This window comes from Streptomyces sp. PsTaAH-137 (assembly GCF_003259365.1).
Lineage (GTDB): Bacteria > Actinomycetota > Actinomycetes > Streptomycetales > Streptomycetaceae > Streptomyces.
Genome location: NZ_QLLY01000019.1, coordinates 1 through 56,583 on the forward strand (window position 1 = coordinate 1; position 56,583 = coordinate 56,583).

Below are 56,583 nucleotides of genomic sequence, written 5' to 3' on the forward strand. Positions count from 1 at the left end.
CACTGGTCCGAGGCATCCCGCCCATCCGCTCCCGTCGCGGCCCCCGACGCCGCCGACCCGGCAAACTGCACGGCGACAAGGGCTACGACTACTCCCACCTGCGGCGCTGGCTGGCCTCTCGGGGGATTCGCCATCGCCTTGCCCGAAGGGGCATTGAGTCATCCAAACGGCTCGGCCGACACCGCTGGGTCGTAGAACGCACCATGTCCTGGCTGTCCGGCTGCCGACGTCTCCACCGCCGCTACGAGCGCAAACCAGAACACTTCCTCGCCTTCACAGCCATCGCTGCGACCCTCATATGCCACCGCAGACTCGCCAAGTGAAATGACGTCTAAGCCCGGAGAACTGGCAGTGGTGTTAAACCAGCAAGCTGTCTAGCTGCGCAAACGACTGGACTGAACAGCTAGCCCTGGCTCCCGGGCCGTCCCTGGGCCGTCTGAGTCTCGCGGATGGACGACGCCCGCGCTCGTTGTCGGCGGACACTTTTGGGCGAGACGAGACGCCAGGACCAAAGATGTTGCTTCAGATTCGGCACCAGATTTTTTTGGTGGCACCACTTTGAAAAGTGTCACTGCGCGAAACTTTGGAACTTCGATGTGACACGAGATTTGCGAACCACCTCCGAAAGTTCGGAGGTGCCGCTAGGGTGGTACCACCAACGCATCGGGGATTAAGTTGCCTCCTGTGTACTGGCTCCGAAATGAGAGTGGGCCCCCACCGTCCCATAGCGTTAGGGACCCACTCTGTGGACTACCGGCCGTGTAGAAGCCCGGTCAGGGACGTGGTGACGGCGGCGGCTACCACCGTCACGAAAACATCCCAGGCCAAACGCTTCGCACGGCCGTAGTTCTTGTTGGCACGTGCGAGCGTGAGCCGTCTCCTGACCCGCTCAGTAACCCTCGACATCAGTACCGCAGTGCGGCGCGATGGCGCGGTCATGTCGTTCTCCTTCCGCGCAACGAGCCTGTGCCGACCACCCCGATTGGCTGCCGGTGCGGGCATGGCTCAATCACCCGCAGGACGGAAGGAGTTCCGCAGATCAGTGTCCGCACTGAGTAAATCGGATCAGCACGGGCCGCGTGGGCGGAATCTGCGAATCCGGGCAACTCCAATGACCAGAGAGATCTGCTCGACTGCTTCTGTCACGAGGAGCACCTCGAATTGGGCTAGGTGTTACTGCTCGAACGGAGAACGCTGTCGACGGCCTTTCGGGTTCGCTCCTGGCTTGACGGCATGAGATGCGCGTACACCCGCAGTGTCAGCGCTGGATCTGTGTGCCCCAAGTACTGGCTGACAGCCTTGATGCTCTCCCCTGCATCCAGCAGCACCGAGGCGTAGAAGTGCCTCAGGGCGTGCATCCCGTGCTCCCGGGCCGACTCGTACTTGCCGTCGGGACCGGCGTCCGGGATGAGGCCAGCGAGCGCCAGAGCGGGCTTCCAGTCCTGGACGTTGAAGTTGCTACGCCACACGATCCCGTTCGCGGCGTTCGTGAACAGGAGACGGGCCGTCGCCTTCGGGCCGTCCGGCTTGCGCCACGGCAGCGTGATCTCAACCGGCTTGAAGGCGTCCAGGTGGATGCGCAGCGCCTCAGCGACGTACGACGGCAGCGGGACGTCTCGCTCCTTGCCGCACTTCGGCGGGGCGAAGACGGCTTTGCCTCGGATGAGCTTCACCTGTCGGACCACGCGCAGGGTGCCGGCATCGAAGTCGATCGCGTCCTCGGCGAGACCGACGATCTCGCCCTGTCGGAGGCCGCACCCGGCGCCCGTATCCACCATGGTCCGGTAGCGGTGGGGGAGCGCCGCACGGACCGCCTGTACCTGTGTGGGCAGCCACGGAACGACGCGGCGGCGCTCGGCAGTCGGCGGGCGCACGGACTTCGCAGAGCACGGGTTCCGGGACAGGAGGCCGTCGTCCACGGCCGCGCTCAGTACGGCACGTACGTCGCCGTAGATGTTGCGCGCGTAGGCGCCGCCTACTGCCGGGTTGGCCTCCAGGGCACTCGTGAGCTGGCGGATGTGCTCGGGGCGGAACGAGTCCAGCGGGCGCGTGCCGATCACGGGAAAGGCGTGCAGCCGGAGCCGCTGCTCCGTGACGATCTGGCTCGACACGTCAGCAGTGTGAGCCGTGAGCCACTTCTCGGCGTACCTCTTGAAGGTGATCCGGGCGGCGCGAGGGTCGATGTAGTTGCCGCGCGACATGTCGGACGCGATGTCGGTCAGCCACTGCTCCGCGAGCCGCTTCTGCCGGTCGGGGAAGCTCTTGGACTTCTCGGGTCCGTCCGGGCCGACGTAGCGGGCGCGATAGCGGAGGCCGACGCCGTAGCGGTCGCTCTTGACCTTGACGGGCTTGCCGTCCGGACCGGGCTCGACCTTGAACCAACGGTCTTGGATGTGTCCGGCCATCAGGCGGCAGCCCCTTCCATGAGGGAGCCGACCCAGGCGCGTACGTCGGAGGGGTCGTAGCGAAGGTGCCGGCCGACTCGGAAGCCTCGGGGGCCCGTGCGCTTGCGGCGCCACTGGTAGACGGTCTCGACCGAGACGCCCAGGAGTTCGGCGCCGTCGACAGGGGTCATGTAGCGGTCGGGCAAGACGTGCTGCATCGTCACCACTCCTTCTCGTCTGTCAGGTCTGCCAGTGCCTCGCGTGCTGTCTCGCGGTTCCGTTGGATGTCGCGGCGGATGTTGGCGGCGAACCAGGACTCACCCGGGGTGTGGCCATGTCCGGCGTAGGCCCAGTGGGCGAGGGTGAGCGTGGTCTCCTCGGGGACCTCGTCAGGGTCGGGTAGCCCGAGGGCGGCGCGGTGTTGGGCGGCGCGGTAGTCGGCGCGGACCTGGCGGAGGGCGCCGAGGGTGGTGGAGAAGCGGCGGGACTTGGTGGAGAAGTGGCCGCGGAAGCCGAGCATGTGGGCCCAGTCGCGGAGCTTGCGGTCCGGGTAGTCGGCGTGAAGGTCGAGGCAGGCCTCGATGAGACGCCGGGGATGGTCGGGCACGTCGAGAAGGACCAGGGCCTCCTTGTTGCCGATGCGGCGGTCCACGGTGCCGGTCGTCTCGGCTGCCTTCGTGGCGTACTTCGCGACGTAGGAGGCGACGGCCTGTTCGGTGATCTCGGAGCCGTCGCCGAAGGCCTTGATGGGCTGGACGTCGAGCCGGTCGCCCCAGCAGAAGACGCGGGCGGGGTGGTCGCCGGAAGCGTCCAGGTCGACGCGGACGCGAGCAGCGGCGGCGCGGATCGCGTCGGTGAGCAGCTGCAGCGTGGCCCAGTGCGGGGGCGGAGAGTCGGGACCGTCCGGGCCGTCGAAGCGGATCACGGCGTGGAAGTGGATGGCGCCGCGCTTCTGGTACTCGGCGACCTTCCCGAAGGACAGGCGGGACTGTTCCTTGGCGGCCTTCGGAGCCAGTCCGGCACGGGCTGCGATCTCGCGGCGCAGGTAGATCGTGAAGTAGCGCCACAGGTCGGAGGCGTGGTTGTTCCAGAGCACCGAGCCCGCGTAGTCGTAGGTGTCCGGGGCGAGGGGCGTGCCCAACTCGGCGGCATCTTCCGGGTGCCGGACTCCGCACCGGCACGGGCGAGTGCCGGGCCGGTTGTGGACGGGGCCGAAGCTGGGGGCGGTGAGGGTGGCGAAGACGCGGGGGTGGTCGCGCAGGGTGCGGGGGGTGCCTTTGTCGGGGTCGCCGATGAGTCCGGCGCGGATCAGGTGGTAGGTGTCGCCGGCGTAGGTCCAGGCGCAGGCGGGGCAGCGGGTGGCGCGGCGGTTGCCGCAGGCGACGCGGAGTCGTCCGCCGGGCTCGGTGTCGGTCGAGTAGCTGTAGAGGACCTGACCGGTGGTGCGGTCGCGGGTGACGGTGGCGCCCTGGAGGTGGATGGGGTCGGAGCAGCCGCCGGTGCGCTTGATCTGGTCTTGGATGCGGTCGAAGCCCGGGGACCCGGCGACCCTCAGCACGTCGGCGAGGGTGGCCGGGTCCAGGCCCGCCATGGTGGCGGTGTCGGTCATCGGTCAGTCACCGGCCCGCGCGGGCGAGGACGGCGCGGGTGGTGTGGCCGTGGCCGTTGCAGGTGCGGCAGGTGGCGGTGAGGGTCTGGCGGGAGCCGTCGCGGTTGCGCAGGCCGGTGGTAATGGCGACGGCGGGGAAGCCGTCGCAGTCGGAGCAGATGCGTGCGCGGGCAGGGGTGGGCTGGGCCATGATGGAACTTCCTTCCGGATCGTTTGGTTCGGGCAGGAGGCACGGCTCCGGAGCGGACGAAACTTGGCGGTAGAGGCCGCTCCGGGGCCGGTCAGCGGTGGTTCTTGATCTCGCTCTTCATGAGCGAGCGGACGACGAGCGCGACGATCGCGAGCGAACTCGCGGTGATCGCGACCGCGAGGAGCATCGAGACCAGCACGGCGCCGACCACGAGCACGGCCGCAGTGCCGCCGCCGACCACCAGGAGCAGCGAGCCCGGGGTGAGCTGCACGGTGGGCCGGTTGGAGGCGACCGGCGCGGGGGCCGGGTGCTGGCAGGCACAGGCCGGGGCGTGCTGGTGACCGTCCACGGGGTTAGTGCTGAGCGGGATGATCTGGCCGGTGGGCTGGTCGTTGACCGGGATCTTCGGGGTGAACACGGGCGGTACTCCCTTCCGGGGTGGGTCAGTTGATGAGGGAGTCGACGGCGGGGCTGAGGAAGCTGTCGGCGATGAGGTAGCCGCCGAGCAGGAGCAGGATCACGAGCCAGATCGGCGGGCGGGTGAGCTTGATGCCGAGCCAGCCGACGGCGATCAGGGCGAGCCAGAGCGGGACGTCCATGGCGGTCTCCTAGGCGGTGCAGCGGTGGGTGCGGGCGGCGAGTTCGGCGGCGGAGCGGTTGTCGTACTCCGTGGAGAAGTCGCAGCGGGGCGCGGTGCAGGCGGCGGTGTGGCGTTCGCGGCCGCGCCCGTCGTAGAAGGTCGCGACCTGGACGGGGCCGATCTTCTGCACGTTGCGGAACCGGCGGTAAGCGGTCATGACGGGCCTTCCTCTCAGGAGAGTTGGAGGTGAGCGGCGATCGAGTCGACGACTGGTGCGGGGAGCCCGAGCTGGGCGCGCAGGTTGGCGACGGGCAGCGCTGTTCCGGTGGTCGCGCGGTGGTGGTCGGCGAGCTTTCGGGCGTGGTCCAGGAGTGCCGGCGGAACGTTCGCCGGAAGTGGCGCGGGCTCCGGGGCCGGTTCGGCGGCCGGTAGTTCCTGGGCGGCCGGTTCGGGGAGTTCGGGGGTGCTGTCGGTGCGGTGCAGGTCGACGGCGGACACCTCTTCGGTCGGCTCCGGCGCGGCAGGCACCGGGGCCGGGGTGGTCTCCGGGCTGTGGACCAGGAGGGTGCCGCCGAGGAAGGCGAGCGCGGGCCATCCGGCGACGAGGACGCGGAGCCAGGCCGGGACGGCGGTGAGGTCGAGGAGTCCGGCGGTGGCGATGTTCGCGCCGAGCGAGGCGAAGAGGGCGATCACGAACCAGGCCCAGGCGGCGCGGTCGCGGCGGCTTGTGCGCAGTCGGCGCCAGGCCGCGACGAGGAGCAGGTCGACGCTGATCGGGTAGGCCCAGGCCTTCCAGCCGGACTGTCCGGCGGCGTCGGCCAGGTCGTGCAGGTGGGAGAAGGACAGGGCTCCGGCGATCACGGCTTGGATGAGTACGGCGTCCAGGCGGATCGAGCGGTTCACCGTCATCACCTCCTAGCAGGGGTGGGGCCGAGCGGGGCGGGGGGAGCGGGGCTCCGGCCGCCCGGCTTCGGCGGATTCCGGCATGGGTGGGGTAGGGACCTGGCGCGAGGCGGTCACGCCGACCGGAGAGCGGGGAGCGTCAGGGGAACGCGGGTGCCGTCGTCGGCATGGGCGGGATCGAGGGGCCCGGGGCCGAAACGGCCGGCCGGAAGGGCGCCAGGGCCGGAAGATCCGGGATCAGGTGGGCGAACTCGCGGCAGGCCGCCACGGTTTCGTCGACCGGGGTGTACGGGGTGCGAATGCGGCCCCAGCCGCCGGAGGCGTCGGCGGCTACGGCTTGCCCGGGGCGGTCGGCGGGGATCGTGCAGGCTGCCGGGACGGACTCCGGGGCCACGTCGTTCAGCCCCATCTCGGCGGTCTGCTTGTCGTTGACGCGGTGCACCACGCGTCCGGTGAGCTGGGCGCGGAGCATGGTGGCGCCCTTGCCCAGTTCGGAGCCGAAGCGCTGCCCGCAGATCTCCAGGTAGATGCCGACCGCGCGGGAGAGCTGGGCCAGGCGGATCAGTCCGGTGACGATGCGCTCGCGGCGCTCCTCGTCCTTCTTGGAGGAGATCAGGAAGAGTTCCGCGATCTCGTCGACCAGGACTACGATGGGCGCCGGGCGCAGGTCTTCGGGCAGCTCCCACAGGTCCGAGACGCCGTGCTTGGCCAACAGATCGAAGCGGTCCTCCATCTCCGCCACCAGCACATCGACCAGCGAGGCGGCATCGTCGGGGTTGGTCGCGAGCGCGGACAGCCGCGGGGCGTAGCGGTACTGCTCGACCCCGCGCTTGCAGTCCATCCCCACCAGGGCGACCGGCAGTTGAGCGAGGCCCTTGATCAGGTTGCGCTGGTACATGGACTTGCCGGACTGGTTCGCGCCGAGGGCCAGCGCGTGCGGGATCTCGCGGTAGTCCCGCACGTACGCCGTACCGTCGTCCCGGAGGGCGACCGGCACCACCAGATCGCGCGGTGCCGTCTTCTTCGGCATCTGCACCCGGCGCAGCAGGTCATGACCGGTCATCCGTAGTTCGACGTAGCCGGGCTTCTTGGCGATCACGTGGACCGAGTGGACGCCCCATGCGTGCCGCAGCCGCTCGGAGGCCGCAGCGAGGTCGGCGGGCTCCAGACCGGCGGGCAGTCGGAGCGTGACCCGCAGGCCGGTCGACGTGCCCCGCACCCGGCGGATCTTCGGAGCCACCGGCCGGACCTCGTGGCGAGCGACCCGGCGCGACATGAACGCTCGCAGTCCCGACGGCTGCACCGTCAGCCCGCACACATCCATCGTGTTCCGGTACGAGAGAGCGAACCGGCCCCAGGTCATCGGCAGACCCACTGCCGCCCAGTAGACGCGCGGAGCCTTGTGCTTGGCGTAGGTGACGCCACCGGCGCCCGCTATGGCGCCCGACGCCTCGAACCACACGGCCAGGTCAGCCACGGCTCAGACCCCCGACGTGATCGCGATCGCGCGGAACGAGATGCCGTGCCGCTTCTCGCCGTTGAAGGTGTTCTCCCAGTCGCGAGCCTTGAGCCCGGTCACCCGGACCGGCGTGCCCGGCGCGAGACCCTCGGGGATGCCCGTCTCCGGCACGGTCACCTGGTAGAGGTTGCCCTCTCCCTCGTCCGAGACCAGCAGGCCCACCGTGGAGAGCGCGACGCTCGGGTTGTCGCGGTCCATGGCCCGCTCGCCGGTCTTCTTGTTGATCAGCTTCGGCTCGGGCGCGGTCGCCACGAACACGACGGCGCTCTGAAGGTCGATCTTGAAGGACGGCAAGTAGTACTCCCTGAGTCGAGTCTTGAGGCAGCCCAAAGAAGGCTTTCGACGTCCGCTGTCCTAGGACTGCGAGCGGCTGAGTGAGACTTTGACATGCAGTCCTGGGACTGTGTTTGACTGGTCCCTATCGAGAGGAGTCGTCATGGCGCCGAAGTGGCGAGAGCTGGCAGACAAGCTGGCTGATGAGATCAGGAGGGGTGAATACGCTCCTGGCCAGCAGCTTCCGCAAATCAGGGAGCTGGTCGCGGAGGGAGCGGGCTCGAAGTCCACTGTCCACCAGGCCTACAAGGCGCTTGAGGTCGAAGGACTGGTCACCTCATCGCGAGGGCACGGCACGGTCGTGCGGCAGCAGGTACCACTCAAGCGGCTTGGTATCGCCCGCTACGACAAGGCCAAGTGGCGCGACAGCGACGAGGTCGCGTTCATCGCGGACCGCGTAGCCTCCGGGCGCAGCTACCGCCGCAACGAGCAGACGCAGACGGTCAACCTGGTTGAGGCTCCTCCCGCTGTAGCGGACGCGCACGGCTTGCCCGAAGGCGCCCAGGTGTATGCGCGGGCGAGGCTCGTGAAGGAAGGCGACCAGCCGACCCACACCTTGACCAGCTACTACAGGCCTGAGCATGTCGAGGGCACGCGCATCGTGGATCCGACTCCGGGACCGGCCGGCCGAGGCGGTGGCTTCCGAGTCCTGTACGACGCGGGGTACGAGATCGATCACATGAGGGAGTCGATTTTCGCCCGCGCTGCAACGTCAGACGAGGTGAAGTTGTTGCAGCTCCCGGCGGGCGAGCCCGTGGTTGAGCTCCATCGGACGACCTACACGGCTTCTGGCACAGTGGTCGAGTTCGCCATCGGTGTACACGCGGCTTCGCGCTTTGCCTGGGAGTACGACTTCAAAGTCCCGGACTCGGCGAAGGGTGAGAAGGGGCAGGAATGATCTCGACGCAGGCATGGGCCGACGCACGACGCCTGTGGGACTACCACCAGATGGGCCACACCCTGCGGCCCTGCTCGGTCGCAATCGGCTTGGGCAGTCACGATTTGGGTGTGGCCGACACGGCAGTGGACCTGTACGAGCGCGGCATGGCCCCATTGCTTGTGTTCACGGGAGCCACCAGCCCGACGACACGGGATCGCATGCCGCGAGGCGAAGCGGTCCACTACCGCGAGCGCGCCCTGGAACGCGGCGTCCCCAGCTCAGCAGTTCTCGTCGAGCCTCACGCTCGCAACACGGGGGAGAACATCCGCCTCTCCAGGGCTGTACTCGAAGAAGCCGGAGTGCGTGTGTCCTCCGTCCTCTTGATCAGCAAGCCGTACGAGGAGCGACGCGCATACGCCACGGCGCGCAAGCTGTGGCCCGAAGTCGAGATCCTTAGCGCGTCCACCCCGATGACGTTCGACGAATACGTCGATTCGATTGGGGACGCCCGGCTCGTCATCGACATGCTTGTGGGTGCGCTGCAACGCCTGTTGATCTACCCAGACCAGGGATTCATGATCAGCCAGTCCGTCCCGGACGACGTGCTTGAGGCCTACGAACGCCTGTGCCACGCGGGCTTCACGAGCCGACTCCTTGCCAGCGAGCGCCCCTAACTGGCTGCCCCCGGACGAATCCATGGCTGCGATGTGCGAGACCTACAGCGTCCGCATCGCAGATGCCCTGGCCGACGCGTTGGCGCTTCACATCCGAACCCGGGTCACCGCACACTCACCGGTCCGTAGGCAACTGGTCCAACTGCCCCGGGCCTGAGAGCTGTTACAAGTTTCTCTACCTCATCAAGCACCCGGCTGCGCTCCGCTCCGCCGGGCGGGCTCCCGGCTCCGCTCGGGGCGCCGCTCCTGCCTTCGGCCCGCTCCGCCCCGGCTGCGCCGACGCCCGCCCACAGTGGATAGGCCCGGAGGACATGAGACGAGCCCCCGGGCATGCTCGCGGCTCATGGTCACAGACGATGCCTCCGGCGGGGGATCGGCCGGCACCGGGTGGGAGGGGGCGCCGTTCCCGGCTGCGGGTACATCGTGGTGAGCGTGGTGGGCTCCCATCCCGTCCACCGTCGACCCAGGCGGAGCCGAGCAGACGTGGCCCATGGCGTCCAGGTCGTTCGTACAGTGGCGCGCTCCACCTGGACGCCATGAACCACGCCCGCTCCACAGACGTGTGGGTCGACGGCGGACGGGATGGGAGCTGGGATGGTGTGGGGGATTGGGGGAGTCTTACGTCTCCAGCTGCGTATTCACCAATGCCCTACGCACCACTGCCGGATAATCCTGCAAGTCTTGAAAGTGCGTAACCGAGTTCCTGCCGAAGGCTTGATGGATGTTTGATCCGACCCTCGCGATCAGTGCAACTCTGGAGCCGAGTGCTTGCGCCAAGCCGAGCTCGTAGTAGCAGCTTGGCCGTTCGAGAGAGAGGTCGGCGATAACCAGCGTCGCCTGCCTCATCTCAGAAACAACTGTTGAGAGGTCGAATTCTTCGCCAGCCTCAGGGAGACCTCGGTCCAGCGGGAAATGAACCGATAGGTCGAATTCTGCTGCGACCCTACCCAGGCTGGCCCGTTTCTCTTGATAGTCGGCATCGGTTGAGACGGGCATAATTGAGTAGATGTAGCGATTCATCACTTACTCTTCTTTTTGGACTGCTCCGAGTTGCTAAATGGTGACGGATGGTCAGTTACGTTGTCCCAGCTCAGCACGGAGAAGACTACTACAGAGGAGAAGATCAGGGCGAAGATGGCGCCGAAGGCGCGAGGGATGAAGCGCTCTGCGCTCGAAGATCGCAAGCCGCGCACGAACCTGCTTGTTGACGGCGCCTGCAACGCCTGCACCCTTGAAAGCTCCTGCCACTCTTTGTCGAAGCAATTAAAAGATTTCGCTGGCGACGGTCCACTGGCACCCTCAAATGTCACTAGCGGTGCCATATTGTTTAGAACTTCAAACTTCGCCGTGTTGAGGGCCTTGAAGTCGTCGATCTGCCTGAGCCAGAAAAAGCACATTATGCAGGCGATTGCGCTCAGGACCAAGATCCCGGCAATTCCTGCCAGTAGGAAAGCGTCATGTGAGGATGCCCATCCGAGGATCACGCCAATGGCCAAAAGGCTCGCTGTTAATACTGAGTAATTCCAGCGATTCATTGCCAATCGTCTCTCGGTGACTCTCTCCGTCGTCTCGTAATAGAGGCGGTACTCCTCAAAAGAGATAGGGGGCTGGCCTGGTTGAGGAGCCATGTGACCTCATCTAGGAGCGGAGTGTTTGGCGCGGGGGTGAAACGCTAGCAACGCTGAGGGGAGGCGGTGCAGGAGTCGCAATAGATCGTTACCTTCGTGATCTACGTGCTCAGAGACGGTGCAAGCCGCGGGTCGACGATGCTGCGTTGGGAACCACCGATTGAGTCGCCTAGAGCGCCGCTCACAACCTGGCCGGGCGCGAAGCTAGCTGGTCAGGCCTTCGGGAAGCCCGCACCCTCGGGCCGTCCCTGGGCCGTCCGGGGCCGCTCGACAGTGACCAGCGGCGACCGACAGTGACAGGTGTCCAGGGCGACGACCCCAGGTCACCCCCATCCATCTGCGACACTGGTACAGCCATGCCTAAGCCCGGAGAACTCACTTTCGTCGCCCCCCGCGGAGCCAAGAAGCCGCCGCGGCACCTTGCTGATATGACGCCTGCGGAGCGGAAGGAGGCTGTCGCCGCTGTCGGCGAGAAGCCGTTCCGTGCCAAGCAGCTTTCCACGCACTACTTCGCGCGGTACGCGCACGACCCCGAGCAGTGGACCGACATCCCTGCCGCGTCGCGCGAGAAGCTGCGTGAGGCGCTGCTGCCCGAGCTGATGACCGTCGTGCGGCATCTGTCGACCGACCAGGACACCACGCGCAAGACGCTGTGGCGGCTGTTCGACGGGACGCTCGTCGAGTCGGTCCTCATGCGGTATCCGGACCGGGTGACGATGTGCATCTCGTCGCAGGCCGGATGCGGGATGAACTGCCCGTTCTGCGCCACCGGGCAGGCCGGGCTCGACCGGAACCTGTCGACCGGTGAGATCGTCCACCAGATCGTGGACGGGATGCGCGCGCTGCGGGACGGGGAGATCCCCGGTGGGCCAGCGCGGCTGTCCAACATCGTGTTCATGGGGATGGGGGAGCCGCTCGCCAACTACAAGCGGGTCGTCCAGTCCATTCGGGCGCTCACCGATCCCGAGCCGGACGGGCTCGGGCTGAGCCAGCGCGGGATCACCGTGTCCACCGTGGGGCTCGTGCCCGCGATCCACCGGTTCGCCGACGAGGGCTTCAAGTGCCGTCTCGCCATCTCGCTGCACGCCCCCGACGACGAGCTGCGCGACACCCTCGTACCGGTCAACACCCGGTGGAAGGTGCGCGAGGTCCTCGACGCCGGATGGGAGTACGCGGCCAAGTCCGGGCGCCGGCTCTCCATCGAGTACGCGCTCATCCGGGACATCAACGACCAGGCGTGGCGCGGTGACCGGCTCGGGCGGCTGCTCCGGGGCAAGCCGGTGCACGTGAACCTCATTCCGCTGAACCCGACGCCCGGGTCGAAGTGGACCGCGTCGCGGCCCGAGGACGAGAAGGCGTTCGTCGAGGCGATCGCCGCTCACGGTGTACCCGTGACCGTTCGGGACACCCGCGGTCAAGAGATCGACGGGGCGTGTGGTCAGCTCGCCGCGACCGAGCGGTAGCCTGGCACACGTACCTCGTAGACACATCTTCATATTCCGACAGGGGAGCGCCACAGCGCTGAGAGTGCGGCAGCCAGACACATGGTGGGCCGCAGACCCTCTGAACCTTGCCCAGGTCATTCTGGGTAGGAAGTTCGGACACCACTCAAGCTGTTGCGCCCTGCCCTGGGTCCGTGAAGGTCCCGGGGCAGGGCCGCGTCTCTTCCTGGACATCCCCAGGAGGAACATTCACGTGAGCAAGAAGACCAGCACGGTTGTCGCCGTGGCGGTGGGGCTCGGGCTCGTCACGCTGTCCGCGTGCGGGTCGTCCTCGGACGCCGCGGGCTCCGGCGGCGACTCCAAGACCGTCACGCTCGTCAGCCACGACTCGTGGGCCGTCTCCAAGAGCGTCCTCGCCGACTTCGAGAAGTCGTCCGGGTACCGGGTCAAGGTCCTCAAGGACGGCGACGCCGGAGAGGCCGTCAACAAGGCCATCCTGTCCAAGGGCAACCCGCAGGGCGACGTCTTCTTCGGCGTCGACAACACCCTGCTCTCCCGCGCCCTCGACAACGGCGTCTTCGCCTCCTACAAGGCGAAGGGGCTGAGCGAGGTGAAGGGGGAGTACCAGCTCGACGGGCGGAAGAACCGGGTCACTCCCATCGACACCGGAAGCATCTGCGTCAACTACGACAAGAAGTACTTCGCGCAGCACCACCTGACCCCGCCGGCCTCCTTCGACGACCTGACCAAGGCCGCGTACAAGAACCTGCTCGTCACCGAGAACGCGTCCACCTCCTCGCCCGGGCTCGGCTTCCTGCTCGGTACGGCCGCCGAGTACGGCGACGACGGCTGGCAGGCGTACTGGAAGAAGCTCAAGGTCAACGGCGTGAAGGTCGTCGACGGCTGGGAGCAGGCCTACAACGAGGAGTTCAGCGGCAGCGCCGGAGGCAGGAAGGCGGGCGGTGAGCGGCCGCTCGTCGTGTCGTACGCGTCGTCGCCGCCGGCCGAGGCCATCTACGCCGACCCGCAGCCCAAGACCTCGCCGGTCGGCGTCGCCAAGGGGACCTGCTTCCGGCAGATCGAGTTCGCCGGGCTGCTCGACGGCGCGAAGAACGGGAAGGGCGGGCAGGCGCTCATCGACTTCCTGATCTCCAAGGAGTTCCAGCAGGACATGCCGCTCAACATGTTCGTCGACCCGGTGACGAAGAACGCCACCGCGCCCGCCGAGTACACCAAGTACGCGGTGCCGGTCGACGACCCCGAGACGATGGCGCCGCGTACGATCGCCGACCACCGTGACGACTGGGTCAAGTCGTGGACCTCGCTCGTACTGAAGTAGCAGGCGGCCGGAAGGCGTCCCACGGGAACGCGGCGCGGCTGGGGCTCATGGCCCTGCCCGTCGTGTTCTTCGGGGTCTTCTTCGCCTATCCCGTCGTCGCGATCGTCGAGCGCGGGCTGCACGTCGGCGGCGGCTGGCAGTTCGGGCGGATCACCGAGGTGCTCGGGCAGTCCGACATCCGGCACGTGCTGTGGTTCACCGTGTGGCAGGCGCTCGCGTCGACCGCGCTCACCCTGCTGGTCGCGCTGCCCGGCGCCTATGTCTTCGCGCGCCTCGACTTCCCCGGCAAGCAGGTGCTGCGGGCCGTCGTGACCGTGCCGTTCGTGCTGCCGACCGTCGTCGTCGGCACCGCCTTCCTCGCCCTCCTCGGGCGGGGCGGGCTGCTCGACGAGCTGTGGGGCGTGCGGCTGGACACCACGGTGTGGGCGATCCTGCTCGCGCACGTCTTCTTCAATTACGCGGTCGTCGTACGGACCGTGGGCGGGCTGTGGGCGCAGCTCGATCCGCGGCAGGAGGAGGCCGCGCGGATGCTCGGCGCCTCGCGCCTCGCCGCCTGGCGGAAGGTGACGCTGCCCGCGCTCGGGCCTGCCGTGGCGGCCGCCGCGCTGATGGTGTTCCTGTTCACCTTCACCTCGTTCGGCGTCGTGCAGATCCTCGGCGGGCCCGGGTTCTCGACGCTGGAGGTCGAGATCTACCGGCAGACCGCGCAGATCTTCGACCTGCCGACCGCCGCCGTGCTCACCCTCGTGCAGTTCGCCGCCGTCGGGCTGATCCTCGCCGTGCACGCCTGGACCGTGCGGCGGCGGGAGAGCGCCCTGCGGCTCGTCGACGCCACGCAGACGGCAGGGCGGCCGCGCGGCGCCGGGCAGTGGGCCCTGCTGGGCGGGGTCCTCGCGAGCGTCGTCGTGCTGGTCCTGCTGCCGCTGGGCGTGCTGGTCCTGCGCTCGTTCGACACGGCGGACGGGTTCGGGTTCGGCTACTACCGGGCGCTGCTCTCGTCCGACGGCGGCACCTTCCTCGTACCGCCGATCGACGCCATCGGGAACTCGCTGGAGTACGCGCTCGCCGCCACCGCCATCGCGCTGCTGATCGGCGGCCTCGCCGCGGCGGCGCTGACCCGGCGGGCCGGGCGGCTGGTGCGCGGGTTCGACGCGCTGCTGATGCTGCCGCTGGGCGTGTCCGCGGTGACCGTCGGGTTCGGGTTCCTCATCACCCTCGACAAGCCGCCGCTCGACCTGCGGGCCTCCTGGATCCTGGTGCCGCTCGCGCAGGCGCTCGTGGGCGTGCCCTTCGTCGTACGGACCATGCTGCCGGTGCTGCGCGCCGTCGACGGACGCCTGCGGGAGGCCGCAGCCGTCCTCGGCGCCTCGCCGCTGCGGGCCTGGCGGGAGGTCGATCTGCCGATGGTGCGGCGGGCGCTGCTCGTCGCCGCCGGGTTCGCCTTCGCCGTCTCGCTCGGCGAGTTCGGGGCGACCGTGTTCATCGCGCGGCCCGACAACCCGACGCTGCCCGTCGCCGTGGCCCGCCTCCTCGGGCGGGCCGGTGACCTCAACTACGGGCAGGCGATGGCCCTCTCGACGATCCTGATGCTCGTCTGCGCCGTCTGCCTGCTGCTGCTCGAACGCATCCGGCCTGCGAAGGCCACGACCGGGGAGTTCTGATGACACCCTCGCCGCCGCTGCTTCAACTGAGCGATGTCACCGTACGGTTCGGTGGGCGCCCGGTGCTCGACACGGTCGGCCTCGATGTCGCCGAGCACGAGATCGTGTGCGTGCTCGGGCCCAGCGGCAGCGGCAAGTCGACGCTGCTGCGGGCCGTCGCGGGGCTCCAGGACCTCGACTCGGGGCAGGTGTCGCTCGGCGGGCGCGACCAGCGTGGCGTGCCCGCGCACAAGCGGGGCGTGGGCCTGATGTTCCAGGACCACCAGCTGTTCCCGCAGCGCGACGTCGGCGGCAACGTCGCCTTCGGGCTGCGCATGCACGGTGCCTCGAAGGCGGAACAGGCCGATCGTGTACGGGAATTGCTCGCCCTCGTCGGACTGTCCGGCGCCGAGCGGCGCGCCGTCGCCGCGCTCTCCGGCGGTGAGCAGCAGCGCGTCGCCCTGGCCAGAGCCCTCGCGTCGCGGCCCCGGCTGCTGATGCTGGACGAGCCGCTCGGGCAGCTCGACCGCTCGCTGCGGGAGCGGCTCGTGGTCGAACTCCGGGAGCTGTTCGGCGAGCTGGGGACCACCGTGCTCGCCGTCACCCACGACCAGGGCGAGGCGTTCGCGCTGGCCGACCGGGTCGTGGTGATGCGGGACGGGCGGATCGCCCAGTCCGGCACGCCCCTCGACGTGTGGCAGCGGCCCGCCGACGAGTTCGTGGCGCGCTTCCTCGGCTTCGACAACGTCGTCGCGGCGACGGTCTCCGGCGAGGTCGCCGACACGCCCTGGGGCAAGGTGCCGGTGCCCGCCGGGACGGCACAGGGGGCGGGTCACATCCTCGTACGGCCGGCCGGAGTGCGTCCGGTCTCCGCCGACGAGGCACAGCTGACGTGCACCGTCGCCGCCCGCACCTTCCGGGGTACGCACGTCGCGCTGCACCTGCAACCGGCCGACGCGCCCCGTCTCGAGGCGGCGTGCGCGCTGCGGGACGCGCCCGAGGTGGGCGACGAGGTGGGCGTCGCCTTCGACGCCGGGGAGATCGTGGCGCTGGCCGGCTAGAACGCACGTAGGCCCGGACACGCAAAAGCGGCCGTACCAGGCACCGGTGCTGCTGGTGCCCCGTACGGCCGCCGAAGCGGATCAGGCCTTCGCGCCGCCACGCTTGCGGAGCGCGAACACCACGCCGCCGCCCGCGACGACCAGCGCCGCCGCGATGCCCGCGAACAGGCCGGTGTTGGAGCTGGCTCCGGTCTCCGCCAGGTTCGAGTCACCGGCCCGGGAGGCCGAGTTGGCGGGGGCCGGGGCGGCCTCGGAGGTGGACGCCGAAGCGCTCGGCGTGGCCGACTCGGCCGGGGTGCTCGGCGCCGAGGACGACGGCGTCGCGCTCGGGGTCGGCTTCTCGGTCGGCTTCTCCGTGGCGCACGCGGTGGCGGGCGTGGTGACGCCGCCCTTGATGTCCTCGTCGACGTTGTACTTGTCCGTCTTGACGTGGATGCGGTACGTCGCGTTCGGCGCCCAGTTCTCTTCGAACGTGACGGTGGCGCCCTCACGGGTGCCCTTCACGACCTGCGAACCGATCTCCTTCTCCGAGCCGTTCGACTGGAGGAAGACGGTGACGGTCGCCGGGGTGCCCGAGCTGTCCTTGTCGGTGACGGTGATGACGCCCTTGTCGCCGGTGCAGCTCGCCGCAGCGGTGAACTCGGAGATGTTGCACGCGGAAGCGGTGCCCGCGGCACCGACGGCCAGCACGGTCGCGGCGCACGCGACACCGGCGATACGTCCGGCGCGGCCGGATATACGGGAGGAAAGGGAGGGGGGTACGGACACTGTTGTCCTTCACGGGATCTTGTGGAGATGAGGGGATACTGTGGGACAGCACACGGCTTCTGCCACGGGACCCCCACGGTCACCTCACGTTTACAAGTGCACGTGACGCAACGTCAATGCACAAACAGGGCACAGCAGTCAGTCTTGACCTTTGCTTGACCCGGCGATCCGTTTCAATGCCTCCCCGGCTTCCTCGACGGTGTCGACGAGTGCGATCCGTGACTCCATGGAGCGGCCCCGCGCGAGCGCCTGGAGCAGCGGCCATGCGGGCAGCTTCTCCGTCCAGTGCGCGCGGTCGACGAGGACCATCGGCGTGGGCTCGCCCCGCGACTCGTAGTAGTTCGGCGTCGCGTTGTCGAAGATCTCCTGGACGGTGCCAGCGGCGCCCGGCAGGAAGATCACGCCGGCGTTGGAGCGGGCGAGCAGTCCGTCCTCGCGGGTGGCGTTCGCGAAGTACTTGGCGAGGTGCGAGGCGAACGGGTTGGGCGGCTCGTGGCCGTAGAACCAGGTGGGGATGCCGACCGAGGAGCCGCCGTCCGGCCAGCGGGTGCGCACCTCGAAGGCGGCCCTGGCCCACTCGGTGACCGACGGGGTGAACGACGGTGATTTCGCTACGAGTTGGAGCGCGTCGGCGAGCATCGCGTCGTCGAACGGGGCCGCGTAGGCGCCCAGGTTCGCCGCCTCCATCGCGCCCGGACCGCCACCGGTCGCCACGGTGAGCCCGGCGCGGGCGAGCGTCCGGCCCAGCCGGGCGGCGCCCTCGTACGCGTCCGTGCCGCGCGCCATCGCGTGACCGCCCATGACGCCCACCACCCGGGCCCCGGTGAGGAGTTCGTCGAGCGCGTCGGAGACCGAGTCGTCGTGCACGGCGCGCAGCATCGAGGCGAACACGTCGCCGTCGGCCTTGGTGCGCTGGAACCAGGCGTAGGCGCGGGCGTCCGGAGTCGCCTCGTACCCGCCGTCCGTGTCCAGGCCCTCGAAGAGCTCTCCGGGTGCGTAGACATGACCGCGGTACGGGTCGAAGGGGAGACCGGGGACGGGCGGGAAGACGAGGGCGCCGCGCGCTCTGACGCGCGCGGCGGCCTCCGCTTCCATCGGGCAGCCGAGGAATATGGCGCCCTGGACGTCCGCGTCGAGCAGGACGGCCGTACGGGCCGTCAGGTCGACGGCCTGGACGCGGTGTCCGGTGAGGCCACCGGCGTCCCCGACGACCCGGTCGAACTCGGCGAGCGTCTCGATCTCGCGGTCGGACGTGATGCTGTGCGGGGCGGGTTCCGTGGGTGTCGGCATCCGCCCAGCTTAAGCACCGCCGTCCACCCGGAAGTTGATCCGGAGTCGATCAGCCCTCGACGAACGACGGGTCCATCCACGTGATCTCGAAGGTGTGGCCGTCGATGTCGTCGAAGGCGCGGCCGTACATGAACCCGTGGTCCTGCTTCTCGCCGGTCTCGGTGCCGCCCGCGGCGATCGCCTTCTCCACCAGCTCGTCGACCTTCTCGCGGCTCTCGGCGCTCAGGCACAGCAGCACCTCGCTGCTGGTGGTCGAGTCGATGATGGTCTTGTGGGTGAAGCCCGCGTACTTCTCCTTGGTCATCACCATGAGGACGATGGTGTCGCTGACGACCACGGCGGAGGCCGTCTCGTCGGTGAACTGCTGGTTGATGGTGAAGCCCAGCTCCGTGAAGAACTTCTTGGCGGCGTCCAGGTCGTTCACGGCGAGATTCACGAAGATCATCTGCTGGTACATGGGGTGTCCGTCGCCTTCGGTGAGTTGGTTCGTGCCCTGTGCTGAGTAAGACGGACCACGGCGGCAAAATTCATCGCGGGAGCAGCGGAATCGCCGAAAGTTCCGCCACGGCCCAGGTCAGGGGAACGAACAGGGCGAACAGCGCGCCCGCCCGCAGTGCCACGGCACCGCGCAGCATCGTCGCGGGGGCGCCGAGCCGCAGCAGCGCCGAGTGCGTGTCCTTCCGGGCCTGGCGGGCCTCGACGGACGCCGTGGCCAGGGTGGCGACGGCGCAGCCGACGACCAGCACCGAGCCGAGCGTGGACAGCGGGCCGAGATCGGGGCCCCTGCCCGCGTACAGGGCGACCGCCGCGTACGTGCCGGAGGCGACGGCGCACAGGACGCCGATCGGTGCCCCGATGCGCCGCGCCTCCTCCTGGAGCACGCGCCCGGCCAGCAGCCGCACCGCGCCGGGCCGCACCGCCTGGAGGGCGCGCCCGCAGTGGTACGTGAGGGCGGGCCCGGCGAGGGCGAGGCCGAGCGCGGTCAGCGCCCAGCCGGCCAGCACCCCCGAGGAGGAGCCGCCGAGGCCGCCCGGCATCGGGAAGCCGCGGTCGCCCCGCGCGTGCGAGGCGTACGTCTCCACGGCGAGCCCGGCGGCGAGCAGCGCGATGCCCCAGGGCAGCCCGGTGGGCGCGGGGGAGGGCTCGCGCTGCTCCTCCTCGGCCTCACCGGCCTTCCTGGGCCGCGGGCGCAGCACCACGGCCGAGGCCGCCGACGCCGCCACCGGCACGAAGGTGAGCAGGGTCAGCGCGGCGGCCAGCGGCAGCGGCTTGCTCGCGGCGAGCAGGTCGCGGGCCGCGCCGTCGAACGGCAGCCCCGACAGATCGCCCCGCAGGTGCAGGAAGAACAGCAGCGCCAGCATCGAGCCCAGCGTGCAGGCGATCGCGGTGGAGATCGCCGAGAGCAGCGTGAGGCGGGCCGGGCCGAGGCCGACCGCCGACAGGCCCGAGCGCGGCTTCGTACCGGGGTCGGAGCGGGCCACGGCGACCGCGAAGTACACGGTGGCCGCCAGCGGGATCGCGCACCAGGCGAGCCGGAGCAGGGAGCCGCCGGAGGCGTCGGGGTGACCCATCGCGTAGCCCAGCGTGCACAGCAGCAGGAAACCGGTGCCGCCCGACGCGGCGGCCACCAGGAGTCTGCGCAGCTGGACCAGGGGATGGGCGCCGCGGGCTAGACGGAGACTGAGCACGCGGCCCGGCCCCCCGTCTCCTCGATGTTCTTGGGGTCCTTCGGGTCCTTGGGGTCCTTCGGGCCTGCCGGCAGGTCCACGGTGGTGACCCGGCGCCCGTCGAGCAGCGACACCGTGCGGTCGGCGAGCGCGCTGACCTCGTTGTCGTGCGTGGCCAGGACGACGGTGATGGCGTGCGAGCGGGCCGCCGCCGTCAGCGTGCGCAGGACGTGCGCGCGGTCCGCGCGGTGCAGGGTCGCCGTCGGCTCGTCGGCGAAGACCACGTCGGGGCCGTGCACGAGGGCGCGGGCGATGGCGACGCGCTGGCGCTCGGCCATGGTCAGGGTGTGCGGGCGCTTGCGGGCGAGCTGGCCGACGTCGAGCCGGTCCAGCCACTCGTGGGCGGCCGTCTTGGCGGGCCGGCGTCCCACGCCGCGCAGCATCAGCGGCAGCGCGGTGTTCTCCCAGACGTTCAGCTCGGGGACGAGGACCGGCTCCGGGTCGATCCAGCCGAACCGGTCCCGCCGCAGCCGTTCCCGCACGAGCGGGCCCATGGTGTGCACGGGGGCGCTGTTGAACCACACCTCCCCGCCCCGGTCGGGCAGCAGCTGGCCCGACAGGCACTGCAGGAGCGTCGTCTTCCCGGCACCGCGCGGGCCGGTGACGGCGAGGATCTCGCCTTCGCGGACACCGAGGGAGACCCCGGTGAGCGCGGGCGAGCCGCTGTGGGAGAAGTGCAGGGCGCGGGCCCAGAGCACATCGTTGTCCGGCGGGGCCACCATGGCGTACACCTCGGTTCAGATCAGTTGCCTTCCCCCGTACGAGGGAACGAAGGCGAGGCCGATCGGTCACGAGCACGCTAGGTATCTCATCGGGCCGCAGGGGAAAAGGACGCGGCCCGGCCGCTCCCATCTCACTCGGATGGGGCAGCCGGGCCGTTGCGCCGTTGCTCGGAGGGAGATCAGATCTTCGTCCAGGCCTCCGTGAGGACCTGGCGGATGATCCCCTCGATCTCGTCGAACGTGGACTGGTCCGAGATCAGCGGCGGCGAGAGCTGGATGACCGGGTCACCACGGTCGTCGGCGCGGCAGTACAGGCCGTACTCGAAGAGCTTCTTCGACACGTAGCCGTAGAGGATCCGCTCCGACTCCTCGTCGGTGAAGGACTCCTTGGTGGCCTTGTCCTTCACGAGCTCGATGCCGTAGAAGAAGCCGTTGCCGCGGACGTCGCCGACGATCGGCAGGTCGTTGAGCTTCTGGAGCGTGTTGAGGAAGTTCGCCTCGTTGTCCAGCACGTGCTGGTTGAGGCCCTCGCGCTCGAAGATGTCGAGGTTGGCGAGACCGACGGCCGCGGAGACCGGGTGGCCGCCGAACGTGTAGCCGTGCAGGAACGTGTTGTCGCCCTTGTAGAACGGCTCGGCGATCCGGTCGGAGACGATGGCCGCACCGATCGGGGAGTAGCCGGACGTCATGCCCTTGGCGCAGGTGATGATGTCGGGCACGTAGCCGAACTTGTCACAGGCGAACATCGTGCCGAGGCGGCCGAAGGCGCAGATGACCTCGTCCGAGACGAGCAGCACGTCGTACTGGTCGCAGATCTCGCGCACGCGCTGGAAGTAGCCGGGCGGCGGCGGGAAGCAGCCACCGGCGTTCTGCACCGGCTCCAGGAAGACGGCCGCGACCGTCTCCGGGCCCTCGAACAGGATTTCCTGCTCGATCTGGTCGGCGGCCCAGCGGCCGAAGGCCTCCGGGTCGTCGCCGTGGATCGGGGCGCGGTAGATGTTCGTGTTCGGCACCTTGTGCGCGCCCGGGACGAGCGGCTCGAAGGGGGCCTTGAGGGCCGGCAGACCGGTGATGGACAGGGCGCCCTGCGGGGTGCCGTGGTAGGCGACCGCGCGCGAGATGACCTTGTACTTCGTGTGGTTGCCGGTGAGCTTGTGGTACTGCTTCGCCAGCTTCCACGCGGTCTCGACGGCCTCGCCGCCACCGGTGGTGAAGAAGACCTTGTTGAGGTCGCCCGGAGCGTAGTGGGCCAGGCGCTCGGCCAGCTCCACGGCCTTGGGGTGGGCGTACGACCAGATCGGGAAGAAGGCCAGCTCGGCGGCCTGCTTGGCGGCCACCTCGGCGAGCTCCTGGCGGCCGTGGCCGGCCTGGACCACGAACAGGCCCGCGAGGCCGTCGAGGTACTTCTTGCCCTTGTCGTCGTAGATGTAGGTGCCCTCGCCACGCACGATGGTGGGAACGGGCGCGTTCTCGTACGACGACATGCGGGTGAAGTGCATCCACAGGTGGTCGTACGCGCTCTGGCTGAGGTCCTTGGTGCTCACGCTTATCGGGTTCCCCACATATAGGTCTGCTTCTTGAGCTTGAGGTAGACGAAGCTCTCGGTGGAGCGCACGCCGGGCAGGGCCCGGATGCGTTTGTTGATGACGTCCAGAAGGTGGTCGTCGTCCTCGCAGACGACCTCCACCATCAGGTCGAACGAGCCCGCGGTCATCACGACGTACTCGCACTCCGGCATGGCCGTCAGCGCATCCGCCACGGGATCCAGGTCGCCCTCGACGTTGATCCCGACCATCGCCTGCCGCCGGAATCCCACGGTGAGCGGGTCGGTGACGGCGACGATCTGCATCACGCCCTGGTCGAGCAGCTTCTGCACGCGCTGGCGCACGGCCGCCTCGGACAGGCCCACGGCCTTGCCGATGGCGGCGTACGGACGCCTGCCGTCCTCCTGGAGCTGTTCGATGATCGCGAGGGAGACGGAGTCCAGCGACGGGGCGCCGCTGCCGTTCCTCGAACTGGATCCCTTGGGGTCTGCGCTGCGACTGGCCACGACTTCACTGTGCATGAGGACTCGTCGTTTTCGCAACCCTGGATCGATGAAATTCGTTGTTTACGTCTTCAATACTCACGGATTTCGTAGGTCCGGGGTGGCGGGGGGTGTCGAAAACGTCGGTGAACGGATTAGGGTGGGTGTCTCAAGCCTTGGACAGCTACTCAGGAGGGCCGGCAGTGAGCACCAGTGAGCTGCGTCGTCTGCGGAACTACATCGACGGTGAGTTCCGGGACGCCGCCGACGGACGGACCACCGAGGTGGTCAACCCCGCGACGGGCGAGGCGTACGCGACCGCGCCGCTGTCCGGGCAGGCCGACATCGACGCCGCCATGGCCGCCGCCGATGCCGCCTTCCCGGCCTGGCGCGACCTGACCCCCGGCGAGCGCCAGCGTTACCTCCTCAAGATCGCCGACGCGTTCGAGGAGCGGGCCGAGGAGCTCATCGCGGCCGAGGTCGAGAACACGGGCAAGCCGATCGGACTCACGCGGTCCGAAGAGATCCCGCCCATGGTCGACCAGATCCGCTTCTTCGCGGGCGCCGCGCGCATGCTGGAGGGCCGCTCCGCGGGCGAGTACATGGAGGGGCTGACCTCCATCATCCGCCGCGAGCCGATCGGCGTCTGCGCCCAGGTCGCGCCGTGGAACTACCCGATGATGATGGCCGTGTGGAAGTTCGCCCCGGCCCTCGCCGCGGGCAACACGGTCGTGCTGAAGCCGTCGGACACCACCCCGGCCTCGACCGTCCTGTTCGCTGAGATCATCGGCTCCATCGTCCCCAAGGGCGTCTTCAACGTCGTGTGCGGCGACCGCGACACGGGCCGCCTCATGGTCGAGCACCCGACCCCGGCCATGGCGTCCATCACCGGCTCCGTGCGGGCCGGCATGGCCGTCGCCGAGTCCGCCTCCAAGGACCTCAAGCGGGTCCACCTGGAGCTGGGCGGCAAGGCCCCCGTCGTCGTCTTCGAGGACGCCGACATCGCCAAGGCCGCCGAGGGCATCGCCGAGGCCGGGTACTTCAACGCCGGGCAGGACTGCACCGCCGCCACCCGCGTCCTGGTCCACGCGTCGGTCCACGACGAGTTCGTCACCGCGCTCGCCAAGATCGCCGCCGAGACCAAGACCGGTCAGCCGGACGACGAGGACGTGCTCTACGGCCCGCTGAACAACCCGAACCAGCTCAAGCAGGTCTCCGGGTTCATCGAGCGCCTCCCGGCCCACGCCAAGGTCGAGGCCGGCGGCCACCGGGTCGGCGACAAGGGCTACTTCTACGCCGCGACCGTCGTCTCGGGCCTCAAGCAGGACGACGAGATCATCCAGAACGAGGTCTTCGGCCCGGTCATCACCGTCCAGTCCTTCACGGACGAGGAGCAGGCCGTCTCGTACGCCAACGGCGTGGACTACGCGCTGGCGTCCTCGGTGTGGACCAAGGACCACGGCCGCGCCATGCGGATGTCCAAGGTCCTCGACTTCGGCTGCGTGTGGATCAACACCCACATCCCGCTGGTCGCCGAGATGCCGCACGGCGGCTTCAAGAAGTCCGGCTACGGCAAGGACCTCTCCGGCTACGGCTTCGAGGACTACACCCGCATCAAGCACGTCATGACGTCGCTGGACGCGTGAACCTCACCTACGAGGAAGTCGGCGCGACCCTGACGGACGGTCACCTTCCGTCGGGGTACGCCCACATGGACCGCCGCGTCCGTCTCGGCTCGGGCAGTGAATGCTTCGAGCGGGCGGGCGCGGCGGTTCTTTCGTGGGCGGCGCACCGGGGCGCCGGCTTCACCGTGACGCCGGACGGACCGGCTCAGGAGGGCGTCGATGTCGTCGTCTCGGCGCCGCTCCTGCGGATTCCCTGCCGGGTGGTGCGGGTCGTGCGCTCGGCGGACCGGATCGGGTTCGCGTACGGGACGCTGCGCGGGCATCCGGAGTGCGGCGAGGAGGCGTTCGTCGTCGAGCTCGACGCCGACGGTTCGGTGTGGTTCCGGGTACGGGCGTTCTCGCGGCCCGGGCGGTGGTTCGTGCGGGTCGGGGGACCGGTGGCCCGCGGGGTGCAGTTGTGGGTGACCCGGCGGTATCTGCGGGCTGTCGTGCGGGCTTGCGCCGACGCGCCGTAGGGGGTTCTGTCCAGGGTCGGGTGCGGCTTTCGTCGTGGCTGGTCGCGCAGTTCCCCGCGCCCCTGAGCGTGCGCTTCGCGCCGCTCATCGACAGGGTGTCGGGCGTGGTCCGGTCCGCTCGACGCACCGTCCATTGTCCCCTGGGGTGCCGTGGCGGCATTCTTCGGTCGTGCGAGCCAACATGAGCAGCCCCCGAGTCACCCGTCGATCCCTGCTGCGCGCCCTCGGCGGCGGTGCCACGGCCGCGGCGGTCGCCGGCCTCGCCACCGGGTGCGGGGTGCCCGCCGCCTATGTGGCGCCGGGCGATCGCGGTGCCCACGATCTGTCCGCCGCCGACAAGCGGCTCACCTGGGCGAACTGGCCGCTGTACATCGACGTGGACGACGACGACACCTCGAAGCGGCCGACCCTGGACGCGTTCGAGAAGCAGAGCGGCATCCAGGTCAAGTACACCGAGGAGATCAACGACAACGACGAGTTCTTCGGCAAGATCAGCCCGTCGCTGATGAACCACCAGAAGACTGGCCGGGACCTCATCGTCATCTCCGACTGGATGTGCGCCCGCTTCGTCCGCCTCGGCTGGGTCCAGGAGATGGACCGGGCCCGCCAGCCGCACGTCACCAAGTACCTCGACCCGCTGCTGCGCTCCCCGGCCTTCGACCCCGGCCGCAAGTACACCGTGCCGTGGCAGTCCGGGATCACCGGCATCGCGTACAACAAGCGCCGGCTCGGCCGCGAGATCAAGCACGTCTCGGATCTCTGGGCCGACGACCTGGCCGGCCGGGTCACCCTGCTGTCCGGCCTCGACGAGTCCTTCGCGCTGCTCATGCAGGGCAACGGCGTCGACATCACCCGGTGGAGGGCCGCCGACTTCGACAAGATCTGCGACCAGGTCGAGAAGCTCGTGAAGACCAAGCACATCCGCCGCTTCACCGGCAACGACTACATCAAGGACCTCTCCAGCGGCGACGTCCTCGCCTGCCAGGCCTACAGCGGCGACATCATCCAGCTCCAGGCCGACGACCCGGACATCGAGTTCGTCGTGCCCGAGGAGGGCGCGGAGCTGTGGGCCGAGTCGCTGATGATCCCCAACCTCGCCGACCACAAGGCCAACGCCGAGCGGCTGATCGACTACTACTACCAGCCCGAGGTCGCCGCCGAACTGGCCGCGTGGGTCAACTACGTCTGCCCGGTCCCGGCCGCCCGCGACATCCTCGCCGACGCCGAGGACAAGGAGACGGCGGCGCTCGCCGAGGACCCGCTGATCTTCCCGGACGACGCGATGCGCTCCCGGCTCGCCATCGCCCGCGACATCACGTCCGAGGAGCGCACCGAGTTCGCGAAGCGGTGGAACGCGATCGCGGGGCTGTAGCGCGGCGCGTTCCTCAGGCCGGTTCCGGCTGCGGCTCCGTCTGTTCCGTCGCCTGGGGCTCGCGCCGGCGCGGCAGCGTCGGCTTCGGGTCCCAGGACTGGGTGGTGCGGACGTAGTACACGATCACCGAGACCATCGCGAGCAGCAGCACCGGGCCGAACAGCCACGGGTGGGCGGCCAGTTCGCGCGGCAGGTAGCGGTACGCGGTCAGCAGCGCGGCGAAGACCACGGTGCCGTACGAGACCAGGCTGACCGCCGACAGGTCCCAGCCGCGGGCGAACGCGCGCATCGCCGCCTCGATCGTCAGCGCGAACACCACACCGGCGACGAGGTCCACTCCGTAGTGGTAGCCGAAGCCGAGCGTCGCGCTGAGCGTGGCCACCAGCCAGAACGCGCCCGCGTACCGCATCCAGCGGGCGCCCTTGCGGGTGTGGATGAACAGCGAGGTGGCCCACGCCGTGTGCAGGCTGGGCATGCAGTTGCGCGGGGTGATCTCGTCGAACATCACCGGGTGCGGGGTGCCGATCGCCGGCAGCACGTCGGGCCACACGTGGGAGACGGCCCAGGATCCGCCCTCGGCGCCGTACGCGTAGACCGGGCCGACGACCGGGAAGATCATGTAGATCGCGGGGCCGATGAGGCCGATGACCAGGAACGTACGCACGAGGTGGTGGGCCGGGAAACGGCGGTCCGTCGCCACGTTGCGCAACTGGTAGAGGCCCACGAGGGCGGCGGCGAGCGGGAGTTGGCCGTAGACCACGTTGAGGAGATGGCTGCCGAACGGGCCGATCGCCTCCAGGGCGCGGCCCGCCACCCAGGACGGGTTGCCGAGCGCGTGGTCGGCGAGGGCCACGTACGGGTCCAGGACCTGCGGATGTTCCTTCGCCGTGATGAGCAGCCAGGTGTCACCCGTCTTGTGGCCGAAGACCAGGAGCATCCCGAGGCCACAGCCCTTGAGCAGCAGGGCCCGGTCCTTGCCCGTGCGGCGGGCGACCGCGAGGACCGCGAGGCCGAGGATCACCCACAGCGCGCCGTTGCCGAAGTTCAGGTCCGCGCCGACCACCAGGCGCACGAGGAAGAAGACGACGTCGATGCCGACCGCCGCGGCCGCCGCGAACATCCGCTGCCGCCAGGTGAGCACCACCATCGCCAGCGCCAGACCGGCGTAGAGCAGCGGGCCCGAGTGCGGGGCGAAGACCAGCTCCTGCGCCTCTACGGTCAGCGGACCCGGCTGCCCGTAACGGCGGGCCGCGACCTCCAGCGCGATGAGGAACCCGGCGGTCGCCACTCCGGCCGCGGCCCACAGGACGAAGCGCGGGCGGCGCCACAGCGGGCCGGGGTGGTCGGACGGGGCTATTCGAGAGGGTGTGGTCGTCAATGGTCCGGCTCATCGGGTGCGGGCGGCGGGCATGAGTTCTTGGTGAAGAACAAGTGACGCGGGTGGTCGTGACAGCTGGAACATGCTAGCTCCACAGGGTTCGCCCTGACAGGGGCAGTTCGGAACCGGACCGGGCAGCTCAGCGCGGTGTGCGCCGGGTCACACGGTGCGCGCCGGGGTGATCGGCACCGGGCAATAGGCTGAGATCGCGTTCGCTCGCACACAGGAATGGCGTAGATCACAGGAACTCCGCTGGGGCGGCGGAGAGGTGATCGGTGTGAGGGACTCAGAGAACGAACTGCGCAGACGCGTACGGGCCGGGGAACGCGACGCGTTCGCCGAGCTGTACGAGCAGTGCGCCCGGCCCGTCTACCAGCACGCCCTGCGGCTGACCGGCGACTGGTCGACGGCCGAAGACATCATGTCGGAGACGTTCCTGACCGCCTGGCGGGGACGGGAACGGCTGCACACCGAGGGAGGCTCCCTGCGCCCCTGGCTGCTGGGGATCGCCACGCACAAGGCGGAGAACGCCCGCCGCGGCCGGCGCCGCCGCATCGCCTTCCTGGCCCGCCGGCGCGAGCCCGAGGTGGTCGCGGACTTCGCCCCCGAGATCGCCGCACGCCTCGACGACGCCCGCCGTCTCGACGCCGTCCAGGACTCCCTCGACCGGCTGCGGCGCCCCGAGCGCGAGGTGCTGACCCTGTGCGTCTGGTCGGGCCTCGACTACCAGCAGACCGCCGAGGCGCTCGGCATCCCCGTCGGCACCGTGCGCTCGCGGCTGTCGCGGGCCCGCGCGAAACTCGCCCGGTTCGCCGACGAGGCACAGCGCGCGGAGAAGCCGCGGAAAGGACCGGAACTCCGCGCCGCCCGCGGAGAGATGACGGGTGAAGCCGCACTCGCGGCCCTGCCCGTGAGGGAGGAGACGGCATGAACGACAAGCACGTGGACCACAGGCGCGGCGACGCCGCGTCGGCCGACCACGACATCGCCGCCATCGCCCGGCTGCTGCCGGCCCCGGCGGCCCACGACCTCTCGCGCGAGCAGCACCTCCGGCACAAGGAACGACTGATGCAGCGCATCGACCAGGACCAGGTCACCGCCCGCCCCCGCCCCGCCCGCCGCCTGCTGCGCCCCGCCCTGCTGGTGCCGGTGTCGGCGCTCGCCCTCGGCGCCGTCCTCACCGCGGGCATCGTCGTCGCGGGCGGGGACGACGCGCCCGCCACCACGGCGAGCACGCGCCAGGCCGCCCCGTCCGCGACCGTGCTCCTGGACCGGATCTCGCTCGCCGCGAGCAAGGGCGACTCCCTCCAGGTACGCGACGACCAGTTCGTCTACCTCCGGTCGAAGTCCACCGGCGCCGACCTGACCAGCGGCAAGGCGGTCGTCGGCCCGCTCCGGGAGACCGAGTCGTGGATCGCGCAGAAGCCGGGCCCGCTCCACACGCTCGGCATGACGAAGACCGACGGCGAGACGTCCGCCATCAACGCCGAACTGGGCGACACCGACGGCACGCCCGCCGGTCTCGGTCGCCCCACCTACAACTGGCTGGCGTCGCTGCCCACCGACCCGGACAAGCTGCTCACGTATCTGTACGCCAAGACGCCCGAGTTCGAGGGCGTGGAGCGTGACCAGGCGGTCTTCGACCAGATCGGCTCCCTCGTCGGCACGGTCATGCCGCCCGACACGGCCGCCGCGCTCTACCGGGCGGCGGCCAGGATCCCCGGCGTCAGCAAGGCCCCCGGCGCCCACGACGCCATCGGCCGGACCGGCGTCGGCATCTCCCGCGACGACAAGACCTTCGGCACCCGTACCGAATGGGTCTTCGACCGGAAGGACCTGAACTTCCTCGGCTCGCGCAGCTACCTGGTCAAGGACACCAAGTACGGCAAGGCCGGAACGCTCATGTCCAGCGACGCCGTGATCGCGCAGGCCGTGGTCGACAAGGCGGGCCGGTCGCCGGAGAGGGCGCGGCAGAGCTGACGCGGCCCGGATCGCCGGGAGGACGCACCCTACGTCGCCCCGGCGATCCGCGTGGGCGTTTGGACAGCACGGATCTCGTCTGGCAACGTCGCCCGTCCGACCCGATGACACCGGAAGGCGGTGCGGAAGATGACCGAGGTGAGCACGCGCAGCGTCCGGGACGCCGCTGTCGCCACGCGCCTGCGCAGGACGACCACGCTCGACGTGCCGGAGGACTTCGAGACCTGGTCCGTCGAGGACCTGGCGGACTGGCTCCACGACACGGAGGACGATCCGCAGGTGTCCGACGAGGACTTCTACCAGGCACGCAAGGCCGTGCAGATGCTGGGCGTCGAGGACGTCTGACGGGTGGTCACGCCCGGCGGGCGAGACGTCAGCCGGAACCGCGCAGCCCGGTCAGGACCTCGATGCGGTTCGTCGTGATGGAGTCGACGCCGATGTCCAGGAGCTTGCGCATCGACCTCGTCGTGTCCGGGGTCCAGACCGAGATCAGCCGGCCGTCGCGGTGGATGCGGGCCGCCAGGTCGCGGTTGATCAGGGAGAAGCGGTAGTTGAGCCAGTGCGGGCGGACCGCGGCGAGCAGGCCCGGACGGGGCGGGGCCAGCGTCGTCCAGGTCAGGGCGATCTCGGCGGCCGGGTCGGCGGCCCGGACCTTGAGCATCGTCTCGGCGCCCGCGCAGTAGTAGACGCGGTCCGCGGCGCCGGCGTCGCGGATGGTGCCCACGATCGTGCGCACCGCCCTCGCCGAGGCGCCCGGCAGGTCGATCATCAGCCGGGCGCCGGTGTCCGCCGTCGCGGCCAGCGCCTCCGTCAGGGTGGGCACCCCGCCCGCCGTCACCTCGCGCACCTCCGCGGCGGAGAGCGCGGACAGCGGGCGGTCGTGGTCCCAGAGCCGCTTCAGCGTCGCGTCGTGGAGGAGGACGGGTACGCCGTCGCGGGTCAGGCGTACGTCGATCTCCACGGCGTCCGCGCCCCGGTCCAGCGCGGAGCGCAGGGACGGGAGGGTGTTCTCGCGGACGCGGTAGGGGTCGCCTCGGTGGGCCACGGCAGTCACGGTGCGCATGGGCCCATTCTGGCGTCCCGGACGGTCCTCCTACGCGCCCGTGAGCCAGCCGCGCGTGTACGCGTCGATCTCGTCGGCGATCCGGGCCTTGCCCGCCGGGTCGAGGAAGGAGGCGCGCACCGCGTTCTTCGCGAGGTCGGCGACGCCCCGCTCGTCGAGGCCGAGGAGGCGGGCGGCGACCTCGTACTCGTGGTTGAGGTCCGTGGCGAACATCGGCGGGTCGTCCGAGTTGACGGTGACGGTGACGCCCGCGTCGACGAACTGCTTCAGCGGGTGCTCGTCGAGGGTGCGCACGGCGCGCGTCGCGATGTTCGAGGTCGGGCAGACCTCCAGCGGGATGCCGTGCTCGGCGAGGTGCGCGAGCAGCTTCGGGTCCCGCGCGGCGGACGTGCCGTGGCCGATGCGCTCGGCGCGCAGGTCGGTCAGCGCGTCCCAGACCGACTCCGGGCCCGTCGTCTCGCCGGAGTGCGGGACCGAGTGCAGTCCCGCCGCGATCGCCCGGTCGAAGTACGGCTTGAACTGCGGGCGCGGGACGCCGATCTCGGGCCCGCCGAGACCGAAGGAGACCAGGCCCTCCGGACGCAGCCGGTCGTCCGTGGCGAGGCGCGCCGTCTCCTCGGCCGATTCCAGACCGGCCTCGCCGGGGATGTCGAAGCACCAGCGCAGGACCGTGCCGAACTCCGCCTCGGCCGCCTTGCGGGCGTCCTCGATCGCGTCCATGAACGCGCGGGCGTCGATGCCGCGCCGGGTCGACGAGAACGGGGTGATGGTCAGCTCCGCGTACCGCACGTTCTGCCGGGCCATGTCGCGGGCCACCTCGAACGTGAGCAGCCGGACGTCCTCGGGCGTGCGGATCAGGTCGACGACCGACAGATAGACCTGGATGAAGTGGGCGAAGTCCTTGAAGGTGAAGAACTCCGTGAGCCGCTCGATGTCCGTCGGGACCTTCGAGTCGGGGTGCCGGGCGGCCAGCTCCGACACGATCCTGGGGGAGGCCGACCCCACGTGGTGGACGTGGAGTTCTGCCTTCGGCAGTCCGGCGACGAAGGACTGCAGGTTCTTGCTCTCGGAGCTCACGGATTCCTCCCCAGGAACTTGGGTGATCGGCTGATCGGGGTCCTGGGCATCGTATGCGGACGCCCCGGCGGCGACGGCCGGGCGGGGGCCTGCCGCGGGCCCCGGGCGCCCCACGCCCTAGCATGGCGGGCGTAGGAGCAGCAGCTGACGAGGGGGCCCGCACATGAACGGCGGCAGCACACCGCAGGACCGCGACCCGTGGGCCCCGCCGCAGGACGTGTCCCTCTCCAAGCCCGGTGACGGGACGGCGGACACCTCGCCGGACCTGCACGACCGGCAGACCGTGACGGCGATGCCGCTCACCCCGGGACCGCAGGCACCGCCCGCACCGCAGGCGCCCCCCGTGCCGCCCGCCGCGAGCCCGTACGCACCCCCGCCCGCACCGCAGCAGCACAGCCCGGTGCCGCCGCCCCCGGTCGCGCCCGAAGGCCCCGGCCGGCAGCAGTACGCCCACCCCGGTGCGCAGTACGGCTACCCCGGCCCCCAGTACGGCTACCCGGCGCCGCAGCCCCCCGCTCCTTACGGCGGCGCGCAGCAGTACGGGTACTGGCCGGGCGCGATGCCCGCGCAGCCCAGCAACGGGCTCGGGGTCGCCGCGATGGTCCTCGGGATCATCTCGGACGTGCTGTTCCTGATGTGGCCCGTCGCCATCATCTGCGGGCTCCTCGGCATCGTCTTCGGGATCCTGGGCCGCGGCAAGGCGAGGCGCGGCGAGGCCACCAACCCGGGCCAGGCGCTCACCGGCATCATCTGCGGCTCGGTCGGAGCGGCTCTGGCCGTCGGCTTCATCGTGCTGATCGTCGCGACCTTCTAGGCGGCCGGGGGCTCAGCCCCGCAGCCGCTCCCGCGCCGCCATCAGCGCGAAGCCCAGCAGATTCGGCCCCCGCCATCTCGCCGGGTCGAGGGCCCCTGGGTCGTCCGCCGCGAGCCCGATGCCCCACACCCGGTCCACGGGGCTGGCCTCGACCAGGACCCGCTCCCCGGTGCCCAGCAGGAACGCCCGCAGCGCCGGGTCCGAGGCGAACTTGTGCACGCTGCCCTCGGTGACGATGCCGAACCGCTCGTGCCGCCATACCGCGTCGTCGAACCCGCGCACCAGGCGCCCCGCCTTCTTGGCCTGCGACGGATGGCCGGCCTCCAGCGCCATCCGCTCCGCGTCGGCGTCACCGAACAGCCGGGCCTTCGCCGCCATCATCCAGTGCTCGGCCGTCGCGTACTCCACCCCGGCCACCGTGAACGGCGACGGCCACCACTGACTGAGACAGCTCGGTCCCAGCTCGCCGTCCGCCCGCGCGGCGTGTCCCCAGAAGGGGAGGTACTTCACACGGGCCCCCGCCCCCAGGGCCGCCACCAGCGATTCCCTGCTGTCGATCTCCATACACGGGAGTTTGGCACGCACCACTGACACTCCGTCCTGGGTTTTCCAGGCTGACTCGACACCTGGTCGACAGATTCCGTCGCGTAACCAAAAGGCAACAACGGAATCACTTGTTGGAGTAGTAGGGCTCTGTCAGGATCGTCACTCAAATCGAGCTGGAGCCACGCCGGTGCCCGCGGGACGGGACGACCGGCGGTGGAGAGCGAGAGCGAGCACTCATGCACAACCCCACCTCGGCCAACCCCCTCTCGGCCACGTCCGTCACCGCCTCCGTGCAAGAACGGTTCGCCGACGGCGCCAACCACATCGCGGGCCGCCTGATCAAGGGCACTTCCGGCCACACCCACGCGGTCGTCGACCCGGCCACCGGCGCGGAGGTCTACACGTACGAGCTGGCGGGCCCGGACGACGTGGACGCCGCCGTCGCCGCCGCCCGCGCGGCCTTCCCCGGCTGGTCGGGACTGACCCCGGGCGAGCGGTCCGACGCGATGCACAAGTTCGCGGCCGTGCTCGACGAGTGGGCCGAGGAGTTCGCCCGGTTCGAGTCGTTGCAGTGCGGCAAGCCGATCAAGCTGAGCCGCGAGTTCGACGTGCCGGGCACCGTCGACAACACCGCCTTCTTCGCGGGCGCCGCCCGCCACCTCCAGGGGCAGTCCGCGGGCGAGTACAGCGGCGACCACACCTCGTACGTACGGCGTGAGCCGATCGGTGTCGTCGGCTCCATCGCGCCCTGGAACTACCCGCTCCAGATGGCCGCGTGGAAGGTCCTCCCCGCCATCGCCGCGGGCAACACCATCGTGCTGAAGCCCGCCGAGCTGACGCCCTTCACCTCGCTGCTGTTCGCCGAGGCCGCCGTCGCCGCCGGGCTGCCGGAGGGTGTCGTCAACGTCGTCACCGGCGCGGGCCGGGACGCGGGCGAGCACCTGGTCGGCCACCCCGACGTCGCCATGACCTCCTTCACCGGCTCGACCGGCGTCGGCAAGCGCGTCGCCGAGATCGCCACCGCGACCGTCAAGCGGCTCCACCTGGAGCTGGGCGGCAAGGCCCCGTTCCTCGTCTTCGACGACGCCGACCTCGACGCGGCCGCCCACGGCGCCGTCGCCGGAGCGCTCATCAACACCGGGCAGGACTGCACCGCCGCCACGCGCGCGTACGTGCAGCGCCCGCTCTACGACGCGTTCGTCGAGAAGACCGCCGCCCTCATGGAGACCGTCCGGCTCGGCGACCCCTTCGCCGAGGACACCGACCTCGGGCCGCTCATCTCGCACACCCACCGCGACCGCGTCGCCGGGTTCGTCGAGCGGGCACGCGCCTACGCGCGCGTGGTGACCGGCGGCGAGGCACCGGACCACCCCGGCGCCTACTACAAGCCGACCCTGATCGCCGACGCCCCGCAGGACAGCGAGATCGTCCAGTCGGAGATCTTCGGCCCGGTCCTGGTCGTGCTGCCCTTCGACAGCGACGACGAGGGCATCGCGCTGGCCAACGACACCCCGTACGGGCTCGCCGCCTCCGCCTGGTCGACCAACGTCTTCCGGGCCAACCGCGCCACCCGCGAGATCAAGGCCGGCTGCGTCTGGGTCAACGACCACATCCCGATCCTCAGCGAGATGCCCCACGGCGGCTACAAGGCATCCGGCTTCGGCAAGGACATGTCCGCCTACTCCTTCGAGGAGTACACGCAGGTCAAGCACGTCATGTTCGACAACACCGCGGTGGTCCGCAAGGACTGGCACCGCACCGTCTTCGGGGACCGATAGCCACCTGGCCGCCTGACTCACGGCCGACTCCACCTTCCCGCAAGGGACTCCCGAAAGGGCAATCACGCGCATGGAGCAGTACGAGCCCGACCGCCCGTCCCCGGCCCAACTGGCCGCGATGAGGCGCAGTTTCCACCACGGCAGGGCCGCGATGTCGCGTCGCTCCCTGCTGCGTGCCTCGGCGGGCGGCGCGTTCGCCGTCGGCGGGCTCGGCGCGCTCAGCGCCTGCGGCATCCCCGCAGCCGGCAAGTCCTCGGGCGGCGTCTCGTCCGAGGACCACTCGGCCAAGGAGAAGACGGTCAACTTCTCCAACTGGACCGAGTACATCGACCTCAGTGACGACAAGAAGCACCACCCCAGCCTGGACGCGTTCGCCAAGCGCACCGGCATCAAGGTCAAGTACACCGAGGACATCAACGACAACGTCGAGTTCTTCGGGAAGATCAAGCCGCAGCTCGCGGCGGGCCAGGACACCGGACGCGACATCATCGTCCTCACCGACTGGCTCGCCGCCCGCCTGATCCGCTACGGCTGGGTGCAGAAGCTCGACGCGGCGAACCTGCCGCACGCCTTCACCAACCTGGCGGGCCAGTTCCGCGACCCCGACTGGGACCCCGGGCGCGCCTACTCCTACCCCTGGCAGGGCATCGCCACCGTCATCGCGTACAACGTGAAGGCCACCGGCGGCAAGGAGATCACCTCCGTCTCGCAGCTCCTCGACGACCCCAAGCTCAAGGGCAAGGTCGGGCTGCTCTCCGAGATGCGCGACACCCTCGGCATGACGCTCCTGGACATGGACAAGGACCCGCGCGCCTTCAAGACGGACGACTTCGACGCGGCGATCGCCCGCCTCCAGAAGGCCGTCGACAACAAGCAGGTCCGCCGCTTCACCGGCAACGACTACATCGCCGACCTCAACCAGGGCGACCTCGCGGCCTGTCTCGCCTGGGCCGGAGACGTCGTCCAGCTCCAGGCCGACAACCCCGACGTGCGGTTCGCGATACCCGACGCCGGCTACATCACGTCGACCGACAACATGCTGATCCCCAACAAGGCGCGTCACAAGACGAACGCCGAGAAGCTCATGGACTACTTCTACGAGCCCGCGGTCGGCGCCGAACTCGCCAACGCGATCAACTACGTCACCCCGCTGGAGAGCACCGTCGTCAAGGCGGAGCTGGCCAAGCTGGACAAGGACGCGGCCGCCGACCCGCTGATCGTCCCCGACAAGGCCATGTCGGCCAAGGCGCACGGCTTCCGGTCGCTCAGCGCCAAGGAAGAGACGTCGTACGAGCAGAAGTTCGCCCAGCTCACCGGCGGCTGAACCGGTGCCCGCTGCCCACCCCCTTCCTCCGGACTCCTTGGACTCACCATGACGACGCATCCTCAGAGCGACCACGGCGGCGACGTACGTCTCACCGGCATCAGCAAGACGTACGACAACGGCTTCACGGCCGTCCGGCCACTCGACCTCACCGTCCCGCAGGGCTCCTTCTTCGCGCTCCTCGGCGCCTCCGGCTGCGGCAAGACCACCACGCTGCGCATGATCGCCGGCCTGGAGGAGCCGACCACCGGCACCGTGATGCTCGGCGACCAGGACGTCACCGGCCTGCCGCCCTACAAGCGGCCCGTGAACACCGTCTTCCAGTCGTACGCGCTCTTCCCGCACCTCGACATCTTCGAGAACGTCGCCTTCGGCCTGCGCCGGCGCGGCATCAAGTCGGTGAAGAAGCAGGTCGAGGACATGCTCGACCTGGTGCAGCTCGGCGAGCACAAGCGCAAGAAGCCGCACCAGCTCTCCGGCGGCCAGCAGCAGCGCGTCGCCGTCGCCCGCGCCCTCATCAACCACCCCAAGGTGCTGCTGCTCGACGAGCCGCTCGGCGCCCTCGACCTCAAGCTGCGCCGCCAGATGCAGCTGGAGCTCAAGCGCATCCAGACCGAGGTCGGCATCACCTTCATCCACGTCACGCACGACCAGGAGGAGGCCATGACCATGGCCGACACCGTCGCCGTGATGAACCAGGGCCGCGTCGAACAGCTCGGCGCCCCCACCGACCTGTACGAGAACCCGGGCTCCACGTTCGTCGCCAACTTCCTCGGCACCTCGAACTTCATCGAGGCCGAGATCGCGGGCCGGGCCGGCGACGACCTCACCCTGCGGGCCGGCGAAGGCAAGCTCGTGCTGCCCAGCGCCCGATGTTCCGCCGCGTCCACCGCCACCGGCGAGAAGGTCCTGCTCGGGGTACGCCCCGAGAAGATCTCCCTCACCCACGCCGACGACGCCTCCGAGATCCCCGACGGCCGCAACCGCATCACCGGCCGGATCGCGGACTCGTCGTTCATCGGCGTCTCCACGCAGTACGTCGTCGACAGCCCGCTCTGCGACGCGTTCGAGGTCTACGCCCAGAACATCGAGCGGGACGCCCGGCTCGCACCCGGCGCCGAGGTCGTCCTGCACTGGAACCCCGCGCACACGTTCGGCCTCGACGCCGACCAGGACGCGGCGGCGGGCGTGGAGAAGGTCTCGGAGGACGCGAACGCATGAGCACGACTCTCACCGAGGCGCCCGAGACGCCGTCCGAGGCGCCGGCTCCCCGCAAGCAGAAGCGGCGCGGCCGTCTCGTCCCGTACTGGCTGCTGCTGCCCGGCATGCTCTGGCTGATCGTCTTCTTCGCGCTGCCGATGATCTACCAGGCCTCCACCTCCGTACAGCAGGGGTCCCTGGAGGACGGCTACACCGTCACCTGGCACTTCGCCACGTACTGGGACGCGCTGTCCGAGTACTGGCCGCAGTTCCTGCGGTCCGTGCTGTACGCGGGCCTCGCCACCATCCTCTGCCTGCTGCTCGGCTACCCGCTGGCCTACCTGATCGCCTTCCGCGCGGGCCGCTGGCGCAACGTGATCATGGTGCTGGTGATCGCGCCGTTCTTCACCAGCTTCCTGATCCGCACGCTCGCCTGGAAGACGATCCTCGCGGACAACGGCGTCGTCGTGAGCACCCTCAACTCGCTGCACCTGCTCGACGTCACCAGCTGGCTCGGCATGACCGACGGCGACCGGGTCCTCGCGACCCCGCTCGCGGTGGTCTGCGGACTCACCTACAACTTCCTGCCGTTCATGGTCCTGCCGCTCTACACCTCGCTGGAGCGGATCGACGGCCGGCTGCACGAGGCGGCGGGCGACCTGTACGCCTCGCCGATCACCACGTTCCGCAAGGTGACCTTCCCGCTGTCGATGCCGGGCGTCGTCTCCGGCACGCTGCTCACCTTCATCCCGGCGACCGGTGACTACGTCAACGCGGACCTGCTCGGCTCCACCGACACCCGCATGGTCGGCAACGTCATCCAGACCCAGTTCCTGCGCATCCTCGACTATCCGACGGCGGCGGCGCTCTCCTTCATCCTCATGGCGGCCATTCTCTTCATGGTCACCTTCTACATTCGCCGTTCCGGAACGGAGGACCTGGTCTGATGCCCTTCGTACGCTGGATACGCCGTAATCTCGTGGTGCTCGCGGGCCTTGTCACGCTCGCCTATCTCCTCCTGCCGAACCTCGTCGTCACGGTCTTCTCCTTCAACAAGCCGAAGGGCCGCTTCAATTACGAGTGGCAGGAATTCTCGGTCGACGCCTGGAAGAATCCCTGCGGCGTCGCCGACATGTGCGGCTCGCTCTCGCTGAGCCTCCAGATCGCCTTCTGGGCCACGCTCGGCGCGACCGCGCTCGGCACGATGATCGCCTTCGCCCTGGTCCGCTACCGCTTCCGGGCGCGCGGCGCGGTGAACTCGCTGATCTTCCTGCCGATGGCGATGCCCGAGGTCGTGATGGCCGCCTCGCTGCTCACGCTCTTCCTCAACATGGGCGCTCAGCTGGGCTTCTGGACGATCCTCATCGCCCACATCATGTTCTGCCTCAGCTTCGTGGTGACGGCCGTCAAGGCCCGTGTGATGTCGATGGACCCGCGCCTCGAACAGGCCGCGCAGGACCTCTACGCCGGTCCCGTGCAGACGTTCCTGCGCGTGACGCTGCCCATCGCCGCACCCGGGATCGCGGCGGGCGCCCTGCTCGCCTTCGCGCTCTCCTTCGACGATTTCATCATCACGAATTTCAACGCGGGCTCGACCGTCACCTTCCCCATGTTCGTATGGGGATCGGCGCAGCGCGGTACGCCCGTTCAGATCAATGTCATCGGTACGGCCATGTTCCTGATCGCCGTACTGTGTGTGCTTGCCGGAATGATGGTCGGCAGGCGAAAGAACAAGAGTTCCTGAACCACAGGGTCTCCGTAATTTCTGAGGGAGTTGGAATCATGGCCGCTGGTGCCATGAATCGCTGGACCCAATCACTGGCCGACGCCAAGCCGGTCGCGTACTGGCTCGACGACCCGGGCCGCCCCGAGGCCCGCCCCGCCCTCACCGGCGACGAGCACTGCGACCTGCTGGTCGTGGGCGGCGGCTACAGCGGGCTGTGGACGGCGCTGCTCGCCAAGGAGCGCGACCCCGGCCGGGACGTGGTCCTCGTCGAGGGCCGCGAGATCGGCTGGGCCGCCTCCGGGCGCAACGGCGGCTTCTGCGCCGCCTCCCTCACGCACGGCACGGCCAACGGGCTGACCCGCTGGCCCAAGGAGATCAAGAAGCTGGAGGAGCTGGGCGCCGCCAACCTCGACGCCATCGAGGCGGCCGTCGCCCGCTACTCCATCGACTGCGACTTCGAGCGCACCGGCGAACTGGACGTGGCCACCCAGCCGCACCAGGCCGCCGAACTCCGCGCGTTCCACGAGGAGCTGGGCGAGGCCGGTCTCGTCGACGGCCTGGAACTCCTCGACGCCGAGCAGACCCGCGAGCAGGTGAACTCGCCGACCTTCCAGGGCGCCCTGTACGACCGCGACGGCGTCGCCATGCTCCACCCGGCGAAGCTGGCCTGGGGCCTCAAGCAGGCCTGCCTCGACCTCGGCGTGCGCGTCTACGAGAACACCCCGGCCACGCAGCTCGCGTCGAACGGCTCGGGCGTCGCCGTCCGCACCCCGTACGGCCGGGTCTTCGCACAGCACGCGGCGCTCGGTACGAACGTCTTCCCGTCGCTGGTCAAGCGCGTGCGCCCGTACACCGTCCCGGTCTACGACTACGCGCTGATGACCGAGCCGCTGACGGACGCCCAGCTGGCGGAGATCGGCTGGAAGAACCGCCAGGGACTCGGCGACTCGGCCAACCAGTTCCACTACTTCCGCCTCTCCGCCGACAACCGGATCCTGTGGGGCGGCTACGACGCCATCTACCCGTACGGGGGCCGGGTCCGCGCCGAGCACGACCACCGCCCGGAGACGTACGCGAAGCTGGCCGGCCACTTCTTCACCTGCTTCCCGCAGCTGGAGGGCCTGCGCTTCACGCACGCGTGGGGCGGCGCGATCGACACCTGCTCGCGCTTCTCGGCGTTCTTCGGCACCGCGCACGCGGGCAAGGTGGCCTACGCGGCCGGGTACACCGGGCTCGGCGTCGGCGCGACGCGCTTCGGCGCGGACGTGATGCTCGACCTGCTGTCGGGGGAGCGCACGGAGCGCACCGAGCTGGAGATGGTCCGCTCCAAGCCGCTGCCGTTCCCGCCCGAGCCGTTCGCGTACACCGGCATCGCGCTCACCAAGTGGTCCCTGGCCCGCGCCGACGACAACGGCGGCCGCCGCAACGTGTGGCTGAAGGCGATGGACGCGGTGGGGCTCGGCTTCGACAGCTGAGCCCGGGGCGCTCACTCCTCGGTGGGCGTCCCCTGATGGAAGTACAGCCGCCACCCGGCCTCCGGGTGGCGGCGCCATACGGAGCTGCGCTGCACCCGGCGCCCGTGGTCCGCCGAGTGGTACGTCAGGTGCACGACACCGGGGGCGAGCAGCGTGCCCGCCATCTCCGTGACGACCACGGGATCCTCGGCGGTGATGCCTCCGGAGCCCGTCGCCTCCAGGACGGTCTCCCGGCCCCAGCGCCGCCCGGACGCCCCGAACTCGACGAACTCCGGGTCGAGGAGCGCGGTCACGAGCGCGTCGGAGGCGCGCACCTCCGGGTCGAGCAGCCTCAGTTCGCCGTCGATCGCGGCCTGCACCTGCTCCCGTGCCTCTCTGGCGGCTTCCATGCCGGAAGCGTAGTGAACCGGCGTACGCCCTGATGAGACGTGTGATCCGGTTCACTCCAGGAAAGATGCCGAACCCGCGTAATGCGCGGGGCGCCGGCCGCTCTCGCTCGTGACCATCGAAGTCGAAGCGAGAGGGAGGTCCCGCCATGACCGGCTCAGGCGTGGCTAAGTCGGCGGTCGAGTGGCTGGTGTCGGTGGCGCCGGATCCGGACGCGTGCCGCTGGGAGTGGGAGCGCAATCCGCTCGGGGTGGCGCTGCTGCCCGCCGGCAAGGAGTGGGACGTGCTGATCCTGCCCGGGGAGCTGGGCTATCCGACGCTCGACGTCCTGACCCGCGTCATCGACCGCCCCGGCCCGGTCCTCGCGGACTTCGGCGAGGCCCGGATGGGCTTCTTCGTCCCCGCGGGCACGGTCGCGCGCTGGCTCGGGACGGGGGTGCGGGGCGCGGGTCACGGCACCTGGATCGTGGTCCCCTACCCGGGCCGCGCCACCGGCGGCGTGCGCTGGCTGGTGCCGCCGGACGGCCAGGGCACACTCACCGATCCGGCGCTCCTCGAACTCGCGATGCACGAGGCGGCGGCCCAACTGGCGCGGGAATCGGGGGAGTAGGCGAGGGGTTCGGCGGGACTCAAGTTGATCTCGGGGTTCGCGAACCCTTGACAACTCAATTGGTCTGGACCAAGTTGGGCGCACTCCGCTCCACCGTGCCCCTTCCCCCGCCACGCCCGGAGGCAGTCATGGCCCGTACCGGACCACCCCGCAGATTCCTGACCGCCGTGACGGCGGCGGCGCTCGCCGCCGCCGGCCTCACCGCGCTGACCGCGCCCGCCCACGCCGCCGACACCGAACTCGCCCGCAACGGCGGCTTCGAGTCCGGCCTCGACGGCTGGACGTGCTCGGCCGGCACCGGAAAGACCGTCAGCTCGCCCACGCACAGCGGCACGTCGGCCCTCCAGGGGACGCCGACCGCGGGCGACAACGCGCAGTGCACGCAGACCGTGACGGTGAAGCCGGGCTCCACGTACTCGCTCTCCGGGTACGTCCGCGGCAGCTACGTCTACCTGGGCGCGACCGGCACCGGCACCACGGACGTCTCGACGTGGACCCAGTCGGCCGCCGACTGGCAGAAGCTGTCGACGACCTTCACGACCGGCCCGTCCACCACCAAGGTCACGCTCTTCACGCACGGCTGGTACGGCACCCCCGCCTACACCGCCGACGACATCAGCCTGATCGGCCCCGGCGGCGAGGCCCCCGTCCTCCCGGCCGCTCCCACCGGCGTCAAGACGGGCACCGTGACGGCCACCTCGGTCGCCCTGTCCTGGCCCGCCGTCTCCGGCGCGACGAGCTACGCCGTCTACGTCAACGGCGCCAAGTCCCGCACCGTGACCGGCACGTCGACGACCCTCACCGGCCTGACGCCCGCCACGGCCTACAGCCTCCAGGTCACCGCGCTCAACGACGCGGGCGAGTCCTCGAAGTCGACCGCCGTCACGGCGACCACGGCGCAGAGCTCGGGCGGCGGCAACCAGGGCTCCGGCGACCTCCCCGCCCACGCCCTCGTCGGCTACCTCCACGCGAGCTTCGCCAACGGCGCCGGCTACACCCGCCTCGCCGACGTCCCCGACAGCTGGGACGTCATCGACCTCTCCTTCGGCGAGCCGACCTCGGTGACCTCCGGAGACATCCGCTTCAACCGCTGCCCGGTCACCGAGTGCCCGAACGTCGAGTCGGACGCCGACTTCAAGGCGGCCATCAAGGCCAAGCAGGCGGCCGGCAAGAAGGTGCTGATCTCGATCGGCGGCCAGAACGGCCAGGTCCAGCTCACCACCACGGCGGCCCGCGACACCTTCGTCTCGTCGGTCTCGAAGATCATCGACACCTGGGGCCTCGACGGCCTGGACATCGACTTCGAGGGCCACTCGCTGTCCCTGAACACGGGCGACACGGACTTCAAGAACCCGACCACGCCCGTCGTCGTCAACCTGATCTCGGCGCTGAAGACCCTGAAGGCCAAGTACGGCGACAAGTTCGTCCTCACCATGGCCCCGGAGACCTTCTTCGTCCAGAACGGCTACCAGTTCTACGGCAGCGGCAAGTGGGGCGGCCAGGACCCGCGCTGCGGCGCCTACCTCCCGGTCATCTACGCCATGCGCGACGACCTGAGCCTGCTGCACGTCCAGGACTACAACTCGGGCCCGATCATGGGCCTCGACAACCAGTACCACTCCATGGGCGGCGCCGACTTCCACATCGCCATGACCGACATGCTCCTGACGGGCTTCCCGGTCGCGGGCGACGCCAACAACGTCTTCCCGCCGCTCCGCCCCGACCAGGTCGCCATCGGCATGCCGGCCTCCACCAACGCGGGCAACGGCTACGTCTCCCCGGCCGAGCAGAACAAGGCCCTGAACTGCCTCACCAAGAAGACCGACTGCGGCTCGTACACGACCCACGGCACGTGGCCGACGCTGCGCGGTCTGATGACGTGGTCGGTGAACTGGGACCGGTTCAACAACTGGGAGTTCCAGAAGAACTTCGACGCGTACTTCGGCAGCTAGTCGCGCCGGGTCACCTCGGCGAGCAGCTCCGACAGGAACTCCGCCCGCCGCGGTGACTCCAGTGCGCCCAGGGCCGCTGGCAGGTCCAGCGGCACCGGGCGCACGCGCGCCGACACGGTCCCGTCCCAGCGCCGTACGGCCACGGCCGCGCGGTTCCCCGACGCCCCGCCCGGGTGCAGCAGCACGCAGGCGGGCGGGGCGTCGCCGGGGTCGCGGGCCAGGGCGTGCGCGTACAGGAACGCCTGGTACAGGTCGGAGGTCGAGACCTTCCGGGTGTCGTACAGCTTGTACTTGACGTCCACCGGGCGCACGAAGGGGAGTGCGTCCGGGCCGCCGCGGATCAGGATGTCGGGGCGTACCTCGCTGTAGGGGCGGGCGGACTGCTCGTTCCACAGGACGTGGGTGTGCCGGGACTGGCCCTCGACCGCGAGACCCGTGCCCTCCGCGGCCTCGGCCAGCAAACGGGTCGTGAACAGCTCGAACAGCTCGTTCATGTCGATCAGAAAGGCCCGTGCGGCCAGCGGCCCGGAGCCGAAGAGGTCGTCGAGGCCGCCGCCGGTCAGCAGCAGCGCCGACCAGAAGTGGGCGGTGCGGTAGTGCTCGTTGTGCCGGTGATGGTTCAGCCGTCCCAGGTCCTCGCGCACGTCGGCCGGGCGGGTCGGCGCGTACTGGGCGAAGCGGGCCGCCACCCGGCGGGCGCGCGCCCGGACGGCGAGCGACGAGGTGGTGCGGGCCGCGAGATCGGTCGCGGCCGCGCACACCCGGTTGTCCACGATGTCGGTGTCGAAGTCGTCGTAGCGACAGGCCAGTCGGTCCAGCCGCCCGTAGTGGTGCAGCAGCTGACGGTCCGGCAGGAGCCGCCCGCGGACGGCGGGCAGCGGCGCCTCGCGGCGCACGTAGTCACGGCGCACGCCTCGCGCGAGCAGCCGCTCGGCATGCGCGGTGACCATCAGGGCCACCAGATCCCGCAGATGCGGTGCCCCGTGGGTGAAGGTCCGCCGCGCGGCCAGGGCGTCGGGGGCTGCGCCGACCGCGATGTGCAGCATTCGCAGCACGTCCAGGCCGGTGCCCAGGTACTTGGGCTCGACCCGGATCTCGCAGCCGTCCAGGGAGACGACGCCGACGTACTGTCCCGCGCTCACCTCGATCCGGCCGCCCGCCAGTTCGCGCACCCGCAGGCGGCGCGCGAACCGCTCGTCGGCGACGGCCCGCCGGTCCGCGGCGCTGAGCCGGACCCCGTCGAACTCCGCGCTCCCGTACTCGCGCAGGACAAGGACGCGCACCGGCCTACTCCGCCTGGTCCTTGACCTGGAACTCCTTGTACAGGGCGGCGATCAGCGTCTCGTCCTCCACCTCGCGCAGCGTGTGGCTGTCGCGGTCCACCAGCTCTTCGCCGAGGAAGGACGCGAGGAGCGTGTAGTCGTCGTACGCGTACTCCTGGAGCAGCGGCAGCACCTCGCCCCGCACGATCGCGGCGAGTTCGGCCGCCGAGTCCACCGGAGCGCCGCCCGGCAGGAAGTAGGCGTGGCCGATCTGCTTCTCGCGGTCGAGGCGGGTGCGGATGCGCTCGTTGAGGGCGTCCAGCATCTCGGCGAGGTGCAGCTGATCGACGTAACAGCCCTCCAGCGGAGTGGAGTCGGGGAGGAGTTCGAGGAACGCGAAGCGGCGGCGGACGGCCGCGTCGAGCATCCGGATGGAGCGGTCGGCGGTGTTCATCGTGCCGATGAGCCGCACGTTCGGCGGAACGGCGAACGGCTTGCCGCTCAGGGGCAGCGTGACCGTGCGGCCGCGCTTGTCCCGCTCGATCAGGGTGATCAACTCACCCAGGATCTTGGGGAGATCGCCCCGGTTGAGCTCGTCGACGACCATCAGGTACGGGCGTGCGGGGTCCGCGGCCGCGGTCGTGCAGACACGCTTGAAGACTCCGTCGACCAGGTCGAGTGCGAGCCCGGTGCCCCCGGCGCCCGGCACCGGCCGGAACCCCTCGATGAAGTCCTCGTAGCCGTAGCTGGGATGGAAGGTGACCACGGTCAGCAGGCCCGCTTCCAATAGCGTGCCGAGCGCGGCCTCGTAGCCGGGGGAGCCGGGCTCCGCGTACGGGTCGAGGCCGGGCAGTCCGCTGACCTCGCCGAGTCCGCGCACCGCGTAGTTCAGTGCTGTGTACGTCTTTCCGGTGCCCGGCGGACCGAACAGCACGACCTGGCCGCGCCGGTCGAGGCCCTCGGTGATGCGTTGCAGCAGCGGGTCCAGCGGCGGGGCGGGAACCTCGTCCTGCCGCACGGCCGCTGCCGGTGTCTCCGCCCGCCGCAAGTCCTTGATCCGCCTCCAGGTCGCGGCCGGCACGTCCTTCACCGTCACCGTCGCCCAGGCGCCCTCGGGCTGGGCCAGCCGGCCCGCACAACTGTCGTCCCACTCCACGGAGACCGTGTGCCGGTGGTCGGCGCGGTCGGGGCGCCAGGTGTAGCCCTCGTCGGTGACCCGGCCCACGGCAAGGACCTGACTGGCCCCCGTGTTGGCGACCACGAGATCACCGGGGCGCAGGCTCAGCAGCTTCCAGAGCTCGTTCGCCTTTGCGGAGACCTTCGACTGGAAGTTGTTGTACTCGGAGCCGAACGCCTCGCGGAACGCAGCCGTGTACTCGTCCCTGTCGGCGAACTCGCGCAGGTCACCGACCGCGTCCCAGCCCACCGCGATGTACCCGCCCGCGCGGCACTGCTCCCACACCTCACCATCCCGGCCCGCGGCGATCTTGACGATCTGCCGGGTCCGGTTCGGATCCGCCCACCAGTACAGGAACCGCACCACGAGCCGCGGCGGCCAGCCCGCGAACCGCTCGTCGGCGTCGATCACCTGCTTGAGCCTCGCCTGCAGCGCGAACCGTTCGAGACGCGGCGCGGGCTGTCCGGTCAGCCGGTGCAGGAAGTGGCGTACGAGGTCGCCCGTGTAGACCGGAAGCGTGGACTCGGGCGCGTACACCGAGAGGGTCTTGGCGATCAGGGAGGGTCCCGAGCGGACCGCGTCGATCGAGTCGATGTCCGACAGGCGTCCGTCGCGGGCCGCCGCCACGGCCTCGACGATCCCGGACCGCACCGCCTGCCAGGCCGTCTCGACGTCGGGATAGCGCGGGTCGTGCCACCAACTGCCGTCCTTGCGGCGGAAGACGAGGTGCTTCATCGCCGAGCCGCCCGCGATGCTGCCGAGCGCGTTGCTGCCGAACTCGACGAGGTAGCAGTACGGCTTGGTGGTGGCGCTGTCGCCCTGTCCGAGCGCGTAGCGCGCCAGAGGAAGAGCGGGCCACTCGGCGAGCGGGAACGCCTCCCGGATCCCGGCCGCCTCTGCCTCCGCCTCCGTCAGGACCTTCTCGTGGGCGTCGCGGTCGAACGCGGCGAGCGCGTCGGCGAGCGGCCACGGACGCAGCCCCTCGGCCTGTGCGGCGGTGACCGATTCGAGGACGCAGCCGCATACTCCGGTGACCGGGCGCCCCTGGCCGTTGAGCAGCCCCTTCTCCCGGGCGAACGCGGCGCGTCCCACGCTGTCCTCGGTCGGCGCCGAATCGATCAGGCGCCGCCAGATCAGCCGCTCCGGGTCGGCGGCCCGGGGCAGGGTGTGCGCGTCGGTCAGATGGCGGCACCGCGGATCGTGGTGGATCAACTGCCCGTGCAGCGGCAGGATCACCTCGCCCGGCGACGGGGTGAGGGCGTACTCCCGGCCCTCGAAGGCCACGACCGTACGCTCCTCGGTCAAGCCTGACCGCTCCTGCCCGCCCGTCATGTGCTCCCCGCCTCCGTCAACCGTCCCCGTCCGGCTGTCGACCGTATCGCGCCAGGAGCCGGGCGAGCCCGGTGATCAGCAGAACGGCCAGACACCAGCTGCCGATCACATCGACCGGCCAGTGATATCCCTGCCGGACGAGTCCGATGCCGACGCCCAGGTTCAACACCGCGCACCCGTAGACCAGTTCGCGCCTGCGGAGCAGCAGCGCGCACAAGCCGTACGCCACCGCCGCCGTCGCCGCGTGGCCCGACGGGTAGAAGCCCGTCGCCGGGGCCATCGGCGGTGGGCCGGGGCGGGCCAGCAGGTGTTGGAGGGGAGTCACCAGGGCCGGGACCAGGGCCATGGTCAGGAGGGAGATCGCCGCCGGGCGCCAGTCGTGGGTGCGCCAGGTGGTGTACGCGAGGACGGCGGCCAGGACCGGGAGGGCGACCTGGAGATTGCCGAGGTCGGCGAAGAACTCCGCCGGGCCGGACGGGATGGCGCTGGTGCGGATCGTCGTGCCGAGGTGTTCGTCGGGGGAGAGGAGCGGGCCGGTCGTCGCCACCTGCCAGGTGAGGACCGCGAAGAGGACTGCCGCGAAGGCGGCCAGAAAAGTGGCCGGGCGCCCCGGAGCAGGGGGGGTAGCTCCGAGACGCCCGATCTGATCGGCGTGCCGCACGCCCCGGGGGGTTTGGGGCGGGCGACCGTCCGATCGGTGAGGAGTTCCGGAGCCGGAGGCTCCGGGTGTGTGCGCGAGGGCACGACCAGGGCGGGGCTGGGGAGGCTCCGACCCGGATTCGCCCGCAGTTCCCTGCGGGCGGGGTGTTTCTCTCATCTGCGGAAACCGTACGTCAGGGAATGGGGGCCACAACAGCCGGTTCGACAAGCTGCCATGGGGCCCCCACACCTTCTTCACATGCTCCGACCGCCGCTCCGCTCAGAGCGCGGCAAGAGCGTTCTCGATGATGTCGAGGCCCTCGTTGAGCAGATCCTGGCCGATGACCAGCGGCGGCAGGAAGCGCAACACGTTGCCGTAGGTGCCGCAGGTGAGGACGAGCAGGCCCTCGGCGTGGCAGGCCTTGGCGATCGCCGCGGTGGACGCCGCGTCCGGCTCCTTGGTCGCCGGGTCCTTGACCAGCTCGATCGCGATCATCGCGCCGCGGCCGCGCACGTCGCCGATGACGGAGAACTTCTCCTGCATCGCCGTCAGGCGGGCCTTCATCGTGGACTCGATCTCCTTCGCCTTCGCGTTGAGGTCGAGCTCCTTCATCGTCTCGATGGCGCCGAGCGCACCGGCGCAGGCCACCGGGTTGCCGCCGTAGGTGCCGCCGAGGCCGCCCGCGTGCGCGGCGTCCATGATCTCGGCCCTGCCGGTCACGGCGGCGAGCGGCAGGCCGCCCGCGATGCCCTTGGCGGTCGTGATCAGGTCGGGGACGATGCCCTCGTCCTCGCACGCGAACCACTGGCCGGTACGGCAGAAGCCGGACTGGATCTCGTCCGCGACGAAGACGATGCCGTTGTCGGCGGCGAACTGGCGGATCGCGGGCAGGAAGCCCTTGGCCGGCTCGATGAAGCCGCCCTCGCCGAGCACCGGCTCGATGATGATCGCGGCGACGTTCTCCGCGCCGATCTGCTTGGTGATCTGGTCGATCGCCTGGGCGGAGGCCTCGGCGCCCGCGTTCTCCTCGCCGGTCAGCCAGCGGTAGCCGTAGGCCACCGGTACTCGGTAGACCTCGGGGGCGAACGGGCCGAAGCCGTGCTTGTACGGCATGTTCTTGCTGGTCAGCGCCATCGTCAGGTTCGTACGGCCGTGGTAGCCGTGGTCGAAGACGACGACCGCCTGGCGCTTGGTGTAGGCACGGGCGATCTTGACGGCGTTCTCGACGGCCTCGGCGCCGGAGTTGAACAGCGCCGACTTCTTGGCGTGGTCGCCCGGCGTCAGCTCCGCGAGGGCCTCGGCGACCTCCACGTAACCCTCGTACGGCGTGACCATGAAGCAGGTGTGGGTGAAGTCCTGCAGCTGGGCGGAGGCGCGGCGGACCACGGCCTCGGCGGAGGCGCCGACCGAGGTCACGGCGATGCCGGAACCGAAGTCGATCAGACGGTTGCCGTCGACGTCCTCGATGATGCCGCGGTCCACCCGGGCGGTGAAGACCGGCAGCGTGGAGCCCACGCCCGCGGCGACGGCGGCCAGGCGGCGCTGCTGCAGCTCCTGCGACTTCGGGCCGGGGATGGCGGTGACGACGCGGCGCTCCTGCGGGATGTCGCTCATGCGGGGCTCCTTGTGGTGAAGAGGGCGTGTCACCGGGCTCAGGTCCGGTTTCGCCGGGATGTACGGGGGCTTTCCTCGCAGGTTAGGGGCGAAGGAAGGGGGTGGTCATGCTCCATCGGGGTGGGTTCGGGCGGCCGGGTTGTCCGAGTTGGACACTTGGGTACGCCACTCCGTACAGACCGCCGGGGCGCGTAAGCGGTGAACTCCCCAGGCGCGGGCATTACATTAAGGCCGATTCGACTACGCACGGACACGTACGGACCGGCAGGTCAGGGGGCAGCGGCCATGGAGACCGAGGGCACAGAGGGCAAGCACGGCACGAGGAACGGGCAGCGATCCCCCGCGGTGCCGCGTCCCACGCAGCCGCCGCGCCCCACCGTCCCGCCGATGCCCCGGCGCGCGCCCGGATCCAACGGGCCTGCGGTCGCCGAGTGGCTCGCGGCACGCCGGCCACGTACCGAGCCGGGTGTGTGGCGTTACGGGTTCGCGCCACGCCCGCCGCAACGGGACGACGCAGCTCTGCGGCGCAAGTTGCTGACGCTGATGGCGGGCTCGTTCCTGGTGGGCATCTTCCTTTGGGAACTCTGGCTCCAGGGGAGGCTCCCCTATCAGTGGGTGCCTCTCTCGGTGTTCACCCCGGGTGACTGGTGGTACGCGAACACCACCTGGCCGAAGCCGGGCGTGACCGCCGCACGGGATGCGAGAGTGGTGTACGACGGTGTGGGCTTCGCCGCGTTGGTCTACCTCATCGGCCGCTTTGGCGCGTGGGCCGAAGGTATCCGGTTCTTCGTGACGAGTCGTCCGCAACCCGGTCGTGCCGTCGTCGCCGCGGTGGCCGCTGTTGGCGCCCTGGTCTTCGTGTGGCCCGACGCACTCGGCCTCGACTGGCGTCCGCTGCCCGTCGCCGGGCCGGTCATGTCGCTGATCGCGCTGATCCCGGGCGGCGACGCCCTGTTCCGCGTCCCCGTCCTCGCCTATCTGCTCTACGGCCTGATCACCGTCGCGGTGCTCTACCCCTTCGCGCGGATCGGCGGTTGGCTGGAGCTCCCGTCGGTGCGTCGCTTTCGCAGGCCCCCGCCGAAGCCCGCCGCCGCGCCGGGGGCGCCTACGGACTGGGCCGAGCTGCGCGCCGCCGGGCAGGACAAGGCAGCCGACGTGCTCGCTCTGGAGGTGGCCAGCGGCCGGATGAACGACGTCGACTGCGTCCGCGTCGCCCGTGCCTGGCGAGAGGCCTCGGGCCGGCCCGATGGCCCGGCCGAGTTCACCGACACCGTGGCCCGTCAGGGCGCCGCTGCCTGGACCCACCCGTCCAAGCAGCGCGATCTGCCCGCCCGCGCCGCCACCCACGACCTGCTCGTCGGCCAAGTGCGGATCGGCCGCTACGCACGCGACGAACGCAACCCGTATCCCCTGCAAGGCGCCGGAGCCGCCCTCGACCCCAGCATCCTCGGGACCTCGCTGCTTGCCGTCGGCCCGTCCGGTGCGGGCAAGACCGCCGGGGTAGTCCGGCCGGTCGTGGAGTCCCTCGCGTTGCAGGCGCTCACCGGCCGGTCCGCCGTCGTCGCCGTCTGCGCCGCGGGCACCCCGCTCGGCCCGGACGACGCGTTCGACGTCGTGGTTCGCCCAGGCGATCCCGACTCCGCCTATGACCTGGACCTATATGCGGACGCCGTCGACCCCGACGAGGCCGCCACATTCCTCGCGGAGGGCCTCGTCGGTGACCTGGAGACCGTCGACACCCGGCGTGCCGCGACCGCCCTCGCCCGGCTCCTCGGCCCGTACCGCACGGCGCACGGTCACTTCCCGTCCGTGCCGGTGCTGCGCGAACTTTTGGAGGGCGAGACCGGCGCCCTCGCGGATCTGCGGGCCCGCCTCTCGCCCGACGCGGACGCTGCGATGTGCCGGGAACTCGACGCCCGACAGCGGCAGCTCGGCACGGCGAGCGACCCCGGACCGCTGCTCGCCGACCGGCTTGCCCTCCTCGACCGGCCGGTGTTCGCCGGATTCTTCGACACGAGCGGCGCAGGGCGCCCCTTCTCGGTGCGGGCGGTCACCCGGCATCCACTCCGGGTCCGCATCGACCTTCCGGAACAGGGCCACGAGGAGGCGTCGCGGCTGCTGGCCCGGTTGCTGCTGGCCCAGTTCACCGCCGTAGTGCGTGGCCGGTCCGACCGTGCCCCTTTCGCCTGCCTGGTCCTGGACGACGCGGCGCGCACGGTGACCGCCGAGACCCTCCGCGCCATCCAGCGGCTTCGCTCCTCGAGAGCCGGGGTCGTGCTCGGCCTGCGGACGGTCGGCGAGGTTCCCGAGCCGTTGCAGGGCCCGCTGTACGCGGCGGTCGGCTGCCGGATGGCGTTCTCCGGAGTCACCACTTGGGACGGCCGACGGTTCGCCGAGGCATGGGGCACTGAATGGGTGGAGCGCGAGGAGGTCGCGCAGCACGCGGTCTACGCCAACCAGCCGCTGACCCGCGCCCTGCACAGCCTGCGCAGAATGGTCACCGGCAAAGCCGTCACCACCGACGCGGTCACCGTCCGCCAGGTCGAGCGCGAACGCTGGTCCGCCTCCGACCTCGCGCACGCCGTTCCGCCCGGCCACGCCGTGCTCTCCCTCACCACCGTGCGCGGTGAGCACGCGCCGCCGCTCCTGGTCGATCTGCGGGGCTGAAAGCGGCTCGTCGGGCGGGCCTGCGGCCCCGGGGAACGAGGGGCAGAGCCCCGGCAGTACGTACGGTGAGGCAGAATCGGCACCGGGCGTTCATACGGAGAGTCCAAAAGCTTCACAACTCCGGACGGCCGCCCGCCTGACCGTCCACTTGCCCTCCCCCCACAGCTCACCTGAAGGCCCCCATGCCGCCCACGCTCGCCTCGCTCGTCCACCACTCGGCGCTCAAACTCACCGTGCGCGCGGGCGAGGCGCACCTGGACACCCCCGTTCGCTGGGCACACGTGAGCGAGCTGGCCGATCCGGTGCCCTACATGGAGGGCGGGGAGCTGCTGCTCATCACCGCCCTCAAGCTGGACGCCGACGACCCGGAGGCCATGCGGCGCTACGTGAAACGGCTCGTCGGCGCGGGCGTCGTCGGACTCGGATTCGCGGTCGGCGTCAACTACGACGCCGTGCCCGACGCGCTGGTACGGGCCGCGCAGGACGAGGGCCTGCCACTCCTCGAAGTACCACCCCGTACGCCCTTCATCGCCATCAGCAAGGCCGTGTCGGCCGCCATCGCCGCCGACCAGTACCGGGCCGTCACCTCCGGCTTCGCCGCCCAGCGCGAACTGACCAAGCAGGCGCTCGGCGAGGGCCCCGAGGGGCTGCTCTCCGTGCTCGCCGCCCAGGTCGACGGCTGGGCCGCGCTGTACGACGCCTCGGGCGCCGTCGTCGCCACCGCCCCGGAGTGGGCCGGGCGGCGGGCGGCCCGGCTCACCTCCGACGTCGAACGGCTCCGGGAACGCCCGGCACCGGCCAGCGCGGTCGTCGCGGGCGGCTCCGACAACGGCACCGACCGCGTCGAACTGCACTCCATCGGCACCGGGCGCAGGCCGCGCGCGGCGCTCGCCGTCGGCACGGCGGCCGCGCTCGGCACCGCCGAGCGGTACGCGCTGCATTCCGCCATCGCCCTGCTGACCCTCACCACGGAACGCTCTCGGGCCCTGTACGCGGCCGAACAGCGGATCGGCGCGGCCGTGCTGCGCATGCTCCTCGCCGGTGAGCCCGACCACGCCAGGGCCGTCGCCGGTGATCTGTACGGGGCGCTGCTCGACGCCCCGTTCCGCATGGTGCTCGCGGAGGCCGTGGCGCCGCCGCCGACCGGGGTCGCGCCGAGCGGGGGCCGGCCGGCCGGTACCGCGCTGCTGCTCGCCGAGGCGGTCACCGGGGCGGGCGGTCCGTCCGGCGACCCCGTCCCGGTCCTCATCGACATCGTCGAGTCCGCCGCCGCGCGCTCCGGCGAGGCCGTGCTCGTCGTACCGGACGGGGAGCGCGTGGTGCTGCTCGTGGTCGACGGGGGAGCGGCCGCCGAGGCCTGCGGGCACTACGCGGAGGCGCTGGAGGTGACCCGGTCCGCGGCGGCCGGCTCCGTGGGCGGGCCCGACGAGGAACTGGTCATCGGCTTCTCGGCACCGGCCGGGCCGATCGCGGCGGCCACCGCGTTCAAGCAGGCCGAGCAGGCGCTGTCCGTCGCGCGGCGGCGCGGGCGGGTGCTGGTCGAGCACGAGGACGTCGTCGCCGGGTCGGTGCTGCCGCTGCTCGGGGACGACGCGGTGCGGGCGTTCGCGGACGGGTTGCTGCGGGCGCTGCGCGATCATGACGCGACCGGTCGGGGTGACCTGGTCGCCTCGCTGCGGGCCTGGCTGTCGCGGCACGGCCAGTGGGACGCCGCTGCCGCCGATCTCGGGGTGCACCGCCATACGCTGCGCTACCGCATGCGCCGGGTCGAGGAAATCCTGGGCCGCTCCCTGGACGACCCGGACGTCCGCATGGAGCTGTGGCTGGCCTTGAAGGCGACCGGGGCCTGACCCGTCGTCCGTCACGCGCGCCACCGTCGTGGCTGGTCGCGCAGTTCCCCGCGCCCTTGAGACGGGCTCCGCTCGTCCAGGGGAGGCGGCGGCCACCGGCCCGCACCCGACGAACCGTCCAACAAAGCGCCCCGAACACTCCAGCCCGGCCAATCAAAAGCACCGCACCCCCCACCTAACGTGGACCCGCACAAGCCCACGAACACGGAGAGGCCGGTAGAAGACACATGACCGCCACCCACGCCTTCTGGCTCGCCGGCCGCCAGGCCACCGGGGACGAGACCTTCGACGTCCACAACTCCTACGACGGCCGCCTGGTCGGCACCGTCGCCGTGCCCACCGAGGCCCAGATCGAAGAGGCCGTCGCGGCGGCCCACGCCGTGGTCGACGAGTTCGCGGCGACCCCGGCGCACGTCCGCGCCAAGGCCCTGAACCACGTGGCCGACCGCCTCACCGAGCGCACCGAGGAGATCGCCCAGCTGATCTCCGCCGAGAACGGCAAGCCGATCAAGTGGGCCCGCGGCGAGGTCGGCCGCGCGGTCTCCGTGTTCCGGTTCGCCGCCGAGGAGGCCCGCCGCTGGAACAGCGGTGACGCCCAGCGCCTCGACACCGACGCCGGCGGCCAGGGCCGCCTCGCCCTGACCCGCCGTATCCCGAAGGGCGTCGTCCTCGGCATCGCGCCGTTCAACTTCCCGCTGAACCTGAGCGCCCACAAGGTCGCCCCGGCCATCGCGGTCGGCGCCCCGATCATCCTGAAGCCGGCGCCCGCGACCCCGATCTCCTCCCTGGTCCTGGGCGAACTGCTCGCGGAGACGGACCTCCCGGCCGGTTCCTGGTCGGTCCTCACCGTCCCGAACGACAAGATGCCGGCCCTGGTCCAGGACGAGCGCCTCCCGGTGATCTCCTTCACCGGCTCGGGCCCGGTCGGCTACGCGATCATGGACAGCGTTCCGCGCAAGCACTGCACCCTGGAGCTCGGCGGCAACGGCGCGGCGGTCGTCCTCGCCGACTACGCCTCCGACAAGGACCTCGACTGGGCCGCGACCCGCATCGCGACCTTCTCGAACTACCAGGGCGGCCAGTCCTGCATCTCGGTGCAGCGCGTCATCGCCGACGCCGCCGTCTACGACCGGCTGCTCCCGAAGATCGTCGCCGCCGTCGAGGCGCAGGTCACCGGCGACCCGGCCGACGACGCCACCGACGTGGGCCCGCTGGTCAGCGAGGACGCCGCCAAGCGCGTCGAGACGTGGGTGGCCGAGGCCGTCGACGCCGGCGCGACCCTCCTCGCGGGCGGCAAGCGGGACGGCGCCACCTACGCGCCGACCGTCCTGGCCGACGTACCGGGCGACGTCACGATCTCCTGCGAGGAGGTCTTCGGACCGGTCCTCACCGTGAAGAAGGTCGACGGCGAGGCCGAGGCGTTCGCCGCCGTCAACGACTCCAAGTACGGCCTCCAGGCGGGTGTGTTCACGCACGACCTCCAGACCGCCTTCCGCGCCCACCGCGCGCTCGAGGTCGGCGGCGTCGTCGTCGGCGACGTCCCCTCCTACCGCGCCGATCAGATGCCGTACGGCGGCGCCAAGCAGTCCGGCGTCGGCCGCGAGGGCGTCCGCTACGCGATGGACGACTACACCTACGAGCGCGTCCTGGTCCTGACCGGCCTCGCTCTGTAAGCCGAATCCACCGGCCGCGACGGCGGTCCGGGCCCACTGTGCGGGGGCCCGGACCGCCGTCGTCGTACGCGCTCCCACCCCGTTGTCAGTGCCGCCCCCTACATTCCCCCCATGGCTGCTTTCACCGACCTCAACTTCAAGCTCGTCGTCGTCGAGAGGCTCATGTACGACGACGGGACGCTCACGCCCGTGTTCGGGATATCCGATCTGCTGAAGGAGCGCGGGCTCGGGGACGATCCATGGGCGTACGCCTACGACCACGATCTGGCGTTCAAGGTCGTGCCGGAGGCGCGGGAGTACTTCGAGGCGCTGGAGATCAGTGACGAACTCCTCGCCACCGTCGAGGAGTTGGTGATGGACGGCGGGCTGCGGGTGTACCAGGAGTGCGCGCCGGTGTGGGACGGGGAGGACGACCTGTTCGACATCCAGGTGCTCGACGATCTCGCGCTGCTGCCGAACCTGCGGCGCGTCATCGGCTCGGAGTTCCTCGGGCCCGAGCTGCGGGCCGGCCTCGCCGCGCGCGGCATCGTCGCGGACTAGGGCGGCGGCGAGCCATTCGGCGCCCGAGGGCTGGTCGACATGCCGGTTTTCGGGTACATACGATCGGGTAGCACCGGCCGGTAACGGGACCGGGCCGGTGGACCCGACGCGGCGAGGTGAACCTCATGTCCGCAACACCCCAGCATCAGGCGAAGGTCTCCGAACGGGAGGCCCGGCAGGTCGCCGAGGCCGCACGCGAACAGGACTGGCGCAAGCCCAGTTTCGCGAAGGAGCTGTTCCTCGGCCGGTTCCGGATCGACCTCATCCACCCCCACCCGATGCCCGCCGACG

Annotated in this window: 55 protein-coding genes and 1 riboswitch (1 of these 56 only partly in view); of the genes, 27 read left to right on the forward strand and 28 right to left on the reverse strand. The window is 70.3% G+C overall.

The features are described from left to right. The coding region (locus K377_RS32845; RefSeq protein WP_146614797.1) for a transposase at positions 1-323 on the forward strand (323 nt) is incomplete at its 5' end. Positions 324-1,166: 843 nt separating this feature from the next. Here the strand turns inward: K377_RS32845 and K377_RS32850 are convergent. The 10 genes from K377_RS32850 to K377_RS32890 all read right to left on the reverse strand — a co-directional run bounded on the left by K377_RS32850 (position 1,167) and on the right by K377_RS32890 (position 7,479). Further along, complete coding sequence (locus K377_RS32850) at positions 1,167-2,405, reverse strand: site-specific integrase (protein ID WP_111667254.1); 1,239 nt, start codon at positions 2,403-2,405, stop codon at positions 1,167-1,169. Next, positions 2,405-2,602, reverse strand: coding sequence for an AlpA family transcriptional regulator (locus tag K377_RS32855; RefSeq protein WP_111667255.1), 198 nt, complete (start codon positions 2,600-2,602; stop codon positions 2,405-2,407). The genes K377_RS32850 and K377_RS32855 overlap by 1 nt, the downstream gene beginning before the upstream one ends. Before the next feature lie 2 nt (positions 2,603-2,604). After that, positions 2,605-3,993, reverse strand: coding sequence for a replication initiator protein RepSA (repSA, locus tag K377_RS32860; protein WP_111667256.1), 1,389 nt, complete (start codon positions 3,991-3,993; stop codon positions 2,605-2,607). A gap of 7 nt (positions 3,994-4,000) precedes the next feature. After that, positions 4,001-4,183 (reverse strand): hypothetical protein, encoded by a 183-nt coding sequence (locus tag K377_RS32865; protein WP_111667257.1) that lies wholly within the window; start codon positions 4,181-4,183, stop codon positions 4,001-4,003. A gap of 91 nt (positions 4,184-4,274) precedes the next feature. Then, the gene (locus tag K377_RS32870) at positions 4,275-4,601 is read right to left on the reverse strand and encodes a SpdD-like protein (protein WP_111667258.1); all 327 of its coding nucleotides are present in this window, start codon (positions 4,599-4,601) and stop codon (positions 4,275-4,277) included. Between the two features lie 25 nt (positions 4,602-4,626). Next, a complete protein-coding gene (locus K377_RS41840; protein ID WP_181512700.1) occupies positions 4,627-4,782 on the reverse strand; it encodes a hypothetical protein in 156 nt (51 codons plus the stop codon). 9 nt (positions 4,783-4,791) lie between these two features. Continuing rightward, positions 4,792-4,980 (reverse strand): mobile element transfer protein, encoded by a 189-nt coding sequence (locus tag K377_RS32875; protein ID WP_111667259.1) that lies wholly within the window; start codon positions 4,978-4,980, stop codon positions 4,792-4,794. A gap of 14 nt (positions 4,981-4,994) precedes the next feature. Next, entirely contained in the window at positions 4,995-5,666 is a 672-nt protein-coding gene (locus K377_RS32880) for a DUF2637 domain-containing protein (protein ID WP_258395209.1), read from the reverse strand. A gap of 139 nt (positions 5,667-5,805) precedes the next feature. Further along, positions 5,806-7,143: an FtsK/SpoIIIE domain-containing protein gene (locus tag K377_RS32885; RefSeq protein WP_111667261.1), complete on the reverse strand. Its 1,338-nt coding sequence runs from the start codon at positions 7,141-7,143 to the stop codon at positions 5,806-5,808. A gap of 3 nt (positions 7,144-7,146) precedes the next feature. Next, positions 7,147-7,479 (reverse strand): hypothetical protein, encoded by a 333-nt coding sequence (locus tag K377_RS32890; protein WP_111667262.1) that lies wholly within the window; start codon positions 7,477-7,479, stop codon positions 7,147-7,149. 142 nt (positions 7,480-7,621) lie between these two features. On the opposite strand from K377_RS32890, the gene K377_RS32895 reads away from it, so the two are divergent. Together K377_RS32895 and K377_RS32900 are read left to right on the forward strand one after the other, a co-directional pair. Then, the gene (locus K377_RS32895; RefSeq protein WP_111667263.1) at positions 7,622-8,416 is read left to right on the forward strand and encodes a GntR family transcriptional regulator; all 795 of its coding nucleotides are present in this window, start codon (positions 7,622-7,624) and stop codon (positions 8,414-8,416) included. Further along, positions 8,413-9,072 carry a YdcF family protein gene (locus K377_RS32900; protein WP_111667264.1) on the forward strand — a complete coding sequence of 220 codons (660 nt, stop codon included), beginning with the start codon at positions 8,413-8,415 and terminating at the stop codon, positions 9,070-9,072. Before K377_RS32895 ends, K377_RS32900 begins: the two co-directional genes overlap by 4 nt. Positions 9,073-9,690: 618 nt before the next feature. Here the strand turns inward: K377_RS32900 and K377_RS41435 are convergent. Then, positions 9,691-10,092 (reverse strand): hypothetical protein, encoded by a 402-nt coding sequence (locus tag K377_RS41435; RefSeq protein WP_146614798.1) that lies wholly within the window; start codon positions 10,090-10,092, stop codon positions 9,691-9,693. Continuing rightward, positions 10,092-10,700, reverse strand: a complete 609-nt coding sequence (locus K377_RS41440) for a hypothetical protein (protein ID WP_146614799.1) — start codon at positions 10,698-10,700, stop codon at positions 10,092-10,094. Before K377_RS41440 ends, K377_RS41435 begins: the two co-directional genes overlap by 1 nt. A 356-nt stretch (positions 10,701-11,056) precedes the next feature. Here K377_RS41440 and rlmN point away from each other — a divergent pair, with 356 nt between their 5' ends. The 4 genes from rlmN to K377_RS32925 all read left to right on the forward strand — a co-directional run bounded on the left by rlmN (position 11,057) and on the right by K377_RS32925 (position 16,182). Further along, complete coding sequence (gene rlmN / locus K377_RS32910) at positions 11,057-12,163, forward strand: 23S rRNA (adenine(2503)-C(2))-methyltransferase RlmN (protein WP_111667266.1); 1,107 nt, start codon at positions 11,057-11,059, stop codon at positions 12,161-12,163. Between the two features lie 31 nt (positions 12,164-12,194). After that, positions 12,195-12,313, forward strand: a riboswitch (TPP riboswitch). Between the two features lie 82 nt (positions 12,314-12,395). After that, positions 12,396-13,481 (forward strand): thiamine ABC transporter substrate binding subunit, encoded by a 1,086-nt coding sequence (locus K377_RS32915; protein WP_111667267.1) that lies wholly within the window; start codon positions 12,396-12,398, stop codon positions 13,479-13,481. Beyond that, the gene (locus tag K377_RS32920; RefSeq protein ID WP_111667268.1) at positions 13,457-15,142 is read left to right on the forward strand and encodes an iron ABC transporter permease; all 1,686 of its coding nucleotides are present in this window, start codon (positions 13,457-13,459) and stop codon (positions 15,140-15,142) included. The genes K377_RS32915 and K377_RS32920 overlap by 25 nt, the downstream gene beginning before the upstream one ends. Next, positions 15,142-16,182: an ABC transporter ATP-binding protein gene (locus K377_RS32925; protein WP_111667269.1), complete on the forward strand. Its 1,041-nt coding sequence runs from the start codon at positions 15,142-15,144 to the stop codon at positions 16,180-16,182. The genes K377_RS32920 and K377_RS32925 overlap by 1 nt, the downstream gene beginning before the upstream one ends. A gap of 81 nt (positions 16,183-16,263) precedes the next feature. On the opposite strand, the gene K377_RS32930 is transcribed toward K377_RS32925, so the two are convergent. From K377_RS32930 to K377_RS32960, 7 genes are all read right to left on the reverse strand, one after another. Continuing rightward, entirely contained in the window at positions 16,264-16,950 is a 687-nt protein-coding gene (locus K377_RS32930) for an LAETG motif-containing sortase-dependent surface protein (protein ID WP_181512701.1), read from the reverse strand. Between the two features lie 138 nt (positions 16,951-17,088). Further along, positions 17,089-18,240 (reverse strand): LOG family protein, encoded by a 1,152-nt coding sequence (locus K377_RS32935; RefSeq protein WP_111667270.1) that lies wholly within the window; start codon positions 18,238-18,240, stop codon positions 17,089-17,091. Between the two features lie 49 nt (positions 18,241-18,289). Beyond that, a complete protein-coding gene (locus K377_RS32940; protein WP_111667271.1) occupies positions 18,290-18,697 on the reverse strand; it encodes a VOC family protein in 408 nt (135 codons plus the stop codon). Between the two features lie 70 nt (positions 18,698-18,767). Continuing rightward, the gene (locus tag K377_RS32945; protein ID WP_111667272.1) at positions 18,768-19,928 is read right to left on the reverse strand and encodes a hypothetical protein; all 1,161 of its coding nucleotides are present in this window, start codon (positions 19,926-19,928) and stop codon (positions 18,768-18,770) included. Continuing rightward, on the reverse strand, positions 19,910-20,689 hold the full coding sequence (locus K377_RS32950) for an ABC transporter ATP-binding protein (RefSeq protein ID WP_111667273.1): 780 nt from the start codon (positions 20,687-20,689) through the stop codon (positions 19,910-19,912). Before K377_RS32950 ends, K377_RS32945 begins: the two co-directional genes overlap by 19 nt. A 179-nt stretch (positions 20,690-20,868) precedes the next feature. Then, a complete protein-coding gene (locus K377_RS32955; protein ID WP_111667274.1) occupies positions 20,869-22,251 on the reverse strand; it encodes an aspartate aminotransferase family protein in 1,383 nt (460 codons plus the stop codon). Next, the gene (locus K377_RS32960) at positions 22,236-22,754 is read right to left on the reverse strand and encodes an Lrp/AsnC family transcriptional regulator (RefSeq protein WP_111667275.1); all 519 of its coding nucleotides are present in this window, start codon (positions 22,752-22,754) and stop codon (positions 22,236-22,238) included. Before K377_RS32960 ends, K377_RS32955 begins: the two co-directional genes overlap by 16 nt. Before the next feature lie 164 nt (positions 22,755-22,918). On the opposite strand from K377_RS32960, the gene K377_RS32965 reads away from it, so the two are divergent. From K377_RS32965 to K377_RS32975, 3 genes are all read left to right on the forward strand, one after another. Continuing rightward, positions 22,919-24,361, forward strand: a complete 1,443-nt coding sequence (locus tag K377_RS32965; RefSeq protein ID WP_111667276.1) for a gamma-aminobutyraldehyde dehydrogenase — start codon at positions 22,919-22,921, stop codon at positions 24,359-24,361. Continuing rightward, positions 24,358-24,855 carry a DUF1990 family protein gene (locus K377_RS32970; RefSeq protein WP_111667277.1) on the forward strand — a complete coding sequence of 166 codons (498 nt, stop codon included), beginning with the start codon at positions 24,358-24,360 and terminating at the stop codon, positions 24,853-24,855. Before K377_RS32965 ends, K377_RS32970 begins: the two co-directional genes overlap by 4 nt. Positions 24,856-25,036: 181 nt before the next feature. Next, positions 25,037-26,227, forward strand: coding sequence for a spermidine/putrescine ABC transporter substrate-binding protein (locus tag K377_RS32975; protein ID WP_111667278.1), 1,191 nt, complete (start codon positions 25,037-25,039; stop codon positions 26,225-26,227). Positions 26,228-26,240: 13 nt separating this feature from the next. Here the strand turns inward: K377_RS32975 and K377_RS32980 are convergent, their stop codons facing one another. Then, positions 26,241-27,557 (reverse strand): phosphatase PAP2 family protein, encoded by a 1,317-nt coding sequence (locus K377_RS32980; protein ID WP_202455543.1) that lies wholly within the window; start codon positions 27,555-27,557, stop codon positions 26,241-26,243. A 346-nt stretch (positions 27,558-27,903) separates the two neighbouring features. On the opposite strand from K377_RS32980, the gene K377_RS32985 reads away from it, so the two are divergent. From K377_RS32985 to K377_RS32995, 3 genes are all read left to right on the forward strand, one after another. Beyond that, a complete protein-coding gene (locus K377_RS32985) occupies positions 27,904-28,536 on the forward strand; it encodes an RNA polymerase sigma factor (protein WP_111667398.1) in 633 nt (210 codons plus the stop codon). After that, positions 28,533-29,585, forward strand: a complete 1,053-nt coding sequence (locus K377_RS32990; RefSeq protein ID WP_181512702.1) for a CU044_5270 family protein — start codon at positions 28,533-28,535, stop codon at positions 29,583-29,585. The genes K377_RS32985 and K377_RS32990 overlap by 4 nt, the downstream gene beginning before the upstream one ends. Before the next feature lie 129 nt (positions 29,586-29,714). Then, positions 29,715-29,930, forward strand: coding sequence for a hypothetical protein (locus K377_RS32995; protein ID WP_146614800.1), 216 nt, complete (start codon positions 29,715-29,717; stop codon positions 29,928-29,930). A 28-nt stretch (positions 29,931-29,958) separates the two neighbouring features. Here the strand turns inward: K377_RS32995 and K377_RS33000 are convergent, their stop codons facing one another. Both K377_RS33000 and K377_RS33005 read right to left on the reverse strand, forming a co-directional pair. Next, positions 29,959-30,648: a glycerophosphodiester phosphodiesterase gene (locus K377_RS33000; RefSeq protein WP_111667281.1), complete on the reverse strand. Its 690-nt coding sequence runs from the start codon at positions 30,646-30,648 to the stop codon at positions 29,959-29,961. Between the two features lie 30 nt (positions 30,649-30,678). Further along, on the reverse strand, positions 30,679-31,752 hold the full coding sequence (locus K377_RS33005) for an adenosine deaminase (RefSeq protein WP_258395215.1): 1,074 nt from the start codon (positions 31,750-31,752) through the stop codon (positions 30,679-30,681). A 136-nt stretch (positions 31,753-31,888) separates the two neighbouring features. Here K377_RS33005 and K377_RS33010 point away from each other — a divergent pair, with 136 nt between their 5' ends. Next, positions 31,889-32,539, forward strand: coding sequence for a DUF4190 domain-containing protein (locus K377_RS33010; protein ID WP_237551748.1), 651 nt, complete (start codon positions 31,889-31,891; stop codon positions 32,537-32,539). A gap of 12 nt (positions 32,540-32,551) precedes the next feature. Here K377_RS33010 and K377_RS33015 read toward each other — a convergent pair whose 3' ends face one another. Beyond that, entirely contained in the window at positions 32,552-33,103 is a 552-nt protein-coding gene (locus tag K377_RS33015) for an NADAR family protein (RefSeq protein WP_111667283.1), read from the reverse strand. 218 nt (positions 33,104-33,321) lie between these two features. Between K377_RS33015 and K377_RS33020 the strand changes: the two genes are divergently transcribed. The 6 genes from K377_RS33020 (at position 33,322) to K377_RS33045 (ending at position 40,588) form a co-directional block, all read left to right on the forward strand. After that, complete coding sequence (locus K377_RS33020; RefSeq protein WP_111667284.1) at positions 33,322-34,863, forward strand: gamma-aminobutyraldehyde dehydrogenase; 1,542 nt, start codon at positions 33,322-33,324, stop codon at positions 34,861-34,863. Between the two features lie 70 nt (positions 34,864-34,933). Continuing rightward, a complete protein-coding gene (locus tag K377_RS33025) occupies positions 34,934-36,187 on the forward strand; it encodes a spermidine/putrescine ABC transporter substrate-binding protein (RefSeq protein WP_111667285.1) in 1,254 nt (417 codons plus the stop codon). Positions 36,188-36,235: 48 nt separating this feature from the next. Further along, entirely contained in the window at positions 36,236-37,408 is a 1,173-nt protein-coding gene (locus tag K377_RS33030) for an ABC transporter ATP-binding protein (protein ID WP_111667286.1), read from the forward strand. Continuing rightward, complete coding sequence (locus K377_RS33035) at positions 37,405-38,334, forward strand: ABC transporter permease (RefSeq protein ID WP_111667287.1); 930 nt, start codon at positions 37,405-37,407, stop codon at positions 38,332-38,334. The genes K377_RS33030 and K377_RS33035 overlap by 4 nt, the downstream gene beginning before the upstream one ends. Further along, the gene (locus K377_RS33040) at positions 38,334-39,131 is read left to right on the forward strand and encodes an ABC transporter permease (RefSeq protein ID WP_111667288.1); all 798 of its coding nucleotides are present in this window, start codon (positions 38,334-38,336) and stop codon (positions 39,129-39,131) included. Before K377_RS33035 ends, K377_RS33040 begins: the two co-directional genes overlap by 1 nt. Positions 39,132-39,169: 38 nt before the next feature. Beyond that, positions 39,170-40,588 (forward strand): FAD-binding oxidoreductase, encoded by a 1,419-nt coding sequence (locus K377_RS33045; protein WP_111667289.1) that lies wholly within the window; start codon positions 39,170-39,172, stop codon positions 40,586-40,588. Positions 40,589-40,599: 11 nt separating this feature from the next. Here K377_RS33045 and K377_RS33050 read toward each other — a convergent pair whose 3' ends face one another. Continuing rightward, positions 40,600-40,977 carry a DUF4440 domain-containing protein gene (locus K377_RS33050; protein ID WP_111667290.1) on the reverse strand — a complete coding sequence of 126 codons (378 nt, stop codon included), beginning with the start codon at positions 40,975-40,977 and terminating at the stop codon, positions 40,600-40,602. 146 nt (positions 40,978-41,123) lie between these two features. Here K377_RS33050 and K377_RS33055 point away from each other — a divergent pair, with 146 nt between their 5' ends. Then, positions 41,124-41,585 (forward strand): hypothetical protein, encoded by a 462-nt coding sequence (locus K377_RS33055; RefSeq protein ID WP_111667291.1) that lies wholly within the window; start codon positions 41,124-41,126, stop codon positions 41,583-41,585. A gap of 128 nt (positions 41,586-41,713) precedes the next feature. Next, a complete protein-coding gene (locus tag K377_RS33060) occupies positions 41,714-43,537 on the forward strand; it encodes a chitinase (protein ID WP_111667292.1) in 1,824 nt (607 codons plus the stop codon). On the opposite strand, the gene K377_RS33065 is transcribed toward K377_RS33060, so the two are convergent. The 4 genes from K377_RS33065 to gabT form a co-directional block, all read right to left on the reverse strand. Further along, positions 43,534-44,820, reverse strand: a complete 1,287-nt coding sequence (locus K377_RS33065) for an McrC family protein (protein ID WP_111667293.1) — start codon at positions 44,818-44,820, stop codon at positions 43,534-43,536. The two genes, K377_RS33060 and K377_RS33065, sit on opposite strands and share 4 nt — an antisense overlap. Positions 44,821-44,824: 4 nt before the next feature. Next, positions 44,825-47,281, reverse strand: a complete 2,457-nt coding sequence (locus K377_RS33070) for an McrB family protein (RefSeq protein WP_237551749.1) — start codon at positions 47,279-47,281, stop codon at positions 44,825-44,827. A 43-nt stretch (positions 47,282-47,324) separates the two neighbouring features. Beyond that, the gene (locus K377_RS33075; RefSeq protein ID WP_309252255.1) at positions 47,325-47,969 is read right to left on the reverse strand and encodes a phosphatase PAP2 family protein; all 645 of its coding nucleotides are present in this window, start codon (positions 47,967-47,969) and stop codon (positions 47,325-47,327) included. A 258-nt stretch (positions 47,970-48,227) separates the two neighbouring features. Then, the gene (gabT, locus tag K377_RS33080) at positions 48,228-49,562 is read right to left on the reverse strand and encodes a 4-aminobutyrate--2-oxoglutarate transaminase (RefSeq protein WP_111667296.1); all 1,335 of its coding nucleotides are present in this window, start codon (positions 49,560-49,562) and stop codon (positions 48,228-48,230) included. A gap of 285 nt (positions 49,563-49,847) precedes the next feature. On the opposite strand from gabT, the gene K377_RS33085 reads away from it, so the two are divergent. The 5 genes from K377_RS33085 to K377_RS33105 form a co-directional block, all read left to right on the forward strand. Beyond that, complete coding sequence (locus tag K377_RS33085; protein ID WP_111667297.1) at positions 49,848-52,229, forward strand: ATP/GTP-binding protein; 2,382 nt, start codon at positions 49,848-49,850, stop codon at positions 52,227-52,229. A 182-nt stretch (positions 52,230-52,411) separates the two neighbouring features. Then, on the forward strand, positions 52,412-54,079 hold the full coding sequence (locus K377_RS33090) for a PucR family transcriptional regulator (RefSeq protein WP_111667298.1): 1,668 nt from the start codon (positions 52,412-52,414) through the stop codon (positions 54,077-54,079). Between the two features lie 227 nt (positions 54,080-54,306). Next, positions 54,307-55,752 (forward strand): aldehyde dehydrogenase family protein, encoded by a 1,446-nt coding sequence (locus K377_RS33095; protein ID WP_111667299.1) that lies wholly within the window; start codon positions 54,307-54,309, stop codon positions 55,750-55,752. Between the two features lie 111 nt (positions 55,753-55,863). Then, entirely contained in the window at positions 55,864-56,292 is a 429-nt protein-coding gene (locus tag K377_RS33100) for a DUF6892 domain-containing protein (RefSeq protein ID WP_111667300.1), read from the forward strand. Between the two features lie 125 nt (positions 56,293-56,417). Beyond that, positions 56,418-56,583: the 5' portion of an acyl-CoA dehydrogenase family protein gene (locus K377_RS33105; RefSeq protein ID WP_111667301.1), read on the forward strand. The gene runs 1,775 nt beyond the window's last position; 166 of the gene's 1,941 nt are visible here — the first part of the coding sequence; it begins with the start codon at positions 56,418-56,420; its stop codon lies off the right edge, out of view.

Excerpts from the sequence above, each read along its gene's own strand:
- rlmN (WP_111667266.1), top strand. The coding sequence starts at position 11,057 with ATGCCTAAGCCCGGAGAACTCACTTTCGTCGCCCCCCGCGGAGCCAAG.
- K377_RS32950 (WP_111667273.1), bottom strand. The coding sequence starts at position 20,689 with ATGGTGGCCCCGCCGGACAACGATGTGCTCTGGGCCCGCGCCCTGCAC.
- K377_RS32865 (WP_111667257.1), bottom strand. The coding sequence starts at position 4,183 with ATGGCCCAGCCCACCCCTGCCCGCGCACGCATCTGCTCCGACTGCGAC.
- K377_RS32855 (WP_111667255.1), bottom strand. The coding sequence starts at position 2,602 with ATGCAGCACGTCTTGCCCGACCGCTACATGACCCCTGTCGACGGCGCC.
- K377_RS33045 (WP_111667289.1), top strand. The coding sequence starts at position 39,170 with ATGGCCGCTGGTGCCATGAATCGCTGGACCCAATCACTGGCCGACGCC.
- K377_RS32900 (WP_111667264.1), top strand. The coding sequence starts at position 8,413 with ATGATCTCGACGCAGGCATGGGCCGACGCACGACGCCTGTGGGACTAC.
- K377_RS32895 (WP_111667263.1), top strand. The coding sequence starts at position 7,622 with ATGGCGCCGAAGTGGCGAGAGCTGGCAGACAAGCTGGCTGATGAGATC.
- K377_RS33100 (WP_111667300.1), top strand. The coding sequence starts at position 55,864 with ATGGCTGCTTTCACCGACCTCAACTTCAAGCTCGTCGTCGTCGAGAGG.
- K377_RS33000 (WP_111667281.1), bottom strand. The coding sequence starts at position 30,648 with ATGCGCACCGTGACTGCCGTGGCCCACCGAGGCGACCCCTACCGCGTC.
- K377_RS32995 (WP_146614800.1), top strand. The coding sequence starts at position 29,715 with ATGACCGAGGTGAGCACGCGCAGCGTCCGGGACGCCGCTGTCGCCACG.
- K377_RS32975 (WP_111667278.1), top strand. The coding sequence starts at position 25,037 with ATGAGCAGCCCCCGAGTCACCCGTCGATCCCTGCTGCGCGCCCTCGGC.
- K377_RS32935 (WP_111667270.1), bottom strand. The coding sequence starts at position 18,240 with ATGCCGACACCCACGGAACCCGCCCCGCACAGCATCACGTCCGACCGC.
- K377_RS33035 (WP_111667287.1), top strand. The coding sequence starts at position 37,405 with ATGAGCACGACTCTCACCGAGGCGCCCGAGACGCCGTCCGAGGCGCCG.
- K377_RS32925 (WP_111667269.1), top strand. The coding sequence starts at position 15,142 with ATGACACCCTCGCCGCCGCTGCTTCAACTGAGCGATGTCACCGTACGG.
- repSA (WP_111667256.1), bottom strand. The coding sequence starts at position 3,993 with ATGACCGACACCGCCACCATGGCGGGCCTGGACCCGGCCACCCTCGCC.
- K377_RS33055 (WP_111667291.1), top strand. The coding sequence starts at position 41,124 with ATGACCGGCTCAGGCGTGGCTAAGTCGGCGGTCGAGTGGCTGGTGTCG.
- K377_RS32850 (WP_111667254.1), bottom strand. The coding sequence starts at position 2,405 with ATGGCCGGACACATCCAAGACCGTTGGTTCAAGGTCGAGCCCGGTCCG.
- K377_RS33025 (WP_111667285.1), top strand. The coding sequence starts at position 34,934 with ATGGAGCAGTACGAGCCCGACCGCCCGTCCCCGGCCCAACTGGCCGCG.
- gabT (WP_111667296.1), bottom strand. The coding sequence starts at position 49,562 with ATGAGCGACATCCCGCAGGAGCGCCGCGTCGTCACCGCCATCCCCGGC.
- K377_RS32960 (WP_111667275.1), bottom strand. The coding sequence starts at position 22,754 with ATGCACAGTGAAGTCGTGGCCAGTCGCAGCGCAGACCCCAAGGGATCC.
- K377_RS32875 (WP_111667259.1), bottom strand. The coding sequence starts at position 4,980 with ATGACCGCTTACCGCCGGTTCCGCAACGTGCAGAAGATCGGCCCCGTC.
- K377_RS41840 (WP_181512700.1), bottom strand. The coding sequence starts at position 4,782 with ATGGACGTCCCGCTCTGGCTCGCCCTGATCGCCGTCGGCTGGCTCGGC.
- K377_RS33040 (WP_111667288.1), top strand. The coding sequence starts at position 38,334 with ATGCCCTTCGTACGCTGGATACGCCGTAATCTCGTGGTGCTCGCGGGC.
- K377_RS33020 (WP_111667284.1), top strand. The coding sequence starts at position 33,322 with ATGCACAACCCCACCTCGGCCAACCCCCTCTCGGCCACGTCCGTCACC.
- K377_RS33050 (WP_111667290.1), bottom strand. The coding sequence starts at position 40,977 with ATGGAAGCCGCCAGAGAGGCACGGGAGCAGGTGCAGGCCGCGATCGAC.
- K377_RS32990 (WP_181512702.1), top strand. The coding sequence starts at position 28,533 with ATGAACGACAAGCACGTGGACCACAGGCGCGGCGACGCCGCGTCGGCC.
- K377_RS41435 (WP_146614798.1), bottom strand. The coding sequence starts at position 10,092 with ATGAATCGCTACATCTACTCAATTATGCCCGTCTCAACCGATGCCGAC.
- K377_RS33095 (WP_111667299.1), top strand. The coding sequence starts at position 54,307 with ATGACCGCCACCCACGCCTTCTGGCTCGCCGGCCGCCAGGCCACCGGG.
- K377_RS41440 (WP_146614799.1), bottom strand. The coding sequence starts at position 10,700 with ATGGCTCCTCAACCAGGCCAGCCCCCTATCTCTTTTGAGGAGTACCGC.
- K377_RS33085 (WP_111667297.1), top strand. The coding sequence starts at position 49,848 with ATGGAGACCGAGGGCACAGAGGGCAAGCACGGCACGAGGAACGGGCAG.
- K377_RS33090 (WP_111667298.1), top strand. The coding sequence starts at position 52,412 with ATGCCGCCCACGCTCGCCTCGCTCGTCCACCACTCGGCGCTCAAACTC.
- K377_RS33060 (WP_111667292.1), top strand. The coding sequence starts at position 41,714 with ATGGCCCGTACCGGACCACCCCGCAGATTCCTGACCGCCGTGACGGCG.
- K377_RS32940 (WP_111667271.1), bottom strand. The coding sequence starts at position 18,697 with ATGTACCAGCAGATGATCTTCGTGAATCTCGCCGTGAACGACCTGGAC.
- K377_RS33015 (WP_111667283.1), bottom strand. The coding sequence starts at position 33,103 with ATGGAGATCGACAGCAGGGAATCGCTGGTGGCGGCCCTGGGGGCGGGG.
- K377_RS33030 (WP_111667286.1), top strand. The coding sequence starts at position 36,236 with ATGACGACGCATCCTCAGAGCGACCACGGCGGCGACGTACGTCTCACC.
- K377_RS33010 (WP_237551748.1), top strand. The coding sequence starts at position 31,889 with ATGAACGGCGGCAGCACACCGCAGGACCGCGACCCGTGGGCCCCGCCG.